Source organism: Lysinibacillus fusiformis (genome assembly GCF_002845985.1).
Classification (GTDB): domain Bacteria; phylum Bacillota; class Bacilli; order Bacillales_A; family Planococcaceae; genus Lysinibacillus; species Lysinibacillus fusiformis_D.
Map to the genome: position 1 here is coordinate 461,374 of NZ_PDFK01000002.1, position 57,671 is coordinate 519,044.

Genomic DNA, 57,671 nt, shown 5'->3' on the forward strand with positions numbered 1-57,671 from the left:
CATCGATTTTGGCTAGGCGGTCCATTACCATTTCACCAACATCTTCTGAACGTACTTCTGAATTTCCAATACGGCGAAGATCCTTTTCAATTGACAGGACAAGCTCCTCCAGTACATCAAGCGCCACTGGACGTTTTTCACAAGCACGAATAAGCCCACGAAGTACCTTCTCACGGCTAAACTCCTCTCGTGAACCTTCCTTTTTCACTACAACTAATGGTGTTTCTTCAATCTTTTCAAACGTTGTAAAACGGAAGCCACATGACTCACATTCACGACGTCTACGAATTTCTTTGTTATCATCTACTGGCCTCGAATCCACAACACGCGTTCCGTTAAATTGGCAAGATGGACATCTCATATAATTACTCTCCTGATTTACAACATTTTAATATTTCTATTATAACAAATTTCCTACATGTAAGAAAAGTGCATTCATGTTTGTGTGCTCATGATAAACCTAAAGAACCTAAAGCACAAGGAAAGTTTCTCCAAAAAAAGAGCACATTGAAACCATGTCGATTTCAATGTGCTCTCTATAAAAAATTATTACGCGTTTACTGTCTCTAAAGCATTCGCCACTTTTTTCACAAGGTCTACAACACGTGCAGAGTAGCCCCACTCGTTGTCATACCAAGCAAGTACTTTCACTTTGCGATTGCCTAAAACCATTGTAGAAAGTCCATCAACTGTTGAAGAGTAAGTAGTTGTATTGTAATCAGCAGATACTAATGGTTCTACTGAGAAGTTGAGAATGCCCTTCATTGGCCCCTCTGTTGCAGCTTTTACGAATGCTGCATTGACAGAGTCAACTGTGACATCCGTATTTAAATCTACTACAAGGTCTACTAAAGATACGTTTGGTGTAGGAACGCGAAGTGCCATACCATGAATTTTACCTTCTAATTCAGGTAAAACTAATTTCAATGCTTTTGCAGCACCTGTAGATGTTGGAATAATAGATTGTGCGCAGCCGCGTGCACGACGTAAATCTTTATGTGGATTGTCTAAGTTCTTTTGGTCGTTTGTATATGCATGAACCGTTGTCATTAAGCCATTTTCAATGCCAAATGTGTCATTCAATACTTTTGCAACTGGCGCTAAGCAGTTTGTTGTACAAGAAGCATTTGAAATAACATCATGTTTCGCAATATCGAGTTTGTCATCATTTACACCTAAAACAATTGTGACATCTTCGTTTTTACCAGGTGCTGTTAGGATTACTTTTTTTGCCCCAGCCTCTAAATGCATAGCTGCTTTATCACGCTCATTAAATTTACCAGTAGCTTCAATAACAATATCTACACCCATTTCAGCCCAAGGTAATTTTAATGGATCACGTTCACTAATAATTTGAACACGTTTACCATTTACAACTAAAGCATCGCCTGCTGGTTCTACCGTACCCTCAAATGTTCCGTGATTTGTGTCATACTTAATCAAATGTGCTAACGTTTCTGCTGGATAGCTTGCATTAATTGCAACGATGTTTAAACCTTGTTGTACGATAGCCTGGCGGAAAACCATACGTCCGATACGCCCGAAACCATTAATAGCAATTGATACTGTCATTTATAATATCCTCCCGTGAGTACAAACTCAAATTAATTAATTATATACTTTATGGTGATTAGTATAACACAATTTTAAAAAAGATGAACATTATATATTGAGAATATAAAAGTTCTTATTTTCTGAAAAATTATTCTTTATTATGGCATTTTCCCATAAAAAAATGCGCAGCAAGATTGGCTTGCTACGCACCTGATTGACCAATTAAATAACACTCCAATAGCGCAGGATTTTTATTAATTGTTCCTCTGTGTTTTCTATATTCTCATTATTGTAAATGACCGCATGTGCACCTTTTTCTTTGACAGACATCGGTAGCTGCGAGTGCATACGCGCCAATGCATCCTCTTTCGATAAATGATTGCGTTCCATTAAGCGACGGAGCTGAACTTCTTCACTGACTGATACCACAATGATACGCTCTACAAAATGCTGCAGCTTACTTTCAAATAACAATGGAATGTCCATTACCACATGCTCATGTCCTGCCTCTAAATAGGCATCGCGCTGACGTAGCATTTCTTTGCGAATAGCTGGATGCATAATATCATTTAATATTTTGCGCTTAGCAGGCTCATGGAAAATGATATCCCCAAGCATTGTTCGATTTAAATGGCCATCCTCAAGCAAAATGGCTTGTCCAAAGCTTTCAGCAATGAATGCTAAAGTCTCTGTTCCTGGTTCTACAACATCTCGTGCTACAACATCTGCATCGACAATCGGTAACCCCAGTTCGATCATCATTTTTGCTACTGTACTTTTTCCGCTTGCAATACTCCCTGTAAGTCCGATAATCATCGTTAAATCCCCTTTAATGTTGACAATTTGGGCAATAAACTGAGGTACGCCCACCAATCGTCATTTGACTTGTTGCCGTTTCACATACTGGACATAGCTTTTTCCCATACATTTGCAGTCGATTTTGCATACTCCCAGCTTCCCCATTAATGTTTCGATAGTCAGATATTGTTGAACCGCCTGCTTCAATGCTTTGACGTAGGACAGTAACAATTTCCTTGAATAATGCCCGCTTCCGCTTTTCACTGATGCGGTTCATTTTGCGTGCTGGGTGAATTTTCTGAGCAAACAATGCCTCTGTAGCATAAATATTGCCACAGCCCGATATAACTTGCCCATCCATAATCACTTCTTTTACCGCCTTATTTTCATATTTCGGTAATTTAGATTTTGCTATAAAAAAGTCACATGCATGCTCATCAAATGGCTCTGGGGCCATTTTTGTTAATGGCGCATGATCTTCAATTTTTGTTAGAAAGCGAAGTTCGCCAAAGCGGCGAATATCCGAATAAATCAAGTATCCTCCATCAGCCATTTTAAATGTGGCATGAATATGCTTTTGGAATTTTGCCTCATGGATTTCTTCTGGTGAATTGACAACAAACCAGGCACCTGTCATGCCTAAATGACTGACAAGGACATATGGAACATCATCCCTCAGCAAATGAAAGAAAATGTATTTCGCTCGGCGTTCAATTTTGGTAATGGTCATCTGGGACATCGTTATTTCAAAAGCATCAGGCTCTGCTTGTTTTACAATACATTGTTTCCCTTCACTAAAAGAGAAATGTACTCTTTCAGATAGTTGAACCTGTTGAATGGTGCGTCCTTCAATCTTTGGTTTCAATGCCTGGACGACACCTTCCACCTCTGGTAATTCAGGCATTTGAATCCCTCCTTATTTTGCCTCGTACCATGTCGAGCCATGGTTAAAATCTACTTTGAGCGGTACTGAAAGCTCAATAGCATTTTCCATTACCTCTGGTACAATTTTTTCTAGCAATGCAATTTCTTCCTGAGGTGCTTCAAAGATCAATTCATCATGCACTTGAAGAAGTAGCTTTGCCTGCATTTTTTCTTTTTTCAATCGAGCATCCATATCGATCATCGCTTTTTTTATAATATCCGCAGCACTTCCCTGAATCGGCGTATTCATCGCAGTACGCTCTGCAAAGCTTCTCAAATTAAAGTTGGAGCTTGTAATGTCTGGTAAATAGCGACGTCTATTTAAAATCGTTGTGACATAACCATTAAATTTCGCATTTTGCACAATATCATCCATATACTGTTTCACACCTGGGAAACTTGCGAAATACTTTTCAATAAACGTGGCCGCTTCCTTACGTGTAATATCTAAGTTTTGTGAAAGGCCATAATCACTAATACCATAGACAATACCAAAGTTAACAGCCTTCGCTGCACGACGCATATTGCTATCAACCTCTTCTTCGGCTACATGGAATACATCCATAGCAGTACGTGTATGAACATCCATCCCTTCACGGAAGGCCTCTACAAGGTTTTTATCTTCCGACATATGTGCAAGCACTCGCAATTCAATTTGTGAGTAGTCAGCAGAAAACAGAATCCACCCCTCTTTTGATGGGACAAATGCTTGACGGATTTTGCGACCCTCTTCTAAACGAATCGGGATATTCTGCAAATTTGGATCAGTGGAGCTTAAACGCCCTGTCGCCGTTAATGCTTGTTGGAAGCGTGTATGGACCTTGCTATCTGATTCATGGATTTCCTTTAATAAGCCTTCAATATATGTGGATTGTAATTTTCCAAGCTGGCGATACAACAGAATATGTTTGATGATAGCATGCTCTGACTGTAATTTTTCCAGTACATCAGCCGCTGTTGAATAGCCCGTTTTGGTCTTTTTAATGACAGGTAACCCTAGCTTATCGAATAAAATAACACCTAATTGTTTAGGGGAATTAATATTAAAGGTTTCTCCAGCTTCCGCATAAATTTCTTGCTCAATCACTATCAGCTTATCATTAAGCTCTTGACCCATTTTCTCTAACGTAGCACGGTTAACAGTAATCCCTTCACTTTCCATCTCGCCCAAAATCCCTGCCAATGGTAGCTCTAGGTTTTTATAAAGTTCAAATTGTTCATTCTCTTTTAATAAGGTTGCTAACTTTGGCTGTAATGACCACACAGCAAAGGCTTTACGGCTAACATGCTGTGCAAGTTGATCCATGTCAGGAATTGCACGCTTAGCTCCCTTTCCATAAACCGTCTCATCTGCTTGAACATCATAGTAACCTAATTCCTTCGCAAGTGTTGCTACATCATCCCCGCTTAATCCAGGATTATTAATATAAGAGGCTAGTAGCAGATCAAAGTCAACGCCTGCCAATTGAATACCTACTCGCTTTAATGCCGCTTGAGCTGCCTTTGAATCGGACATATACTTTATTTTTGTGGCATCTTCTAGCCAGCGACGGAGCGCATCCGATTTTGCTGCAATATCAAATGGAATATATTGCGTCTTTGTTCCATCTGACAACGCAATTCCTAGTAGCTGACAAGTGTGATAATGCTCATTTTCCAGTTCAACATGGACAGCCATTACATCTAGTAAATCCTCTGGTTGCACTTCTTCGGCTAGTACATAATCGAAAGGTGCTTGCTCTTCTTCCTGCATTGTAAAATCACTTTTATCAAGGAGTGATTTAAAGCCAAGCTCACGCCAGACATTGATTAATTCTTCTTCATTTGGTCCGTTATAGGCGAGGTCAGCAAGTGAAATCGTAATAGGGGCTTCTGTATAGATCGTTGCCAGCTTCTTACTCATGATAGCCTGCTCTTCATTAGCCACCAGCTTTTCCTTCATTTTAGAAGCTTTCAATGTATCCATCGCCTCATAAAGTGCCTCAACGGAGCCATGCTCTTTCAATAATTTAACAGCGGTCTTTTCACCAACACCTGGCACACCAGGAATATTATCGGAGGCATCCCCCATTAAACCTTTCATATCGATAATTTGTAGCGGTGATAAACCGTATTTTTCTGCAATAAAGGCAGGTGTATTTTTCTCAATTTCTGTTATGCCTTTTTTCGTAATATAAACGGTTACTTGCTCTGTCGCCAGCTGCGTTAAATCGCGGTCTCCCGTTACGATGATGACATCCATATCTTGTGACGAAGCCTCTTTAGCAAGAGTCCCAATAATATCATCCGCTTCATATAATTCTTGCTCATATTGCTTAATACCATAGGCATCTATAAGCTTTCGTAAATAAGGGAACTGCTCTGATAGTTCTGGTGGTGTCTTTTGTCGCCCACCTTTATATTCCGTGAAAGTTTCATGGCGAAACGTAGTTTTTCCTGCATCAAAGGCCACCAATATTTTCGTTGGCTGTTCTTCCTCTAATATTCTTTGTAGCATTGTTGTAAAGCCGTATACAGCATTAGTATGAATACCACTATCATTCGTTAACAATGGCAACGCAAAAAACGCGCGATACGCTAAACTATTACCGTCCAATAATAGTAATTTTTCTTTGGTCATGATTTTATCCTCCTGCGTTGTCTTCTACTTCCCTCTACTTTATCATAACAATGCATTTCAAGTAAAAAAAGCAGACGGTCATCCGCAAGATTATCCGCTACTTTCGAGGTGCTAACCGTCACTTTCGGCACGCTATCCATCACATTTGTGGTTTTATCCATCACTTCTGCATCTCGATCCATAGCAAAAAGCCAACCGCTCAATGCGATTGGCTTTATTAATACATCATCAAACCGTTAAAAGGTTATAATCTGGGTCCATCTGAAATTTCAATATTCGATAGCTGTTATTGATTGGATGTACGATAAAAAATTTCTTCATATATGACGGTTAATATAAATGCATTCATAAAGGCAATCACTAGAAATAATGGCATACCACCTAATTGTGGCTGTGTCAACTCTTGACTAAATACCATTACCATACTGATTTGTGCCAAAAAGAAAATAAAGCCGATCCCTACTTGCCAAATAGGACGCTGAATCTTACGTTTTTCATACCAAAACAATTTTTTAAACAAATTTCTTACATCCGCTGCAATAATAATACTCATTAAAAAGATACAAACAAAAAAGACTGGTATATGATAAACACTTTTCGTCACCCAGGAAAATTCAGATAGGCGAAAGAAGAGTGTCAATAACGATGCTATACTACAAGCGATCCCTAAATTTTGGAGCCATGTGCTAATTTTTAATTTCAAAGCTCTTACCCCCAACTATTCATTTTAAACATTTTCATTCTATCAAATTATAGTAGATTGGGGAATATAAAATTATAAATTTCTATTATTTTCATAAAATAACAATCCAAATAAATAGATAATTATAATTTTGTAGCAATAAAAAAGACGCCTCTTTCATAAGAGACGACTTTAATTGACTGTTTATTTTATATAACCAGACAAAATATTGGCATATGGTGAAGTAGAAGGTAAAATGATGACCGTATCTTCTCCAACCGTTTTCTTATATGATTCTAGCGTGCGGTATAAGGAATAAAATTCAGGATCTTGAGAGAATGATTTATTATAAATTTTTGCAGCTTCTGCTTCACCTTCAGCTTGAATAATGGCAGCTTCTTTATTGGCTGTAGCTAGCATTTCTTGTACTTCTTGATCTGTTTTGGCTTCAATACGACGTTTCTGAGCATCTCCCTCAGAAAGATATTTTTGGGCAATGGATTCACGATCTGAAATCATATTCGTAAAAACAGATTGCTCATTTTCAGTTGGCAAATCAATGCGACGAATACGTACATCTACTACTTCAATGCCGTATTTATCGTTTGAAAGCAGTTCATTAACACGTTCAGTCACCGTATCATTAATGCTGCCTCTCGAAGAATCCTCATCATTAATTATTTGATTATAATCAATTCGTCCAAGCTCAGATCGAATAACAGAATAAATAAATTCTTCCATTCGTGATTCCACTTTTTCAATCGTCCCAGCATTAGAAATTAATAATTTTGGATCTGTAATACGCCATACAGCATAATTATCGATAATTATTCGCTTCTTATCCTTTGTATTAATCTCTTCTTCTGAAATTTCATATGTCATTTGGTTTTTTGGTAACTTAGTGACACTTTGAATAAATGGAATTTTCATATTTAAACCGGGTTCGCGCTCGAACTTAACAACCTCTCCAAACTGTCGAACAACTGCATATTCCGATTCCTTCACTATATAAATATTCGTTAATAAAATAATCACTAGAGCAAATATAGCTGTTAATGTTACAGCTAAAGAGATATACTTCTTTGGATTATTAGGACCTTTTTTTGACATTTTCACTACATTGTCCCCTGAGTCGCCTTCTGATGGAGCAGCTTTTTTACTTTTGCCCGATAAAAAATTGAGGAATTTGTCAAGATCCTTATTTTTTTGGTCCATTAGTTACCGCTCCCTTCTTTTTTCTCTGTTTGTGTCTGCTGAGGTTGTAGTGACTGTAGCGGCAAGTACTTCATCGTACTACCATCATCATTCATAATGTAAATTTGTGCTTTTGGTAAGACATTTTCTAGCGTCTCTAAAATTAAACGCTCACGTGTAATTTGTTGATTGCCTTTATACTGCTCATACATTTTATTAAAGACAGCTACATCACCTTGTGCTTGCTCAATACGAGCTGTTTTAGCACCTTTTGCCTTTGACATAATCGCATCTCGTTCACCCTGGGCTTCATTAATGCGTTGGTTTTCATATTTTTCAGCTTCATTTATTTTCGTATTTTTCATTTCACGTGCATCTGTAACAGCTGTGAATGCTGCACGCACATCTTTATTTGGCAATTCTACATCTTGTAATTTTACACCTAAAACACTAATTCCAATATCGTACTTTTCTATAAGAGATACTAATAATTGACGCGTTTTTGCTTCGATATCAGCTTTACCTTCTGTTAACGCTGCATCGATAGAAGAACTTCCGATAATAGAACGAATGGCACTCGATGTCGCGCTATGTAATATTCTTTCAGGATCTTGTGAATTAAATAGAAACTTATTAGGCTCAGTAATTTTCCATTGAACAACAAGGTCTGTTAAAACAATATTTTCATCCCCTGTAATCATCTTTGTTTCAGCATCGTAGGCCTCTAGATCTCCCTCTTTATTTTGCTTATAGCCAAATTGTAAACTAAATGTTTCTTTTGATAAAATTTCGACCGACTGCACTGGCCAAGGTAATTTAAAGTGAAGGCCTGGATTTGTAACCATATCATCGGCACGACCAAATGTAATGACAACAGCTTGTTCTGATTCATCCACCGTGTACCATGATGTAAAAACTGTAATAAGTGCAATAATACCAAATATTCCAAGTCCAACTATCATTAGTGTCCTTTTCACACTCATGTCTATTCCTCCCTTTTGCTTAGTACTATTGTTTACGGGAGACCTTAAGAAAAAGTTTCAAAATATTTTCATATAATTATTTTTACGTGACGCTTTGTAAAAACATTTCTGAAGCAAGATAAAAAAATCCTGTTACCTTTTATGGCAACAGGATATTGATAACCAGATGTTCAAATACTGGGAAAATGGTTGTAGATAATACAATGCTGATTAAGGCGGCAACGATCATTGCCAGGCTAGCAAATGTTCCTTCTAGCTCGCCAAGTTCAAATGCTTTAGAAGTACCAGTTCCATGAGCACCCATCCCAAGCATTAGGCCTCTAGATGAAGGTCTGTGGAAACGGCATATTTTAATAACGATGGGTGCCAACAAGCTCCCTAAAATACCAGTCGTCATAACAAATACGGCTGTAAGAGTAGGGGAACCTCCAATCATATTTGAAATGTCCATCGCTATAGGTGTTGTTACTGAACGTGGCACTAAGCTATGCACCAACTCATCATTCAGCCCTACCACTAGAGCCATGATAAAGGATGATACGATAGCAACTGCAGAGCCAACCGCAATACTGACGAAAATTTCGAATGCGTGTTTTTTTAATAGATTCACATTTTTATAAATCGGAATCGCAAACGCAACGGTTGCTGGCCCTAGTAAATTTGTTAAAACATTCGCTCCAGTATTATAGGTTTTATAAGGTATGCCTGTCAGCAATAAAATACCTATAATCACTAAAGGCGTCATCAGCATGGGTGATAACCATTCTTTTTTATATTTCTTATAGAACATTTTACAAATATAGAAAATAGCAATAGTTCCTAATAAGCTGATGGTAGCAATAAATAGACTCATACTGTATCACTCTTCTTTCGTTGCTCTAGCCATTGTGCTGTATAGCCCGTTACAAACATCACGACAATTGCACTTACAGCAATGACCAGCACAACCTTCATTCCTTGCACACCGAATAAGGCATGATAATCAATTACACCGATGGCAGATGGGATAAAGAATAGTAAGAGTTCACTTAGTAATACAGCTGCTCCTAATTCAATCCATTCAAGCTTGATTATATGAAACTGTAAAAGTAAAAATAATAGGACGAGCCCTATTATGCTCCCTGGAATCGGCAAGTGAAGTAGGCGTGCAATAGTATTTCCGATAAATAATAAGATGTAAAGATAGCCGATCTGCACGATACTTTTGACGATTTTCATGGTCATCCTTCTCTCATTTTTTTCTCTGCCTCAACAGTCAGAAAAACACAATTCAAAATGAAAAGAAGGTTGATTCACTGACTGTCAAAGCGATGGTTTAACAAACAATTGCCAAAAAAATTGTTGTTAAACTTTATGCTACTATACTTTACACCTATTTTTCCTCCCTGTAAAACAGAAAAAGAATGTAGTGCCTAAAAAAGACACTACATTCTTTCTGTGGTGAAAATAAAATCCTTATTAAAAAATCTCCAACTAGATAGTAGATTTTTTATGGTTATCGTCTTAACAATCATATAGGGGGTTTCTAGTAATTAGTATAGTACCCAAATATGAATATAACATGTTGTTCATGTAAAGGAATTGTTAATCTTTTGGAATCATGACAATCATTTTAGTCCCCATTCCGACTTCGCTTTCTACTTGAATACGACCATGATGGGCCTCTACAAGATGCTTCACAATCGCTAACCCTAATCCTGTTCCGCCAGAATTACGACTTCTTGCTCGATCCACACGATAAAAACGCTCAAAAACACGAGCAATTTCATGCTTTTCAATACCGATTCCTTGGTCTTCTATTTCGATAATGCCATGTGTTTCATTTTCCTTTAAACGAATGGAAACAGTCGTGTTTTCAGGAGAATATGTAATAGCATTGGTAATTAAATTCGTCACGATTTGAATAATACGGTTGGCATCCCCCATTACTTGGACATCTCGTTCGAAATCCACTTGGAAGCTCATATTTTTCTCATCTAACCGCGGTGCAGTCAGCTCTGCTCCACGGATTAAAACATCTTGTAAGCCCATCGGCATAATATTGACAGTAAAGCCATGCTGCTCAATTTTTGACAGCTCTAATAAATCTTGAATGAGCATTTGAAGTCGATTACTTTCTTTATAAATGATCTCTAAAAAGGAGATCAGCATTTTTTCATCCTTATAGGCCCCATCCAATAATGTTTCCGAAAAGCCTTTAATAGAAGTAATAGGTGTACGTAATTCATGTGATACATTAGCAACAAAGTCTTTTCGAATTTGCTCCAATCGAACAAGTTCCGTTATATCGTGCATAACGATAACAACGCCTAGCCATCGTCCATGATCCCCGATGACAGGTGCCCCGTAGACTTCTTTATTATAGAGCTCCTGCTGTATTTCCATTTTGATTTGTTGTCGATAAGGCATCTCTGTTAGAAAGACATGATCGATAAATTGCTCTAATGATTTTGGTAAACCTATTGTACGAAATACCTTTCCTTGTACATCATCAAGCTGCATATCAAAGCGCTCTAGAAATACCCGATTCACGATGGAAATATTTCCTTCACGGCCAATCATCATGAGAGAGCTTCCCATATTTTCAATTAGGGTCTTCAGTCGTTCTTCCTCTACTTCACGTATCGTCGTAATATCCTGTAAATTACGTGCTAAAATATTTATGGAATGACTGAGTGGTATCATGCGTTCATGTTCATTTTCATGGGCACGTGCACGGTAGTTTCCCTTGGCAAGCTCAAGAGCCGTTTCTGTCACGTTATCAATAGGTGCCGTAAAATTGCGAATCATATAACGGCTTACAATGGCGATTAAAATTAATGTGATGGTGAAAAGAACAGCTAGTACTAAGTAGAGTCGGGCATGCACATAGGACAACAAGGATTCCTCTTGTTTCATGCTTTGTACTGCATACAATGCTTCCTGATCTTCCTTTGATAATTCCATCTTGCGTTCATCGATTACTTGATCCATCGACGCCTGTAATTGCGTGGTTGCTTGTTCATTGTATTGCTTGATATAAACAGGAAAAAGCTGACCTATAACAATCATTAGGACAGCTAGTATCGTTCCAAGTAAAAGCATGAATGTCAAGAATAAGCGGTTGCTCATTGATTTCATGTCGTTTTCGGCTCCTCAAATTTATAACCTAGGCCTCTGATTGTTTTAATGAACATTGGCTTACGGCTATTTTCCTCGATTTTATCGCGAAGGTGGCTAATGTGTACATCCACAATTCGAGTATCGCCAGCAAAATCATATTTCCATACAGCACTTAATAGCTGATCACGTGTTAAAACTCGATTTTTATTTTCAAGTAAGTAAATAAGTAGCTCAAACTCTTTTGGTGTAAATTCCAATGCTTCGTCTTGTAAAAAAACTTCAAAACGCTCTGGAAACACTCTCAATTGTCCAAACTCATACATTTTTTCTTTAGGCTCATCCTTATCATCTACCACAACATTTTGTGTGAAACGTCTTAACACAGCCTTGACACGTGCCAATACTTCACGTGGACTAAAAGGCTTTGTCATATAATCATCTGCGCCTAGCTCAAGACCAAGAACTTTATCAAATTCGTCATCTTTTGCAGTTAACATAATGATAGGCGTATTCATACGTTGCTGTCGGATTTGTTTACATACCTCCATACCATCTAGTTTTGGAAGCATCAAATCCAAAAGAATTAAATTGGGCTGTAGGTCGATTGCTTTTTCAAGTCCTTCCTGACCATCAGCAGCCGTTTCAACGACATAGCCAGCCTGTTCTAAATTATATTTCAATAATGTTGCAATCGAAAATTCATCTTCAATAACTAAAATTGTTTTTGTCATGTATAATGCCTCCGTAAGTGATTTGAAACCCCCATTTCAAATCTCAAGACGTCTATAATATAAGCGGTGGTGTCACCAACAGCATCCCTTCAATCACAAGCTCCTTTTGCTCATTATATGAGTGTACAGATACCGTAATCGTATTGTCGTATTTATTGACTGCCGTTACCTCTAAAAGCGTATCAAATAATTCATAATGATAGAGAGGACCTAAATATTTTAAATGTTGCTCAATAATTCGCGCACCTGGCCCCGGAATATACTTGGACACAGCTGATGTAATAATTCCATTTAACATAATTGTCGGCACAATTGGTTTTTGAAAAGGTGTCATCGCCGCATAATCATGTTGAATATAAAGCGGATTACTATCGTTTGTCAGCCCTAAATACAGCAATAAATCCCTATCCTCGATTTTTTCTGTTATATGGATCTTCTCGCCAACTGTAATTTCATCAATTGTGAGACCAAGTTTACTATTTTTTTGAAGCAAAGATACGCCAACCCCTTTTCTATCATACTACATTCATAGTATCAATTTTATGCTAAAAGTACAATGAAAAGCAGAAGGACCTTAAGCTTCCTAACACTTGAACATAAAAAAACGAGCAGGAATTATCCTGCTCGTTTTCAAGTAAGCTCGAAAAAATCTGTTTAATAACGCTGATGCATTATTCATTTACACTAAAATTTTCATCACATTACGGACTGCATCTGCCGATTGGTCTAAAGCTGCCTTTTCTTTGTCCGTTAACTCAAGCTCAAAGATTTTTTCAATACCATTGGCTCCAAGTAAAGTAGGAACGCCTAAGTATAAATCATGGTAGCCATATTCACCTTCTAAATAAGCGATAGATGGCAAAATACGTTTCTGATCTTTAATAATGGCTTCAGCCATTTCAATCAGTGCCGCAGCTGGCGCATAATAGGCAGAACCATTGCCAAGTAAGTTGACAATTTCTGCTCCACCATTGCGTGTACGATCAACAATCTCTTCCAAACGTTCGGCAGAAATTAATGTTTCTAACGGAATGCCACCTGCAAATGAATAGCGTGTTAATGGCACCATTGTGTCACCATGACCACCCAATACAAAGCCAGTAATGTCTTTCACTGAAATATTGAGCTCTTGTGCTACAAATGCACAGAAACGAGCTGTATCAAGAACACCCGATTGACCGATAACACGATTTTTCGGGAAGCCAGTTTCTTTGTATACTGTATAAGTCATGGCATCAACTGGATTTGTCAGTACAAGGATTGTAGCATTTGGTGAATGCGTAGCAATTTCTTTTGAAACAGTTTTCATGACACCTTGATTGATTTGAACGAGATCATCACGACTCATACCTGGTTTACGCGCAACACCAGCAGTAATGATGACTACATCCGAATCAGCCGTATCTGCATAATTGGAAGTGCCTTGTACATAAGAATCAAACCCTTGTATTGGTGCTGCTTCCCACATATCTAGTGCCTTTCCCTTTGTTGGATTTTCTGCTTGTGGAATATCCACTAATACGACATCACCAAGTTCTTTCTGAGCTGCTAAAAATGCTGCCGTAGCGCCTGTAAAGCCGCCACCGATTACTGAGATTTTTTTACGTTTCAGAGACATTTTGAATACGCTCCTTTAAAATTAGGTTATATATTTTAAAAGAGGGAGGAGACATACATCTCACTCCCTCGTTTAAACAAGTTTATCGTAAATATTCAATTTAAATTTACTTTCACCCTAATTATATCGGCAGAATAAACTATCCGCTTTAGTGATAATTCCTATTTTAGAATAGAAAATTATAGGTTTTTGATTAACTCGTTCGCGAATTCTGAACATTTCACTTCTGTAGCGCCGTCCATTAAACGTGCGAAGTCATAAGTTACAACTTTAGAAGAAATTGTTTTCTCAACAGATTTAGTGATCATGTCAGCAGCTTCTTGCCATCCTAAGTGTTCAAGCATTAATACACCTGAAAGTAAAACTGATGATGGGTTTACTTTATCTTGGCCAGCATATTTTGGAGCTGTACCGTGAGTAGCTTCGAAGATTGCATGTCCAGTTACATAGTTGATGTTCGCGCCTGGAGCGATACCGATACCACCAACTTGTGCAGCTAGAGCATCAGAAATATAGTCACCGTTTAAGTTCATTGTAGCTACTACATCGAACTCAGTTGGACGAGTTAAAATTTGTTGTAAGAAGATATCAGCGATAGAATCTTTCACTAAGATTTTACCAGCTGCTAAAGCGTCAGCTTGCGCTTTGTTTGCTGCTTCTTCACCTTGTTCAGCTTTGATTGCATCATATTGATTCCAAGTGAATGTTTGATCAGCAAATTCTTTTTCAGCTAATTCATAACCCCATTTTTTGAATCCACCTTCAGTGAATTTCATGATGTTACCTTTATGAACTAAAGTAACAGATGGGCGTTTATGTTTAATTGCATATTCGATAGCAGAACGTACTAAACGCTCAGTACCTTCTTTAGATACAGGTTTTACACCAATACCAGAAGTTTCTGGGAAACGGATTTGGTTTACACCAAATTCAGTTTGTAGGAAGTTGATGATTTTTTGAGCTTGTTCAGAGCCAGATTCGAATTCAATACCAGCATAGATGTCTTCTGTGTTTTCGCGGAAGATAACCATGTCAACGTCTTCTGGGCGTTTAACTGGAGAAGGCACTCCATCAAAGTGACGTACTGGACGTAAGCATACATATAAGTCAAGTTGTTGACGTAATGCTACGTTTAGAGAGCGGATACCACCACCGATTGGTGTAGTAAGAGGACCTTTGATTGCAATTAAGTATTCGTTAATTTTGTCTAAAGTTTCTTGTGGTAACCATTCACCAGTTTGGTTAAATGCTTTTTCACCAGCTAAAACTTCTAACCATTCAATTTTCTTTTCACCGTTATAAGCTTTTTCTACAGCTGCGTCGATTACGCGTGATGCTGCTGCCCAGATATCTGGACCAATTCCATCACCTTCGATGAAAGGAATTACTGGATTATTTGGTACATTAAGTACGCCATTTTCAACTACAATTTTGTTTGACATTCTGTTGCCTCCTAAATTCATAATCATAGGACTGTGTTAGTGATAACACAGTCCCAAACATTCTAGCATATTTTCCAAATTAGCGCTCGCTGATTGGAATATATTTTTGCATGCCTGGTCCAACATATTCAGCACGTGGACGGATTAGGCGGTTGTTTGCATATTGCTCAAGGATGTGTGCCACCCAACCTGAAGTACGAGATACTGCGAAAATTGGTGTGAACAGGTCATGATCAATACCTAAAGAATCATACACTGACGCAGAGAAGAAATCTACGTTTGCAGGTAATTTCTTTTGTTCCACGATCATGTCATGGATTTTAACTGACATCTCATATAGCTCTGGTTTACCAGTTAGCTCAGTTAATTTTTTAGACATTACACGTAAATGTGGTGCACGAGGGTCGCCTTTACGATATACGCGGTGACCGAAGCCCATGATTTTTTCTTTGTTGTCTAATTTATTTTGAATGTAAGATTCAACATTTTCAAGTGAGCCGATTTCAGATAACATTTTCATCACTTGCTCATTTGCTCCACCATGAAGTGGTCCTTTTAATGCACCGATTGCTGCTGTTACACCTGAATAAACGTCTGATAAAGTAGCTACACATACACGTGCTGTAAATGTAGATGCGTTTAATTCATGGTCAGCATGTAATACTAATGCTTTGTCAAATGCTTCAATTTCAATAGCTGCTGGCTCTTCGCCTTTTAGCATGTATAAGAAGTTTGCAGCATATCCTAATTCAGGTTTTGGCTCAACTGGCTCTAAACCTTTACGAACACGTGCAAATGCAGTTACTGCTGTAGCAATTTTAGCTTGTAGACGAATTGCTTTACGGTAGTTTGCTTCTGGATCCATAACATCCGCTTCTTCATCGAATACACCAAGTAAAGATACTGCAGTACGCAATGCAGCCATTGGATGTACAGTTGAAAGTGGGTATGTTTTGAATTGGTCGACAATCGCTTGCGGAATTGACATATTGTCTGCCAATTGTTGTTTTAATTCAGCTAGCTCGTCCTCTTTTGGTAAACGAGTATGCCATAACAAGTAAATTACCTCTTCGAATGACGCATTTTCTGCTAAATCATCAATGTTGTAACCAACATATGTAAGTGTGTCATCGATAATTGAACTGATTTTAGATTCCGCTGCTACGATACCTTCTAAACCTTTAGTTGCTGACATAAATTATCGCTCCCTCATATTTAAACTTTGTTATAAATGCGTTTTTTTTGTTGCATTTATGGTTTTTGCTCATATGAACCATTAAGTAAATCGCTTACATTGCTATTATAATCATTTTTGACAGCTTTGTGAATGAAAATCCTCCAAATAAAGAAAAAGACGTCCGAACGACTATATATTTGTTCCAAAGAGATTTTTTTGTATATTTTGACAATCGTATTATCAATTGATTTGAGGTGAATTTGTAAAAATGAGGAATTTAAAGTATTTTTCATATGAAAGAACTACAAGTGTTTTACTTTTTATTTTTTATTTAGTAATACTTTGGTTTGTATTACCTGTTTCACTTGCAATTTTTTTATCCTTTTCGACGTATCCTGTTATAAATTTCTTACATAAATATTGTAGGATTGCCTATTGGATCGCAGCAATTATTGTGGAAGTACTCATATTAACTTGTATTTTTCTTCTTGTCGTCATATCCATTAACAGTATCATTGTTATCTTTCCAGAAATTCGAGAGACATTACAAAATTTCCCGCTTTTTAGTGAATATGAATCCATGTTTGTACAAGTATTAAAAGAAAAGTCACTGTCCATATTTGATTCTATCATCATTTACACAGCAGATCTTTTCCAAGTATTAATGAAGCATGTTATCGAGGTGTTTATTTTTTTAGTCGCTTATTATTTCGCTTTATTAGAAACACGGAAATCACGCTATTGGTTTTTTCAATATGTCCCTAAGAAATATCGCCATGAGTGGCAATCTCATTTTGCAAAAATCATGCAACTCTTTCATTACTTCTTATTCGTGGAGTTTCAATTATTCACCATTACCCTACTAATCCTTTGTGCAGGGTTTATGATCCTCCAGTTTGAACAAGCCATCATTAAAGCTTTTATTGTAGCATTTGCAGATGTATTACCATTTTTCGGAATCGGTGTTTTTCTTGTACCAATGAGCATTTATTTTTATTTCAACGGCAACACCTTTTTATGTGTAGCCATTTTACTACTGTATTTATTTGTTCAATTAACAAGGCAGCTAGCTGATTCAATGCTTTGGTCCAATACGCTACAATTACGTACATTCCATACATTTTTTATCAGTGCTGCCTCTATTCTATTGTTTGGCTTTTATGGGATCTTGCTTAGCCCTATCTTTTTATTTTTAGCAGTAAAGCTAAAGGAAAACTCTATCTTTGAACGATAATGAATTGGCCTTTTTTCATTTTTTTACGCATCCAGTAATAGACAACTGGTTGGAACATTTTTCGAGAAAATGGCATGAGCAATAGTAGACCAATCAGATCTGTTAAAAATCCTGGTAATGCTAAAAGCAAACCACCACTAAACGTTAGTAATGCATCCACTAAAGCAGCACCTGGTGCCTCTCCGCGTGCCAACGTATTTTTTACATTTTGGACAGAATTCATACCCTTATTCTTCATGACATAAATACCAATAACGCTCGTTGCAATAATGAGCAATAAAGTACTTAAAACACCAATATTTTGTCCAATGACTATTAATAACGCCAATTCGGCTAAAGCGTAGACAACGAAACCAAGAAAAATTTTACGCATATTTTTCTCCTTTCTACATGAAAAGCTATACCTTTTATACGTTATTATAGCCCATTTAGTTTCATAAAAAAATGAATACCCTCATTCAAAGAGAATGTCTATTCCTTAGTATTGATAGAGAAAAGAAGTTACCACAAAATGTGTACAACCTTATTTAAAAGCTCTAGTACAAAAAATCGCACTAGAGCTTTTCGTTACTTGTTAAAGAACACTCGCATGTCCTTTGTAAATAACTCCTGTTTCAGCGTCCATTGTAATCTCTTGATCATGACGTATTAATGTTGTTGCTTCTTTTACGCCCACAATTACTGGAATACCAAGGCTTAGACCAACAACTGCTGCATGACTCGTTAGACCACCTTCTTCAGTAATCAGACCAATACAATTTTCTATAGCTGGCATCATATCTCGATCAGATCCAACTGTTACAAGGATGCATCCTTCTGTATCGTAAGCAAGTGCCTCAGCAGCATTTTTGGCAACGACTGTCTTCCCTACAACGGAGGCTTTGCCAATCCCTTGACCACGAGCTAGTAAATCTCCGATAATGTGTACTTTCATTAAGTTTGTTGTACCTGCTTCACCTACTGGCACACCCGCTGTAATGACAACAGCATCTCCGTGCGTAACGAAACCATGTTTCAAGCTTTCATCTACAGCTAGCTCTAAAATTTCATCTGTTGTTGTCACTCGTTGACAAACAATTGGATACACACCCCATACTAATGTTAAAGTATTGGCTGTATTTGGAGAGCCTGTCACTGCAACAATTTGCACACCTGGTCGATACTTGGCGATCATTCTTGCTGTATTACCACTTTCAGTTGGTGCTAATACGGCTTTTACCCCTAAATTGATAGATGTATATGCTACTGCTTGAGAGATAGCCTCCGTCATATTCGCTTCTTTTTCACGACTACGGGCAGAAACAATTTTTCGATAGTCTAAAGAATTTTCAGTATGCTGTGCAATTTTATTCATTGTTTGAACTGATTCTACTGGATAAAGACCCGCAGCAGTTTCACCTGATAGCATGATGGCATCTGTTCCATCGATGATTGCGTTCGCTACATCACTTGCTTCTGCACGTGTTGGACGTGGGTTACGCTGCATAGAATCTAACATTTGTGTTGCCGTAATAACCGGTTTACCTACTTGATTACATTTTAAAATCAATTTCTTTTGAACAAGTGGTACTTCTTCTGCTGGAATTTCAACACCAAGATCTCCACGAGCAACCATTAATCCATCAGATACTAGGATGATTTCGTCGATATTATCGACACCCTCTTGGTTCTCGATTTTCGGGATAATTTGAATATGACTACCACCATTTTGTTCAAGCAATTCACGGATTTCAAGCACATCCTTTGCACGACGAACAAATGAAGCAGCAATAAAGTCTACACCTTGCTCAATACCGAATAGAATATCTTGCGCGTCTTTTTCTGTGATCCCTGGTAGCTGTACAGAAACACCTGGTACATTTACACCTTTTTTATTTTTTAGGACGCCAGCATTTTCAACAATCGTATGAATTAAACCTTTTTCCAGATCAGTTGCTAATACGCGTAACTGAATAAGACCATCATCAAGTAAAATAATTGAGTTTTGCTCAACATCTTCAATTAAACGCTCATATGTGACAGAGAAGCTTGTCTCAGTACCTTCTACTTCAGTCATTGAAATATCAATCACTTGGCCTGCTACTAAATGTAGCTCACCATTTTTCATATTATGTGTACGAATTTCAGGTCCTTTTGTATCAAGTAAAATTCCTACTGGTTTGTTTAACTTTTGTGCCACTTCACGAATTAATTGAATACGCCCTGCATGTTCTTCATGAGATCCGTGTGAAAAATTCAAGCGGGCTACATTCATACCTGCTTCCATTAATTTTTCTAAAGTTTCTGCCGACTCACTTGCAGGTCCGATTGTACATACGATTTTTGTTTTTCTCATTTTTGCCCACTCCGTTTTATAACAAATTATATTGATAGTTCTTTCATTAGTGTATAAAGGCTTACATCTGCCTCATGATTTTTTTCAAAAGCTTCTGGCATATCATAATCAATGACTTGGTGATTACGAATACCTACTGCTCGACCAGCCTTGCCTTCCATTAGCAATTCAACTGCATGTGCACCAAATTGACTTGCCAATACTCGATCTCGTGCGGTCGGTGAACCGCCTCGTTGAATATGACCTAGCACTGAAACGCGTGTTTCTTTTCCTGTTTTTTCATTTAACAACTTTGCCAGCTCACTGCCAGACATGACCCCTTCTGCTACAATAATAATGCTATGTTTTTTACCACGTGCAGCTCCACGGTCTAAGCGTGCTACAATATCATCTAAATTATAATCTTCCTCTGGAATTAACACTGTTTCAGCACCAGCAGCAAGGCCTGCCCACAAGGCGATATCACCTGCATCACGCCCCATGACCTCAACAATGAAAGAATTTTCATGAGATGTAGCTGTATCTCGGATTTTATCGATGGATTCTACGACTGTATTAAGAGCCGTATCAAAACCGATTGTATATTCCGTTCCTGGAATATCGTTGTCGATTGTTCCTGGCACCCCTACAACAGGGAAACCTTTTTTTACTAAATCCATTGCACCTCGATAAGACCCGTCACCACCAATGACAACAAGTCCTTCAATTCCAGCAGCTCTTAAATTGTCAATACCTTGTTGTTGGATAGCATCCTCTTTAAACTCTGGACATCTGGCCGAATTTAAATGCGTACCACCACGCTGAATAATACCACCAACTGCACCTAAATCAAGTTCTTCCATATATCCTTTTATTAAGCCTTCATAACCATGCTTAATTCCGACAACATCAATCCCATGAAACGCTGCCTTACGAACGACCGCTCGAATAGCCGCGTTCATTCCAGGCGCATCTCCACCACTAGTTAATACAGCAATTTTTTTCATTGTCGAACCTCCTGCAGTTACTATTATTATTCACATTAACATGAAAAAACAAACTATGTAAGGGCTCTGAGGATACAAAAACATAACTTTTACATAAAAAATGAAAAGAATGCGCTTTCACACACTCTTTCCATTCCAAAACATCCTAAATCTAACATTTCTTCAAGAAGTCTGGCGTTTATCATGCGCTATTATCTTCTTTAATTTTTATAGCCTTTTAATATGTTAAGATACAAATTTTGTCTCTTTACGAGCAAATTTATACGCTTAGATTTTTTATACACGATCAGATAAGAGCATTCATTTGTTATGAACAACTATGTTTACGCTTCTGTATATTGTCCTATTTTTTTGAATTTTTCATAACGATCTTCAATTAATTGTTCTCCATTTAGAGAATTTAATGTATGAAGTGTGTCGCTAATGCATTCTTTAATAGAAAGAGCCTGTTTTGCCACATTGCGATGGGCACCACCGATTATTTCAGGGATAATGCCATCTATTACACCAAGTTCTTTTAAATCTGGTGCTGTAATGCGCATAGCTTCTGCCGCTTGCTTAGCAAGGCTACCATCACGCCATAGAATTGAAGCTGCGCCTTCAGGAGAAATAACGGAATATGTTGAGTTCTCTAGCATAAAGACACGGTTTGCTACACCTAGTGCTAGTGCACCACCACTTCCTCCTTCACCAATGACGATACTAATAACAGGTACAGTTAAGCCTGCCATTTCAACAAGATTTCTAGCAATTGCTTCACTTTGTCCTCGTTCTTCAGCAGCTTTACCTGGGTAAGCACCTTTTGTATCAATAAAACAAATAATCGGTCGCTTAAATTTTTCAGCTTGCTTCATCAAACGTAGCGCTTTACGATAGCCCTCTGGATGCGGCATACCAAAATTACGGCGTATATTTTCTTTTGTCGATTTACCACGCTGATGACCAATAATCGTTACTGGCTGCCCTTCAAAAATGGCAATCCCACCTAGAATAGCTGCATCGTCACCAAACGTACGGTCACCATGCAGTTCAATAAAGTCTTCACACATCGCTTCAATATATTGTAAAGTTGTTGGTCTTTCTGGGTGTCTTGCTACCTGCACACGATCCCAAGGCTTCATATTGGCATAAATCGATTGCTCTAATTGCGATAAACGTGTTTCAAGCTTTTCGATTTCTCCTGACATATCTACATCTGCTTCAGCAGCAATTGTTTTTAATTCATCAATTTTCTCTCGTAATTGTACGACTGGTTCTTCAAATGCTAAATTTTTAGGCATGTTGGACGCCACCTTTCGTATGCATTTTTACAAGTAATGAAACTTGCTTACGTAAATCCTTGCGAGGGAAGATAGCATCAAGCTGACCATGCTCTAATAAAAATTCTGCTGTTTGGAAATCGCTTGGCAATTTTTCTCTTACTGTTTCTTCAATAACACGACGACCTGCAAAGCCAATTAATGCTTGTGGCTCGGCAATATTTATATCACCAACAGAAGCAAAGCTTGCGGAAACTCCACCCGTTGTTGGATGCGTTAAAATAGAAATGAACAATAAACCATGATCACTGTGACGCTTTAAAGCCACACTTGTTTTAGCCATCTGCATTAATGACAATACGCCCTCTTGCATACGAGCACCACCACTAGCAGTAAAGATGATAAATGGCACACCTAATGCTGTTGCCTTTTCTATTGCTCGCGTGATTTTTTCACCCACAACGGAGCCCATTGAACCCATGCGGAAATGAGAATCCATAATTGCTACGACGATTTCTTCGCCATCTAACGTTCCGACACCCGTTAGGACAGCCTCATTTAAACCTGTTTTCTCTTGGTCGGCTGAAATTTTTTCTACATAGGCTGGGAAATTAAGGGGATTACTTGTTTGTAAATGATCATCCATTGATTCGAATGAGCCTTCATCTAAAAAATAGTCCACACGCTCTTGTGCTGTCATTTTGAAATGGTGACTACATTTTGTACATACTTTATCGTTTTTTTCTAATTCCTTTGTCAGTTGAATGTGACGACATTCAGGACATTTCGTCATTAACCCTTCTGGAAATGTCTTTTCTTGTCCGTCCTCTTTCTTTTTTCGATTACCACTAAATAAGCTGCGTATTGCCATGTTCGACTCCCCCTTTGTTGTTAGCTAAATGCTTTGTACAGTACTCATCCACTGTTCATAAGCTTTCAATGCTTCTTTTTCGTACCCAAGCTGCATCGATTTTAACATCGTTTGAATGATTAATTTTTCATCTTCTGTTGAGTTTCGATTTAAACGGTCGCCATCATAAGCTGCTAATTGAAACCAGATTTTTAAAGAAAGACGATTCCCTGTCGTAATCAATAACTCTCGTAAAATATCTCGACAATTAACCGCTCCCTCTATTTCTAGTTTCACAAAAAAACTATCCCACACAGGTAGTGTGCGAAGAATCTCTGTACAACTTATTACGCGGATTGCTTCCATTTCATGAATTTGTCGCGTTAATGCGACATCTTTCTTCGATTTTTCATCTTCTAATATAAACATCGACAGTATTTCTACGAGCTGATGCTTATGTGTGGACGCAAGAAAAGTACCACCACCGTGTCTTGTTTCAATAAGCCCTAGCAATTCTAAGCTTCGCAAAGCCTCTCTCACAGAGGATCGCCCGACACCTAGACGCTCTGATAGAACTCGTTCGGAGGGTAGTTTTTCACCTGCTTGGATTTTTTCCATTTTAATGAGTTGACGTAGTTGTTGGACGATTTCTAAAAACACTTTTTTTTGTTCGGTTTTTTTATCCATACGACTAACTCCCCTTATCAAAAAAGTGGTCTGACCACTTTTTAACGTTGATTCTAGCTTACAAAAGAACCGTTCAAAAGTAAAGGAAAAACTGCATAAAATTTATGCAGTTTCTATATTCTTGTTTCATTTCATATCTTTTTTGTCGCTTGTGCATGTTTTACTTTGATTTGTAGCTTACCAAAACGCCTCTCCAACACACCATCAATTACTAGCATCTCATCCTCTAGCAATAAATCTTGGACAAGTTGAAAAACTTGAGGGAATAATGTAATCGAAACAGCTCCATACTCATCCTGTAGCTGAACGAAAGCCATTTGCTCCCCTTTTTTTGTACGAATTTTTTTCACTTCTTCAATCATACCAATCATTTTTACATAACTACCGTCACGAAGTTGCTTTAACTCGCGACAAGTACTATTGACATCATGCCAGTGTAGTCTTTCTTGTGCTACTGGATGGGTAGAAATATAAAAGCCTAAGCTTTCCTTCTCATGTACTAATTTTTCCTTTTGAGACATCTCTTCTGCCTGCATATATTTTGGCTTACCAAAACTAAGTGTCATAGCTGATGCCAGATCTATATCTTCAGTAGGTCTTAATAACTCCGCATGTTTTAAGGCTGCGTCTACTGTCATGAGAAGAACAGCCCTGTCCTTCTCAAGATAATCAAGCGCTCCAGCATAGATTAATGCTTCCATCACTTTGGCTTTAAAATGCTGTGCACTTAAGGCAACAGCCAAATCAAACATATTATTCAGTACTTCTGGACTTGTTTGACGTAGCGTATTCACTTTTTCTATCAGAGTATGGGGCACACCTTTGATGCCAGATAAGCTGTAGCGAATACCTTCATTTTCTACTGTAAAATACTTTGTACTGTTTTTTAAAGAAGGTGGATAAAATGGGATGCCTTTATCCTTTGCCTCATGGACAAGTTGTTGAATCTTATCGACATTACCTGTTGCATTAGATAATAACGCTGCATAAAAGCTTCGAGGGAAATGCGCCTTTAAATAGGCCATTTGATAGGAAATGACACTATAGGCAACCGCATGACTTTTAGGGAAACCATAATCCGCAAAACGCACAATCAGTTCATAGACTTCTTCCGCTACTTGCTGATCAAAGCCTTGCTGTAATGCCCCTTGAATAAATGCAGCACGTTGCTCCTCTAAAACTTGACGATCTTTTTTACTCACTGCACGGCGCAGTAAATCGGCTTGTCCCATTGTAAATCCTGCGAGAACTGAGGCAATTTTGATAATCTGCTCTTGATAGACAATTACACCAAATGTCTCTTGTAAAATAGGCTCTAACACTGGATGGGGCATCGTAACCATTTCTTTACCAGCTTTTCTTCTTGCATAGACCGCAATAAAATCCATTGGACCTGGACGATAAAGTGCATTTATAGCTACAATATCTAAAAAGTTCGTAGGATGGATATCACGTAAAGCTTGTTTCATTCCGTCTGATTCTAATTGAAAAATCCCTAGTGTATCCCCTTTTTGTAAAAGTTGAAACGTCTTTTCATCATGCATAGGGATTCGTTCAAATTCTATCCAAGGTCCTCCCGCTTTATAAATAGACCAACGTATTTGCTCTAAAATGGTGAGATTACGCAAGCCTAAAAAATCCATTTTGACGAGACCGCACGCTTCAATATCCCCCATCGGCCATTGCGTACTATAAATACCATCATGCCCTTCTTCAATTGGTACCGTATTCACTAATGGCGAAGGGGCGATGACAATACCAGCTGCATGTGTAGAGGAATTTCTAGGCAGACCTTCTAATTTTAGCGCTACCTCGAACCATCGCTGATGCTTTTCATTGTCCGCAAGCCAGTTTTGAAAGTCATGTGAATCTGCCATAGCTCTTTGCAATGTAATACCAGGCTTATTTGGAATCATCTTCGAAATTTTTTCTAATGTCTCTGCCTCAAAACCAAAAACCCTTGCAACATCCCTCGCAACTGCCTTTGCAGACAGTGTGCCAAATGTAATAATTTGCGCAACATTGGCTTTGCCATATTTTTGGGCAACATACTGAATCACTTGATGTCTTTTACTATCAACAAAATCAATATCAATATCAGGTAAAGTAATTCTTTCAGGGTTTAAAAAACGTTCAAATAATAAACCATAGGCAAGTGGATCTACTTGTGTAATGGCGAGGCTATATGCCACAAGGGAACCTGCGGACGAACCACGACCAGGTCCAGTCAAAATGCGATTTTCTTTCGCATAGCGCATAAAATCCGCGACAACTAAAAAATAGTCAGCAAAGCCCATGGAACAAATAATTTCAAGCTCATATTGTAGCCGTTCCCGATAGGCTGTAGGTATCGTCATTTGCTGAAATCTTTCTTCTAATCCTGTAAATGCTTCCTTCATCAGCAAGCTTTCAGCTGTTTCATCTACAGGTACAGGAAATTTAGGCATTTGCACAGACATTTCAGGTACAACAGCTTTACAGCTAGCGAGCATTTGTACACTTGCTTCAAGCCACTGTGGATGATCAGCAAACCAATTTTGCCATTCATCTGCTGTCGGTGCAAAATAGCCTTGCACATCGGCCGTTAGCATAGTGTTTCCTAGCTTATCACCTGTATCAATTGCTCTTGCTACTTCATAAGCAAAATGATCTTCTGGACGTAAAAAATAACAGCTTTGAGTGGCAACAAGCGGAATAGACTGTTCTTCGCACCAAATCACTATTTCTTCTTCATTCGCTGTTTTTACTCCATCTGGTCTAGCGATGCCCACATATAATTGCTGTTGAAATAGCTGAATTAAAGCAGTGACCGCAGTATGCCAATCCTCTAAATCTGCAAAATCATTTGTGGAAAGCAGAGCTATACAACCCGCTGCGTATCCCTCAAGCCACTTCCAAGGCAACACTTCGTCTTGTCTAATGGATATAGCACTACTAATCTTTAATAGCTGTTGATAGCCCTCCTGCGTTTGTGCATACAGAACAAGAGGGATGGTTTTCTCATGCCACTGTACGTTAACGGAAAGCCCAATGACAGCGTGGATACTTGCTTGCTGCAATGCTTTACAAAAAGGCAAAAGCCCGTACAATTTCGTATTAACGATTGCACAGGCCTGTGTCTTTTGCTCTTGTAAAAAAGGAATCAATTGCTCAAGCCGAATTGTGCTTTTCAATAAATCCGCGCTCGTATACATTTTCGTATATACATGTGTCAAATGAATCCCTTCCTTTTCTCTGTTAATGATACGCCTTACACATTTCTTGTAATCTTGAAATAACGTGGTCAGCTTCCTCCCATGAATAAGCTGTCGCACCAGATGCAAGCGGATGTCCTCCACCATTAAATTCTTTTGCTAATGTATTAATAACAGGTCCCTTCGAACGTAGACGTACTCGTATTTGATCTACTTCTTCAATGAAAACAACCCACGCGCATATCCCTTTAACACTGCCAAGGCAGCCTACTAATAAAGAGGCCTCAGATGGCACTGTATTATACTCAGCTAACAATTCCTTTGTTAGCTTTACATAGGCAGCTCCATGCTCATCCATTGTAAAGTTTTGATATATATAGCCTTGTAAATTAAGTAGCTTTTGCTCCATTTCATACATACCATCAAAAATTTGATTTCGATCAAAATCATATGTAATCAGCTCTGAAGCCACTTTAAATGTTTTCGCTGTCGTGCTTGGGAACTGGAATCTTCCTGTATCCCCTACAATTCCTGCAAATAATAGGCGTGCAGCAGCATCTGTAAGTTGCCAGCTAGCAACTGCCTTGCCTTCTTCATACAATTCATAAATCATTTCACTGCATGAGCTTGCTGTCGTATCTACCCATAATAAGTCACCATATGCATCGTCATTTGGGTGGTGATCAATTTTTATCACCATTTTTCCTTTTGTATAGCGTTGATCGTCAACCCGCTCTGTATTGGCCGTGTCTGTGACAATCACTAAAGCATTGTCGTACATATCATCTGCTATTTCATCAGGCTGTGCCATAAACGATAAGGAAGCGTCATGTTCACCAACAGCAAAGACCTTTTTCTCAGGGTAGTTGGCTAAAATAATCTCTTTTAAACCTTGCTGAGAACCATAAGCATCCGGATCTGGACGTACATGACGATGAATAATGATTGTTTCAAAGGCCTTAATTGTGTCGATGATTTGTCTTTTCACCTTAAATTCCTCCAAAATGATAGTAAGAACCGTTAGCATTTTTTTATAATTATCGTTACAATAATGTCTAGTTATGCTAGGAGGTTTACTATGCTCAATTTAATATTTGTATTTGCGATTATCATATCTTTTGTTTTTTATTTCTATTTTAAAACAAAACAATTCCGTTCTCCACTACCAATTACTAAAAATTGGTATAAAAGTAAGGCGAATATCGGCTTAGGTTCCTTAATTTTATCCTTCGCTTTAAATCAAGCTTATTTATTCCCAGGCTTATTTACATTTATTATTGTAGCAATTCTTGTCGCACTAGGCATCTTAGTTGTTATAGAAAATATAAAAAAAGCACGCCATTATGGGCAATTTGTTGAGGAAGAATTCCGCATTAATCAATAATATATGTAACAAAGGGATGACCAAGCAATTGCGCTAGGCCATCCCTTTTTCAATACTTAACGTTCTAATAGTTGGAACATCATCATTGCCTTACCGACAAGCATTTGTTGATTATACACTTCGAAGTCCATTTTCACAAACTTACGACTCATGTCTAAAATGCGAGGCTTAACCGTAAGCGTACTTTCCATTTGAACCGGCTTAATAAAATAAATAGTCATATTCTCAGCCACTGCATCACCACGTTTACGGCGTTTTAAGGCAAATGAACCAACTTCAGCTAGTAAAGTTGTAAAAGCACCATATGAAATGGCCCCATATTGATTGGTCATTTGTGGTGTGACTTTAAACTCTACTATTAGTTCTTCATCACCCAGTACCTTCATCTCATTTTTCACTAAATCATCAATCGTTTCACCATGCTGAGGCTGTCTTTGTGCTAATTGCAGCGCCTTAAGTACATCCTGACGACTAATAACACCTTGCAAAATATTGTCATCATCAACAATTGGTAAGAGATCAATCCCTTCCCAAATCATACGATGCCCAGCAGAAGCTACACTCATTTTCATGGAACCAGCAATCGGATTTTTTGTCATTACTTTTTCAACTAGCTCGTTCTCTTCACGACCAATAACGTCTTTTACGGTAATCATCCCGACTAATTTATTTTGATGTGTGACAACAGGAAATGCACCATGTGTTGTGCGTTCATTTAACTTATGAAAATGATGGATCGTTTCATCATTTTTTAAGGCAGCCGTGTCAGTCATTGGGACATAAATATCTTCAATAAATAAAATATCTTTTTTGATTAATTGGTCATAAATTGCTCGGTTAATCATTGTTGCTACTGTAAACGTATCATAGCTTGTTGAAATAATGGGTAAATCTAATGAATCCGCAAGTATTTTATTATCTTCCGTTGTATCAAAACCGCCAGTGATTAAAACAGCTGCACCCGCTCGAAGTGCATTTTCATGTGCCTTAATCCGGTTACCAACAATCAATAAGCTACCTGCATCTGTATAACGCATCATGTCTTCTAATTGCATTGCACCAATGACAAATTTCGTTAACGTTTTATGTAGACCCGATTTTCCACCTAAAACTTGGCCATCGACAATATTGACAATTTCTGCAAAAGTTAAGCGTTCAATATTTTCTTTCTTTTTTTTCTCAATGCGAATTGTTCCAACACGCTCAATCGAACTTACTAAGCGACGATTTTCCGCTTCCTTTATGGCACGATAAGCCGTCCCTTCACTCACTTGCATTTCTTTCGCTATTTGACGTACTGAAATTTTATCACCCACGGGTAGTGATTCGATGTATTGTAAAATTTTCTCATGTTTTGTAGACAAAATATCACCTATTTCCTAAGCTTCTATTCTGCTCTTAGTGTACCATATTTTTTATAAAAATATTTAATATAAAGTGATCAAATTGTTTAACTTTCCCCATCATTTCAACTACTAGCGTGGTGTCAATTCATATAGTACAGCCCTATCAACGATTAGAAACAGTTTACTTTTTCGCCAGCTTTCAAAATTTGAACCTCTGTATTTTGCACTAAATCTGCAAAAATTTGTGGATCCTGCTCGATTGGTGGGAATGTATTGTAATGAATTGGTACGACAATTTTCGGCTTTAAGAATGAAACCGCGCAAGCTGCATCCTCTGGTCCCATTGTAAAATTATCCCCAATCGGTAAAAATGCAATATCAATAGGGTGTCGTTCGCCAATTAATTTCATATCACTAAATAGAGCTGTATCACCTGCATGATAAATCGTTAATCCCTCAACAAATAATAAAACCCCTGCCGGCATACCCATATAAATTATTTCATTATTTTCTGTTACATAAGATGAACCGTGAAAGGCTTGTGTAAACTTCACCTTACCAAAGTCAAACTCCTTAGCACCACCAATATGCATTGGATGTGCTTTTACACCTTGCCAAGAGATCCAATTAGCTAATTCATTTGGAGCAATGACTAACGCATCTTTTTTCTTCGCTAGCTCCACTGTGTCCCCAACATGATCATTATGCCCATGTGTAAGTACAATAATATCTGGTGCTTCTTCTGCCACCGTTAAGTCTGTTTGCCCATTGCCATTAATAAAAGGGTCAATTAAAATTGTTTTCCCGTTTGTTTGAATTTTGACAACTGAATGTCCATGATAACTAATTTCCATTTTAAAATCCTCCTCGAAAACCAAATTACAGTTCATCATTTTAATTCGCTACTCATGCGCTTTTTCCCTTTTTTTGATATGCTTGTACAGAGAATAATCGTAGTGTTCTCTAACAGCCTTATACCCTGTTAGCGCACAATTATTCAGTACTAGAAAAGGAACATCGACATTGCTTTATAGAGTCGACGCTTTTTTACGTAAAATTTCCCATGTACTAAAAGGAGGACATATTGATGTCAAAGGTCGAAGAAATCCAAAGTTATTTACAGCAACATCACATCGATGCAGCATTTGTAACAACACCTGACAATGTTTTTTACGTTTCAGGCTTTAAAAGTGATCCACATGAAAGATTACTAGGAGTCATGATTTTTAAAGATGCCGAGCCTTTTCTAATTTGTCCACAAATGGAGATTCCAGATGCGAAGGCAGCAGGTTGGTCTTATGAGGTAATCGGCCATCAGGATACTGAAAACTCAATGGACGTTCTTGCGCAAGCAATCATTTCACACCAAGTTAATCCGACTACGTTTGCTATTGAAAAATCGCAACTAATCGTCGAGCGTTTAGAAGCTTTACAGCAATCATTCCCACAGGCTAACTTTGTTCGCCTTGATGAAAAGATTAATGCTATGCGCGTCATCAAAGATGAGACTGAATTAGAAAAATTACGTAAAGCTGCGGAGCTAGCAGACTATGCAATTGAAATCGGTTGTAAGGAGATCGCTGAAGGGAAAACAGAAATGGAAATTCTAACAGCGATTGAAAGTGCTATTCAAGATAAAGGTTGCAAAATGTCCTTTGAAACAATGGTATTAAGTGGTCCAAAAACGGCCTCTCCTCACGGCAAGCCAGGTGCACGTAAAATTGAAAAAGGGGATATGGTATTATTTGACCTTGGGGTTATTTACGATGGCTATTGCTCAGATATTACGCGTACTGTTGCCTTTGGGGAGCCTAGTGAAGCACAGAAGGAAATTTATCACGCTGTTTTAGCTGCCAATACAAATGCTGTCGCAGCTGTAAAACCAGGTATTCGTGCGATGGACTTAGATAAAATTGCACGTGATACTATCACAGAAGCTGGCTATGGTGAATATTTCACTCACCGTCTTGGTCATGGCCTTGGAATTTCTGTGCATGAATTCCCATCCGTTACAGGTGCAAATGAAATGACGATGGAAGAAGGCATGGTCTTTACAATTGAGCCAGGGATTTATAAATCAGATGTGACAGGCGTACGCATTGAGGATGATGTAGTTGTAACGAAAGATGGCGTTGAAGTATTAACAAAATTCCCGAAAGATTTAATTGTTCTATAATTACACACAAAAAAGGAAGCAACTAGTGTAGTGCTTCCTTTTTTGATTTATTGAATTAACTCATCCACTTCGACAAATGGAAGACCTTGTGAATCTGCCACTGCTTTATAGACTAGTTGTCCATCTAATGTATTCACACCTTTTTTCAGTGCCGCATTATCTAGGCAAGCTTGTTTATAGCCTTTGTTTGCAATTTGAAGTGCATATGGAATTGTATTATTTGTTAAAGCAATTGTTGATGTGCGCGGTACTGCTCCTGGCATATTTGCTACTGCATAATGTACTACGCCATGTTTCACGTATGTTGGGTCATCATGAGTTGTCACACGATCAGACGAAGCAAAAATACCGCCTTGGTCAATCGCAATATCGACTACAACAGAGCCAGCTTGCATTGACTGAATCATTTCTTCAGAAACAAGTTTCGGTGCTTTTGCGCCTGGTATTAACACCGCACCAATGACTAAATCTGAATCTTTCACTGATTCTGCAATATTATAAGGATTTGAAATTAATGTTTGAACATCACGACCAAACAGATCTTCTAATTGACGTAAACGTTCTGGGCTTAAATCGATTACTGTCACATCCGCACCCATGCCAACAGCGATTTTTGCAGCATTTGTTCCTGCGATACCACCACCGATTATTGTCACCTTGCCACGCTGCACACCTGAAACGCCACCTAATAAAATACCTTTACCAGCATGGTTTCTTTCTAAGAACTGTGCACCGATTTGCGTAGCCATTTTACCAGCTACTTCACTCATAGGCGTTAACAATGGTAATGAACCGTTTGCTAATTGCACTGTTTCGTAGGCAATACCTACAACCTTTTTATTTAAAAGTGCCTGAGTTAGTTCAACCTCTGGCGCTAAGTGTAAATACGTAAATAAAATTTGACCTTCATAGAAATAATCATATTCAGAAGCTACAGGTTCTTTTACCTTCATGATCATTTCTTGTGACCATGCTTCTTTAGCAGTTTGAACAATATGAGCTCCTGCTGCAATGTAATCAGCATCCGTAAAGCTTGACCCTAAGCCTGCTCCAGTTTCAATGTATACCTCATGACCTGCGTGTGTTAAAGTTACAACTCCTGCTGGTGTCATGGCTACACGATTCTCATTGTTTTTAATTTCCTTTGGAATACCAATCTTCATTGTTTCCTATCCCCTTCCATAGCATAAAAAATAAGCATCATTATTATGTAACTAAGAATTGATGCACCCCTTGCCATTCCATATTACCAAACAAATGCAAAAAAAGCTTTAACTAAAGCAAATACAAATAAAATTTCTAACATTTATAAAATACTAAATATTTAAACGATGAATAATGGTATAAATTATTATATTTGAAAACTAAAAAGACGGCTATAACAGTTGCTAACGAAGTAAATACTTCCACAAGTTCTACCGATCAAAAGGCGTTTACACGCTGTAAATAGTGGGAATTAAGTAAGTGTATATAATTGACATTTTGAAATGAAATGTCTTCACTTTTTCATATTTTTCTTTCGGAAAGTATTTCCTTTAGAAAATCATTTGGTATAATCAACATATACAAATCAGGGAGGTTTTTCAAAATGGCTAATCATTATAAAAGCATTGTTGTTGCAGTAGACGGCTCAAAAGAAGCTGAATATGCATTTCGTAAGTCAATTGATGTTGCAAAACGAAACGAAGGTGCTGTCTTAAATCTAGTAAATGTTATTGATACACGTTCATTCGCTGCAATCGAAGCATATGACCGTTCCATTGCAGAACGTGCTCAAGCATTCTCTGAAGAGCTATTAAATGGTTACAAAAAACAAGCTGAAGATGAAGGCTTAACAAACGTTAATCTTATCATTGAGTACGGCTCTCCTAAAAATATCATTACAAAAGAGCTTTCTAAAGTCGTAGACGCAGATCTAATCATTTGTGGTGCAACTGGTCTAAATGCAGTTGAACGCTTCCTAATCGGTTCAGTATCTGAAGCAATTGTACGTTCAGCTAAATGTGACGTACTTGTTATCCGTACACCAGAAAACTAATTCGCAATACATAAAAAGGTATCCTTCCATAGGATACCTTTTTACATTGTGTTGAAAAACAAAACGATCACTAGAATTTCTATGAAGGGTGAAAAAGGCTTTTCATTCTAAAGGACGCTGGTCCAACAGAAATCACCCTCACCTTACCAAAAGGTCTTTTTCTGCTAGTAGTAACATCATCTTTTTACTTATGTCGGCTTCCAGAGCAATTATTTGCCCTCTTTCCACATCTTCACTTTTTCAAAGAACAGCGCAAGAGCTTGCTTATTCTGCATATTCGGTACTTTTGCTAATAGTACCTCTTTAGGTGCTTTCAATTCCTTTGCTTGCTTTTGCAAAATCACAATACTTTTTTCTAATGCCTTATTGGCAAACATAGCCTCAGGTAATTGAATAATGGCTTGAATCCAAGCATGCTTTTGAATGTACTTGTGTAGTTGCTTAGATTGCTCGGAGTCAAAAAGATGTGATGGTGCAAGGAAAAATAAATAGCCGCCATCCTTTGTATAATTCATCGATTGCTCAATGAATAGATGATGAGCATAACTCATCCCCTCTGCTGCGCATAATTCATAATCGAGTGCTACTTCTTCATTAGGATAATAGCCTACAGGTAAATCACAAACAACGGCATCCACTGGGTTTACCAATAAATCTTCTAAGGCATCTTGACGGTATAAGGAAATAGGCTGTTCTGTTAAATCAGCAGTAGCAGCAGCAAGACGAATTAATAGCTCGTCAACCTCTACGCCTGTCGCTTCCACTTTTCCATCTAATAAATTCATGACTGTTAGTAGTAAATTCCCCGTACCTACGGCTGGGTCCATAATTGACATTTTTTCGTTTGCAAGGCGCTCTTCAAATATTTGCTCCACAAAATAGCCAACTAGTAACCCTAACGTATCAGGTGTCATTTGATGGTTTGGCTGCGACCCTTTGCGCATTCCTTTTAAAATAGCGATTTGAATAGCTTTGCGAATATCCTCTTTTGTTGCATCCTTTTGTGAAAAATTCACTTCGCCATCAAGCCATGCCTCGAGACCATCTAGCAACCCTTCTAACAATGTTAAATCTTGTTCTTTTTCGATCTTTTCAGCATGCTCATTTAGCAGACCAAATAATTTCTCGATATTTTCCATATTTAAACTTCCTTTCACGCAGAAAAGAGCCGTGACAAACTCTCGTCACAGCCCCTTTGTCTAGTATTATCTTAGCCTAAAAGCAGCTCATTATGCTAGTGCTTTAACAGCTGCAATGGCCGCTTCATAGTTTGGATGATCTGTAGCTTCAGGTACATATTCAACATATGTTACTTTATTATTTGCATCCACAACGAATACTGCACGTGTCAGAAGACGTAATTCTTGAATGTACACGCCATACGCTTCACCAAATGAAAGATCGCGGTGATCTGATACAGTTTGCACTGCATCAATACCTGCTGCACCACACCAACGCTTTTGAGCGAATGGAAGATCGACAGATACTGTATAAATAACTACATTGTCACCCAGGTTAGCTGCTTCTTCATTAAAACGGCGTGTTTGTGCATCACATACACCAGTATCTAATGATGGTACAACACTAAATAGACGAATTTTGCCTTCTGAATCATTTAATGTTACAGGTGATAGGTCATTCGCTAATACCGTAAAATTTGGAGCTTGATCGCCCACCTTTACTTCATTTCCTACTAGTGTTACTGGACCATTTTTAAATGTTACTTGTGCCATATAAACGCCTCCTTATTTCATATGTACATAATATTACTAAATGAAGGGAATTAATTGCAACTAAGATAGCTTACTTTAGAAGAACTAGCTTAGAAATAGGAAAGACTGTCTCGAATTAGGAGACAGCCTTTTGTTTATTGTTCATTTTTTTCCTCTAGCTTGGCTAGTTCTATTTTTTCCTCTTGCACAGTCGTTTCTATCTGCTCTTGCTGTTTTGGCAAAGCGGCTGGTGCTGGATCCTTTTCAACAAAGACTTTTTCGTGCACCACTGCTGTATCTGCAAAATAATCATGTAACCCTTGATTTTCTGGTAAAATGACTACCAAAATATACAAAGGCATAAAAATATTATTGATAATGCGGCCAATCCAATCACGGAATAACACATCTGACCAAGTAAGCTTATCATGCTTTAATGAAATAACACGTAAGCCAAAAACCATTTTTCCAAGTGTTTGCCCAAAGAACTTTGTCATCAGTACAAAATAGCTATAATAGAGGATCGCTGTGATGATTGAAATCGGTGCATACCAAACAGATTCTGATAAGGACCAATCCATTAGATAAAAGATAGGATTGATAAGTATTCCAACTACAGCAGAAATAATGAATCCATCTAATAAAAATGCCCAAAACCGAATCCAAAAACCAGCCGTTTTTAAAGCATAGTTTTTATGCTTTATTGACTCATCTGGAGCGTTCATAAGAAAGCCATTTTCCATAGAGGGTGAACCTTGCATAACAAATTCATTGTTTGTCATTGTACTCCCTCCTTAGTATTCCCCGTATAAATACATCATTTTCGGTGCACTGTAGTCGGTCATAATTTTCATTAGCATTTTTTCTTCTGCAGATGGACCAAACATGGAGCCAATTTTCATCCCAACGTATGATTGCCAGCCTCCCATATCGTACGCATACTCAAATAAAGCAGCATCTTCCAGTCCATAATCTGCACGTAGAGCAGCGATGGCTGCTTCTTCATCACCAATTTCATCGATTAAACCTGCTTCAAGCGCTTTTGTGCCACCAAGAATACGACCATCTGCAACCTTCTTCACTTCTGCTTCAGACATATTACGTCCCTGCTCTACAATGTCTACAAATTCTTCATACGTTTCATTAATCATATCCTGCATCATTGCACGTTCTTCTGGTGTCACTTCACGCATTGGGCTTAGCATATCCTTATGCTCCCCTGATTTAAACGTTTCAAATTTAACACCTACTTTTTCAGCCAATGCTTGGTAGTTAATGGATTGCATAATGACGCCAATTGAGCCTGTTATTGTATCACGATGGGCAAAGATTTTATCTGCAGGTGCTGAAATATAATAACCACCTGATGCTGCCATCGAATCCATCGATACATAAATTGGAATTTGTCGTTCTTCTTTAATTTTTAGCAGCTTTTTATAGATTTCTGCAGATTCTTTCACACCACCACCTGGAGAATTGACGCTTAAAACAACGCCCTGTATCGAATCATCATACAAAATATTATCCAATTGCTCTAAGAAAAATGTATGATCATAGGCAACTGGTTGCCATAATGTACTTGAGCCGATATCTTGAATCGCTCCATCTACCTTTAAATAAGCAATTCGCTTATCAAAATTGTCCCCTTCAATGACATTTTCATATACATCTAAATTATTCCCAGCCATCAAACTATCAAAATTACCTAGGAAATCTGCTTTAAATAGGGCAAAAATGGTGTTAATTCCTAATGAAAATAGTAAAAGAACACCTGCGACTACTAAAGCAACCCACCTTTTTACATTCATGTCTTTCCGCCTCCTCAACACGTAATACGAATGACTTGCTTATTTGTTTCATTTTTTTGCAATAATATGCAAAAAGCTTGTTGCTATTTATTTCCTCATATTACCTTACCTAAAAAAATAAAAAAAATCAAAGTCCATACCTTTGCATGAACTTTGATTTTCGACATTATTTCCTAGGAAATGATGATGAATGGCATTGCTTTGTTTCTTGCTGTCGTAATTCAACTCGTCGAATTTTTCCAGAGGATGTTTTGGGTAGCTCTTCGACAAATTCAATAGCACGTGGATATTTATATGGGGCAGTCAATGATTTCACATGACTTTGAAGTGTTTGAATAAGTGTTTCATCACCAATTTCACCATTACGAAGAACAATAAATGCCTTTACAATATTTCCTCGAACTTTATCTGGACTGGCAATGACAGCAGCTTCTTTCACAGTTGGATGCTTCATCAAAGCATCCTCTACTTCAAAGGGACCAATTGTATAACCAGAGGAGATAATGACATCATCTCCTCGACCCTCAAACCAAAAGTAGCCATCTTCATCTTTGTAGGCACGATCTCCTGTTATATACCAATCACCACGGAATTGTAAATTTGTACGTTCAGGATCATTTAAATATTTTTTAAAGAGAGCTGGTGTTTCACGATGAACAGCAATATCACCCACCTCTCCCACTGCAACGGGATTGCCGAAATCGTTAATAATATTAACGGTGTTGCCAGGAGTAGGTTTTCCCATTGAGCCAACTCGCGCCTCCATCCCTACCATTGTACCAACAAGTAATGTATTTTCCGTTTGACCATAGCCATCTCGCACTTGTAAATGGAATGTTTCTGAAAATACGTTGATAACCTCACTATTTAATGGTTCACCTGCTGATACAGCTTGGCGAATTGCATGTAAATCATATGCGTGTAAATTTTCAAGTGATGCCATAAAACGATATTCAGTTGGTGTACAGCATAATACATTGATTTTGAATTTTTCAAGCAGTGCCAAATAGGAAGCCGCATCAAATTTACCTTTGTAAACAAATGCAGTAGCACCACTGCCTAATGTAGCGAGAAAGGGACTCCATATCCATTTTTGCCATCCAGGTGCTGCTGTTGCCCAAACAATATCATTTTCTTGTACACCTAACCAATGTGGTGCTGTTGTTCGTAAATGAGCATAGCCCCAGCTGTGTGTATGTACCGCTGCCTTCGGGTTACCTGTTGTGCCGCTTGTATAGGCTAAAAATGCATTATCAGTACTTTTTGTCGGAGTCGGATTTATGTAAGTTGTAGGTTGATGGTGCATTTTTTCTAGTAAAGGCTGCCAAGGCTCATGTGCTTGTCCTATAACAAATTGCTGTATACCCTGTAAATTTCCAACTTCATCAAATTGTTCAATATAGGGCTCATAGGCAACAACCCCTTTAGCATTGGCGTGATGAATGCGATACTCAATATCTTTTGTTCTTAACATTTCTGAGCTTGGAATGATGGTTAAACCTGCTTTTAATGCTGCAATATAAACAATATATGCTTCCACTGAGCGTGGTACCATCACTAAAATCACATCACCCTTCGTTAAACCTTGTAAGGTGAAAACATGTGCTGCTTGATTCGCTTTTTCCATCAAATGTGCATATGTAATAAATTGTACAGCTTGATTTTCTTCATAAATAATTAAAGCATTTTTCGTTGCATCCTGAGCATATTTTTCAATTTCCTCTGTTATGTTATACCATTCTGGTGCAACTAAATCTTGTCTTTTCATGGCAAATGCCCCCTTTTGCTATGACACATTATAAAACTCCTTTTTCAGTATTTTCAATGGTTTACGCTTAATTTAGGTAAAGTCATGACAACTATCATACCTAGCTATATGGCATCAGTCACGTTTTGTCGATAGGAAAACTAGCTATTGAATACAAATGAAAAGTATGGTACATTTTGGTCAACTAAAAGCAAAATTGCAGGGGGACTCGAAAGAGTTGAGAAGGTAAAACCTGACCCTTTGAACCTGTTAGTTAATACTGACGTAGGGAGCAACAAACATCGATTTTTTCAGATGAAAGGCTCTTTTTCGTGTATTTTTACATAAAAAGAGCTTTTTTTGCATGCTTACGTCCATCCACAAAGGAGGACAAAAACAAAATGATATTTCAAACAATTCGTCAACAGCAACCACTTATTCATTGCATCACAAACTATGTGGTGGCAAATTTCCAAGCAAATGGTTTATTAGCATTAGGTGCTTCGCCCGTTATGGCTGACGATAGCCAAGAGGTTGAGGAAATGGTAGCAATGGCACAAGCATTATTAATTAATATTGGGACACTCAATACTCGCACCAAAAACGCCATGCTGTTAGCAGGAAAAAAAGCTAATGCACTTGGCATTCCAGTTATATTAGATCCAGTTGGGGCAGGGGCTACAACTTATCGCAAGGAAACCGTTCAATACTTACTTGAAAACATAGAATTTGCCGTAATTCGCTGTAATATCGGTGAGCTTGCGGCTATAGCCAATGTAGATTGGCAACAGAAAGGTGTAGATAGTGGTCATGGCTCCATGTCACTGGAGACGGAAGCATTACTAGTGGCACAACGATATAATTGTATCGTTATTGTAACAGGTGAACGTGATCTTATAACAAATGGCGAGCATAGCCAGTGGATAGCTGGTGGCCACCCACAAATGACAGAGGTCACTGGTACTGGCTGTTTACTTAGTGCGCTTTGTGGTGCTGCCTATGTCGCAGGTAACAAGCCATACAACCAATTAACAGAAACACTCACTTACTATAAAAAGGCAGCGGTACTAGCTTCTGCATTCACTGCAGATATCGGTGATTTTCAAATAGCTTTGCTTAATGCTATACATCGTTTATCAAAGGATGGTGAAGCATCATGCATATTGTAACGACGATTGCTGGATCAGATAGTGGTGGCGGTGCTGGTATACAGGCTGATTTAAAAACATTTCAGGAATTAGAGGTGTTCGGCACTTCCGTTATTACAGCTTTAACTGCACAAAATACAACAGGCGTGACAGGTGTTTTCCCCATTGACATTTCGTTTGTGGAAAAACAATTTCAAGCGTTAGTCGAAGATTTTCCGATTGCTGCAATGAAAACAGGCATGCTTTATTCCTCTGGTATTATCCAAGCCATCGCACGCATGATCGGTGAATTAAATATACCACTAATTGTGGATCCCGTAATGATTGCAAAAGGTGGAGAAAGCTTATTACAGCAAGAAGCTATTGAGGCGTTACGCTCATCTTTACTACCACTAGCTACGATTGTTACGCCAAATATACCCGAAGCAGAGGCTCTCACGGGGAGAACCATTCGCCATTTTGAGGATATGAAACAAGTGGCTCAAAGCTTTTTACAGCTAGGTGTACAATGCGTCATTCTAAAGGGTGGGCATTTAGCAGAACCACTTTATGCCATTGATTATGTATTTTTCAAAAATGGACAATCTTTTTCGATGCAGTCTCCACGAATCCAAACAAAAAATACACATGGTACTGGCTGTACATTTTCAGCAGCACTCACTGCTTTTCTTGGACGGGGTTTAGCGATGAAAGAGGCTATTATCGAAGCTAAAAAATTTATTCAATTAGCGATTATGCATGATTTATCCATAGGCAACGGGCATGGACCTACAAATCATTTCGCTTATCAACAGCATAAGGAAACCTGTGAGGTAATCATTCATGAAACGTGAGGATTTACAGCTTTATTTTATTATGGGAACAGGCAATGTTTTTCAACAAAATCCCATCCATCTCCTCGAAAAGGCATTGCAAGCTGGCATTACGATGTTTCAATTTCGCGAGAAAGGATCTCTTGCCTTAACTGGATTAGCCTATGAACAATTTGCACGCCAATGTCAAAAACTTTGTCAGCAGTATAATGTACCGTTTGTCGTTAACGATGATGTAGAGCTTGCTTTGCGACTTGGTGCTGATGGCGTTCATATTGGACAAGATGACTTAGATGTTGAAATGGCACGTAAAAAAATCGGGAACATGATACTTGGTGTTTCTGTACATTCACAGGAGGAATTACAAACAGCTATAGACCATCATGCTGATTATGTAGGAATTGGTCCAATCTTTGCAACAACATCTAAAAGTGATGCACAACCACCATGTGGTACAAATTTTTTACAGCAAGCTTGTCATCTTTATCCTGAATTACCGATTGTAGCGATTGGTGGGATTACTTGTACAAATGCACATTCTGTTTTTCAAGCAGGTGCTGATGGTGTTGCCGTTATTTCTGCTATCTGTGAAAGTCAAGATATTGCACACACCGTATCTACATTTACGTCATTATCTCGCATAAAAAAATGATCTATAAACAAACTAAAACCAGTGCCTTTTACGGTCACTGGTTTTAAGTTTATAAATGCTTAGTCAGCATTTATTGGTTGTTTGGCATACCTTTTAATTGAGATTCTGCCATTTGTACAAGACGTTTAGTGATTTCACCACCAACGGAACCGTTAGCACGAGCTGAAGCTTCAGCTCCTAATTGAACACCAAATTCTTGTGCAATTTCGTATTTCATTTGATCTAGTGCTTGTTGTACACCAGGTACTGCAAGCTTGTTTGAACTGCTGTTGTTGTTTGAAGTCATGTGTCTCACCTCCTTGTGAATATAGAATGTGCGATATTCGATTTTTAATACGAAAATTTTAAAGGTAAATTGTACCTCTAATGGCATCTAGCCATTAATATAAAAAAGCCGTCTCAAAATGGACTTTGAGACGGCTTTGAAACCTTATAATAGTTCTGCAAACTTATCTTGTTGTTGCTCTTCTTTCTTAGGGAAAATATAGACCTCTCGATTTTTTACTGCTCGCTCGATTAGCTCATCAAAATCAGAGAAGCTTTCATAATGCTCGACCTTTTCAAGCTTCGGCTTTGTTTTTGGACTTGTAGGTGTAAAAATCGTACAGCAATCTTCAAATGGCTGAATAGATGTTTCGTATGTGCCGATGTTTTCTGCAATATCAATGATTTCAAGTTTATCTGATGAAATTAACGGACGCAAAATAGGTGTATTCGTTACAGCATTAATCGCTGTTAAACTTTCAAGCGTTTGACTCGCTACCTGCCCAAGACTTTCACCTGTTACAATGGCAAGTGCCCCAATTTCCTCACGCACCTGATCAGCTACTTTCAACATCATACGGCGTGTTGTTGTCATCGATACATTAGAAGGTACTTTCTCTTTAATAAGAACTTGTATTTCAGTAAATGGAATGACATGTAAACGAATACTAGCACCAAATTTCGTTAGTTCATTGGCAAGTACCTTTACTTTTTCTAATGAATTTTCGCTTGTATATGGTGGACTAAAGAAGTGAATCGCTTCTAATCGCACGCCTCGCTTCATCATTAAATAACCTGCAACAGGGCTATCAATACCACCAGACAACATTAATAAAGATTTTCCATTAGACCCTACAGGCATTCCACCTGCGCCAGGAATAACTTGTGCCATCATATATGTTGCATCATGACGAACTTCTACACGTAGTTCAATATCAGGCTGCTTCACTTTGACTGATAAATTTTGAAATTGCGGTAAAACATAGCCACCAATCTCACGTTGGGTGGCATGAGATTCTAAAGGAAATGTTTTATCGGTACGTTTCACTTCTACTTTAAATGTATGCTGCTCATCTTTAAATGTCTCCATTATAGTGATGGCAAGTTTCTTCATACTTTCTATATCTTTTTCACATGCAGCCACAGGGCTAAAAGATTGAATACCAAAAATTTTAGGTAAGCCTGTTACGAGCGCCTGCATTTGTGTTTCGTTTTCTATAGCAATAAACATACGATCACGCTCTGTACGAATATGCAGTTGTCCTAGATCGGCAAAAGCATGACGAATATTTTCACGTAAGCGACGGATAAAATCCATTTTGTTGCGACCTTTTGTAGAAAGCTCACCATATCGAATTAAAATTTCTTTCCAAATCATTACTTAATTTCTCCTTTGAGTTCCAGCATGACTTCTGCTAGTACTTGTTTAAACTTTTCTATATCTTGTGCTGTGTTATGCGCACCAAAGCTCATACGAATTACACCTTTTTTATAATGCTCATCGAGGTGCAGAGCCTCGACAACATGGCTTGTTTTCGTTTGCTTCGATGAACAAGCACTTGATGTTGACACGATGATGCCACGTTTTTGCATAGCATTAATAATGACTTCCCCTTTTAAATCACGAACACTGAACGATAAAATATGTGCAGCTCCTTGTGGAGTCGATAAAATATGCACTGCCTCTCCGTATCCTTTTAGTTGCGTACGAATTTCATCTTGCCATTGACGGTATTTCATTGCACGGTCATTCAATGTTTCTACTGCTAATCGAGCCGCTTTTGCTAATGCAGCTGCTTGCGGTACCGCTACAGTACCACTTCTCAAACCAAATTCCTGACCTCCACCAAGTGCATAAGGCTGCCATCTCATGCTTTTACGAAAGGCTAATACACCTGAGCCTTTAAAGCCATGAATTTTATGACCAGAAATAGCAATACTGTCTGGACCTTCTTCTCCATTAAAGGACACAGCTAATTTCCCAAAGCTTTGAACAGCATCAACATGAAGAGCTGCTCTACTCATTTCATGAATCATTGCTGCTGCTTCCTTAATAGGCTGGATAGCACCCATTTCATTATTCACATGCATAATGCTGACTAAAATTGTATCTTTACGTATTTTAGCACGCAGCTCCTCTAAAGAAATGACTCCATGTTGATCAACTCGAAGATAGTCAACCTCATAGCCCTCTTTTGTAAGCTGTTTAACTGTTTCTAAAACCGATGGATGTTCTATTTCAGTCGTTAAAATATGCTTTCCTATATGTGTATTACTACGTGCTATACCAAAAATAGCTGCATTATTTGACTCTGTCCCACCTGAAGTAAATAGCACATTTTTTGCCTCTGTCTGCAAAATATCTGCTACTTGCTCACGTGCACGCATTAATAAATCATTTGCTTCAACTCCCATGGCATGGATGGATGCAGGATTGGCATAATACTGCTCATTCACTACCATAAATGTCTGCATAACCTCTGGTAAAGGTTTTGTTGTTGCACTATTATCTAAATAAATTGTCTTAACCATCACTTTTCACACACTTTCAAAACGTTGATTTAACGGTATTTATCATAACGCAATCTTTGGCGATTGACCACTAACTTTCACGATTCTTCAAATTTTAAATAGTATATTACACTTTTTTCAACATTGTAATAAAGATTGTTGGTGTACTAAATTCACTATCTTTGACAAAGCCGAATTTTTCATAAAGACGAATGGCTCTCTTATTAAATCGGGCCACAGTTAAACGAAGCGGTAGTTGATGCTCTTGTTGAATTGTTTTGACAATAAACGAAAAAAATGCCGTCCCTAAGCCTTGACCAGTTAGATTGGGCTTCATACCGATGCCGATATCTACATAGCATTCTGCATATGCCCCAATGTCATGTCCTTTCGGCACTTGTGCGGCTGTTCCTGTGCAATAATAGCCGATTAACTCCTCCTGCTCATTAAAGATAGCATTGTAGGGATTTTCGAGCATTTCTTGTAAGGTTTCATCTGATAAGTCATTATTATAAAAATCGTATGGTGCTGCATAATGCCATTGTAAAATTTCACTCGCATACTTCTCATTCATTTCTCGTAGCGACAGCTTCAACCGTATCATACCTTTCCCTCTATTTAAAAAGAAAGCTGTCTAAAAAGTAATCGCTATACTTTTTAGACAGCTAACAGTTATTTGAATTAATTTGACATAGACTCTTCTGCAACCATTTCTTGAATACGTTTTAAAGCACCTGGCTCCATCTCTTCAACAGCTGTTCCTGCTTCTTCTAATGCTTTCGCATAACGGAATTGATGGAATGCCTCTTCAGCTTCTTTTAAACGCGCATTCAATGTTGGATTCGAAGCACGATGACGATTTCCATACTGAATAATACGTTCAATAAGCATAACATTTTCTATTAACTCATGTGCTTTGACTTTTACATCCTCTACGCACAGTGTGGCAGCATTTAAATTATTATGAACAGTCCCCATATTTAATGGTACTTCTTGCAGGCTTTGCATAACAATGTAGATGTGCTCTGCAGCCTCATCAAGACGTGCATCCATTTCCTCAGGGATTCCTGGGATATTGGCCTTGTTCAATAAGCGATCTGTATCTTGTAATATTTTCTTTAAATTTTCAACTTGAGCGCGGGCTTTATTTTCATCAATTCGAAGTTTCTTCATTGTATTTGATAAATGTCCTTGCTCCTCATGAATTCGTTCAAGCTCTTCACTAATTTCGATTAATTCTTCCTGTAAACTAGAATAAGCCGATTTTTCTTCTCTCACACGCATAGCTAATAAGTCGTAGCGACGTTGTAATGCTTCCAATTGTTTTAATGCAGCTTTCGGAATTTCTGCATCCTTTTCGTTCAAATGATAACTTTGTTGCACATAGGTCGCTTCATCATTCACTAATTTTGTTGAAGAAATAACATTAGTGATGGAGCTTAATAGACGCTCACAATTTTGATCAACGTAATTTTTAGCAATAACCTCTTTTTCAAGTAAATCATAAAAATGATCGATTTCTTCATTTATTTCTGTCACACGAGGTTTAACTACTGTTAAATTAAGCGCTGCTAAGTCTTTTTTTAATTCATCAAACTCTTTTTCATACTTATTTAATGCCTCAGTCAATTCTAAATGCTGTAAATAGTAAGATTGATCTTCCATTTCACGCTGACCATTCCGCAATTCCTGAACCGCTCCTGGTAGCTTCACTTGTAATTCCGTTAAAATGGTTGGGACATCATTAATAAATTCAAAGGTCTGCTGTGATTCTTGATTTAAACTAATGACAATTTCGCGTGCTTGCAAATAATTCCCATCATTTGTCAATACATCAAACTCTTCAAACTTTTGTACAAATGTTTCTAGCTTTTTCTCAAGTGCAGGTAACGCTACACCAAATGAATGTTGGTGAGCAAGCAAAGTCTTTCTTGCTGAGCGATAATATTCCTTTAATTGTTCAATTTCAATTCGATTTTTTTCTTCGCTGCCAATTAATTCATTCAGTTCTTCTAAAATTTTATCTTTATCTTGTTCACATTTCTCAATATAATCTTCAATTTCACGTTCTATAAACGTCGCTTTTTTAAAACGAAGTCGATTAATTTGATCCTCAGCATCAAATAGCAATGAATCAATTTTAGTCATATGTACATCGATGACCTCATCCCAAGTATTGCGCCATCGTTCAAACATTTCTTCCGTTTCACCGTTCATGTTTAAAGATTTTACTTTTGAAATTTCTTCATTTATAGGATTATGTTGAATTTGTAATTTTTCATTTTCAAGTTTTGCAATGATTGCAACATGTTTTCTTCGCATCATAAATCCTACTATGGCTAAAATTAATAGTAGGATAATCGGAATGATGATATACTCCATCGTAAGCCTCCTATTCTACAATAAACGAATTGGCTAGTTGTCTTTATTATATACTATGTTTTCGCCTTTTGTACTAAAATTTAAGTGTTTTTCAGAAAACTGTATTTTCGCTATTGTGAAATACTTAAATAGCGCATCTATAGAGCTAAAGGAGTGGTAAATTATGAAACGTGATGGGCATATACATAGTCCTTTTTGTCCACATGGCAGTTCAGACTCTTTCGTGCAATATATTGAAAAAGCAATTTCTCACCATTTCACTGATATCACCTTTACTGAACATGCCCCATTACCAAATAATTTTGTCGATCCTACCCCGCAAAAAGATAGCGGAATGAATCCACATGATCTCATGCCCTACTTTGAGGAATTGCAACACCTACAAAAACAGTATGCACAAGATATTCGCATCCGAATTGGGTTAGAAGTTGACTATATCCAAGGTTTTGAACAAGAAACTCGGCAATTCCTTGATACATATGGACATTTTTTAGATGATGCGATCTTGTCTGTCCATTTTTTGCAATGGCAAGATTCCTTTGTATGTATCGACTTTTCTCCTGAGTGCTTTATTGATTTTTCAAAAAAAGTTGGCTCTGTTAAACAGGTTTATGATTTATATTATGATACTGTCCTACAATCCATTAAGGCCGATCTTGGTCCATACAAGCCGAAGCGGATTGGGCATCCATCTCTTGTTCATAAATTTCAGCTAGTGCATAATGAAAAAATCAATGATGCCTCACGCATCAAAGAAGTATTAGACAGCATGAAATGTGGAGGCTATGAGCTAGATATAAATAGTGCTGGTTTAAGCAAACAATATTGTCAGGAGCCTTACCCTCCATTTACTTTTATCAAGTATAGTCAAGCTATTGAACTGCCATATGTATTTGGTTCGGATGCACATAGCGCAACGGACTTACATCAACATCATAATGTTATATTACCAATATAAATAATTTTTAAACGAGGTGCTTATATGTTTACAAAAATTAATTACGAAGGATCAATTGCTGGCCAATATCTGACATTATCCAAACAATTAGATGCACTACTGACTGGCGAAACAGATTTGATCGCCAATTTAAGTAATGCCTCAGCACTTTTAAATCAGTTTTTAACTGACATTAACTGGGTTGGCTTTTATATCCTACAAGAAAATGAGCTTGTACTCGGACCCTTTCAAGGTCTTCCAGCCTGCGTGAGAATCCCCATTGGTCGTGGCGTTTGTGGAACGTCCGTGGCAACGAAAGAAACGATTGTTGTCAAAGATGTGCACGAATTTCCAGGACATATTGCCTGTGATGCTGCTTCACAGTCCGAAATTGTGATTCCATTGATAAAACAAGGCAAGATCATTGGTGTCCTTGACATTGATAGCCCCATTGTGAGCCGTTTTTCAGAGGAAGACCGCAATGGCTTAGAACAATTTGTCCAAACATTACTTCTTCATTTATAAAATATTAAAAAATTGCCCTGAAATGTTTTATATTGTCATTTCAGGGCAAATTATTTGTACAGCCATAGACATTTCGCCTTATTCGCCTATACATTAGTTTGATAAGAGCCGTCATGAATACAAAAACGATTTTTCCCACTATTTTTCGCTTCATATAAGGCTGTATCAGCATGTAAAAAAACAGATTGGAAGGCTGGTCGGTCTCGTTCATCCCATGTTATGAGGCCCGCAGAAATAGTTACTTGTGGATCTGTAGTACTCGGAATAACCTCCACAATGGCGGATGCTAATTCTAATGCTTCCTGCTCCTTAATGTTTGGTACATAAACAGACATCTCTTCTCCGCCCCATCTTGCACAAATCCCACGACTACCAATCGTCTCTTTCAATTGGAGTGCAATTTGCACAAGAATTTTATCCCCTACTTGGTGACCGTACGTATCATTGATGCGCTTAAAATTATCAATATCAATTAACAAGAACATCCCAGACTGGTCGTATTCAAGCGACTTTTCTACAAATTGATCGAGATAGCTGCGTGCATATAGTTTTGTTAAATGATCCAAATCGACCATTTCCTGAAGTTGTGTTCGTAAAATTGAATTAGCAATGGCTAAAGAGGAGTGATGAATTAACGATTGCATTAATTTAAAACTATCGAACGAAAAGAAATATGGCTCTTTATGTAAGACAATACTAAAACCATTGATCTTTTCTTCCATTAATATAGGGATCGCCATAATGGAACGGTACTCAATTTGATTCGCTGTTAAACGACTGAAATCGGCAATAAACAGTGGATCATTCGTTTGAGCAAAATGCTGCTCAACATGTTTTATATAGGTCTGCCCCTCTTCTGCATTGAACAAAGATGTACTTGCGCCCGTCACTTCAAACGTATCATTTTTTTTAAATGCGAAACAAACTTCCATTGGTTGAAAAGATTTCAGTAACTGCTTTTGTAGGAAAAGTAACATTTCATGAATGTCAATCCGCATATTTAAACGATGTGATGTTTCATTGATGAGTTGTAAATCGCTTACAAGACGATGCGATTGATGATATAATTTTGCATTTTCAAGTGCATTTCCTGACGCTTGTGCAAGCATTCGTACGAAGTCTTTTTCAGTCGTTGAAAAAAGATAAGTCGTTGGTGCACTTACTTGCAAGATGCCATAGATAGCTTGCCTGCCCTTTATCGGCGCATTTAACAATCGACAATTTAAATCACTCGCTAGTTCTGTTGTTAACTCTCCTGATACAAAAGCCTCAATTGTAGCAGGTCTTTCTGATAAATAATCAAAAAGCTTAATATCGATGGTCGTATGTCGATCTTGATCATTCGATAATATAAGCTCTACATTAAACTCAGGGAAATTATCCCTTATATTTTTCAATACATTTTCTAAAATTAAATCAATATCCATTGTTGAATGAAATAAATCAGTCATATTATAGAGTTTTCTATATTGATCTTCGTTTATTTTGACATCTAAATTGTCCCTCATCATTTGAAGAACTTTCGAAAGTATTTCTATACACTCTTCACCATAATCCGAGGTCATAAAGTCATTCCAAGACTCTGATGCCTCCACAAGTAATACACCAATGGGATGTTTGCCCTCTGCTTGGAAAAGCACCATATCTGTCATCATTGAATAGGCCTGTCTTGCTTTTATTATATAAGGAATTTTCACTACTTTTTGTTGATAAAAACTAGCTTCGATCATCAGCCATGACACAGCATTTAGCTTTGTTTCAATTGTTAATGAAGCCATCTCCTCAATAGGTATTAATGAATTACCTTCAAAGCTGAGAAAAGCTGCATTATCAATTTTCAAGTGCTTCTTTAGACACTGTTTTAATGAATAAAAATACCCATTAAAACTAGCTTGTTCTTCATTAGAACTCACCCAAAAGCTCAAAACATCAGATTTTATATATTTTAGCGTTTGTAAATGGTCTGTCATGAAATCACCTTTTCTATATAACGTCCAAATCAATTACTATTAACTTATAATATATTATACATAATTTGTGTCATTTTGACTATGTAATTATCCCTTACTTTTACATTTTACATTACACAGCGTATCATTAACTATTTTCACATCATTTGAAATAGGTCTTAAGGAATTTCCTACTATGAAAACTCATGATGAAATTTTATATGTTAATAATTGACGTCCTTGTCCTGAGCAGTTACAATGGAGTTTGTGTAAAATAAACGCAGCAGTGGTATAAGCTTATAACTGTATTTTATTCCTCTATTTTCATATGTACAACTACTTAGATTCTTCTAGCAACGGAAATTAGATGGTGTATTGTGTAACCTAACGGCTGCATAGGCGAAAATACATGAAAATAAAATGCGTGTAAGAATGGGTACTACTGGTTTTTGTTTTACAACAAAAAAACCAAATTTAAAGGAGGAGACAACAATATGTCTCGTTATACAGGTCCATCTTGGAAATTATCACGTCGTCTTGGTATCTCACTAAGCGGTACAGGTAAAGAAATCGAAAAACGCCCTTACGCACCAGGTCAACACGGTCCAAACCAACGTAAAAAATTATCAGAATACGGTTTACAACTTCAAGAGAAGCAAAAACTTCGTCATATGTATGGTATGAACGAACGTCAATTCCGTACACTATTTGACCGCGCTGGTAAAATGAAAGGTGTTCACGGTGAAAACTTCATGATCCTTCTTGAAACTCGCCTTGACAACTTAGTTTACCGTTTAGGTTTAGCTCGTACTCGTCGTGGTTCTCGTCAATTAGTTAACCATGGTCACATTTTAGTAGATGGCAAACGCGTTGATATCCCATCATACAGCGTAAAACCAGGTCAAACGATTTCTCTTCGTGAAAAATCTCAAAACCTTGCTGTTGTAGCAGAAGCTATCGAAGTAAACAACTTCGTACCTGACTACTTAACATTCGACGCTGACAAAAAAGAAGGTACATTCACTCGCCTTCCTGAGCGTTCTGAATTATCAGCTGAAATCAACGAATCATTCATCGTAGAGTACTACTCTCGTTAATGACAACAAAAGCCCTGAAATCCCTTGTATATCAAGGTTTCAGGGCCTTTTTATTGTCTTCACCATATAATTGTAATAATAATTTTTACTTAGAGCTTCATCCTAACACCCCTAAACAATCAATTTGCACTTTTGTTGTTTCCAATTGTAATCATTAGTGCGGAAACGAATCCGATACTAAGTGTGATAGCTAGAAGAAGAAAGGCTACAGCAAAGCTACCAGATTGTATCAAATAAACAGATATGAATGGTGCAACACTTGTTCCAGCAAATAAAATGACTGTATACATAGAGACCGCAATCCCTCCCATATTCCAGCCTAACTGACTAACAAGTGTTACTAATGAAGGAACCGCCAGTGCAATCCCACCGACAAATAAAATACTAATAATCGTTAAACCAGCTATTGTTGAAACAAAGCTCATCACCGTTAGTGAGATAATCGAAAGACATAAGGCCAATTTTAATACAAATAGTACATTAAAACGCTTTGCTAATTTCCCTGCAAATGGTGACATCACCATTCCTACTATCCCAAAGGCACGAATGTAAATGAGGTTCTGACTTTTCATACCAAAGGAATCACTCGTTAAATATGCCCCCAAAATAATGTACATACTGACAAATGACATTAATAAAACAAATGCAATGATATAACTAAATATCAAATTTCTATTGGTGAAAATAATACCGATTCTCTTCAAGGGAGCCCATATATTTTTGGTTTCATTGTGAACGATTCCCTTCGGTAAGATCCACACGACTAACAAAGCAGTCATAGCATACACTACAGCAAGCACATAAAAGATGACGTGCCAATGACTATGTTCACTTACATATCCACTAAATACCTGACCAACTATACCTGCTACAAGAAATCCCGTACTAATAAAACCAACTGCCCCAACTTTTCGATCATTTGGAAAAACCTCAAGAGTATAAGCAAGCGCTACTGGTGAAAATGTAGCTGCCGCAAGCCCTTGTAATCCTCTCAATAGAAGAATAAAAGAAAAATCATTAACTAAACCTAGAAGTAACGTTATCACACTTAATGAAAAAAGCCCAAATACGATGACATTTTTACGTCCATATTTTTCTGATATTGCACCATAGAAAAAACACCCTAGCGCAAAGCCAAGTGAAAAAACACTTGATGTAAAACCTGCTTTAGACAATGAAATATGAAAATAATCACTGAATAAACTAATAAGAGGTATTGTTAAATAGAGGCTCGACATCACCACCATACCTGTCCAGGCTAGAATAGTTGTCATTAAAGTATAATTTGCGCGATTTCCTGAAATTACAATGTTCATTAAATAAATCACCCTTTTAGTTTGATTAGCTTATAGTTAGATAATCTAATTAAACAACTAAAAATTAAACTGTATCAATATAGCTACAGTTTAACGTTCCACCTTTAGTTTTCTTTGTATAGATTTTAATAATTTACTCACTAATTTCTCGAATACTTTTCGTTCATCAGGTTCCAAATCGATTAAATTAGAAGCACATGACGACCAATAAGTCGGTAAAACCTCAGCGATAAAAGTACGCCCTTCATCAGTTAAACTTACATAGATCTTCCTCCGATCTTCTTTACTATGATTCCGTACAACAAGATTTCTCTTTTCTAGCCAATCCAGCATTGATGTTGCTGATGCCCTCGTAATTCCCAATCGTTTAGCTAAAGCAGACGGAGTCGCACGTCTCTCTTCATGTAGTGTCAGCAATAGTAATAAGTCCAATTTACTTTCTGTAATTCCAAAAGGAGCTAACTCATTGTCTGTTACATCTAAAACATGATCACTTAACCATAACAACATTAATCCCAATTTTGCATCTTCTTGATTTGTCTCACTTGAAGAGGACGCCTGAATCAGTTCAATATATGGCTCTACCCCTAACACTGGTAAATCATCTTCATTCGTGTACGTTTTCTTAAGTTTTGTCATTGAATCACCTTTTAATTAGATTATCTAACTATTAACCATTCTAACTATAAAATTAATCTAATGCAAGAACTTTTATTTCCACAAATTTCTTCAAAATAAAGTCACTATTTTTTAGCGCAGACGCATTTCATTATAACGAGCAATAATTTTTCTCCTCTCATATTGTGACAATCTTATGTACTTTAAAATAGTAATTACACAGTTTCAAAATAACATAATCACTACCTTAATAATAAAAACAAAATATCAGTTATTTACTATTCAACTACTCATAAAAATAGAACCATTTTCCAAAAAATATATTTTACTTTCATAGTAAAATATTTTTCAAACCACATTAAATTCAATATTCTTATACAAAACTACTTTCTAAACACCCTTTCAACACCTTAACTTTTTTGTGAAATAATAACATGAATAAAATGAACAATTTTAATAAAAATACGAGTTGAACTTTCACAAAAAATAGAATACGATGAATTCCGAAAGGTGGTTCACCATCATTCAAGCAATAATAATTTTTAAAAAGGGGTTGGAAATATGTCAGACGTTCTAAAGCAATTTGTTATGCCGAAAACAAACTTATTTGGACCTGGAGCAATTCAAGAAGTTGGTAAACGCTTAAACGATTTAGAAGTGAAAAAGACATTAATCGTAACAGATGAGGGATTACACAAATTAGGTCTCTCAGAACAAATTGCAAACATCATTACAGCTGCTGGAATCGATGTAGCAATTTTCCCTAAAGCAGAACCAAATCCAACAGATCAGAATATTGAAGATGGCGTAGCAGTATATCATGCTGAAAACTGCGATTCCATTGTTTCTCTTGGAGGAGGCAGCGCACACGATGCAGCAAAAGGTATCGGACTTATTGCTTCGAATGGTGGACGCATTCATGACTATGAAGGCGTTGACAAATCACAAAATCCATTGGTGCCATTAATTGCGATCAATACAACTGCTGGGACAGCAAGTGAAATGACTCGATTCACAATTATTACAGATACAGCACGTAAAGTGAAAATGGCCATTGTTGACAAACATGTAACACCGTTATTATCCATTAATGACCCCGAGCTTATGATTGGCTTACCACCTGCTCTAACTGCGGCTACTGGCGTAGATGCATTAACACATGCGATTGAATCATTTGTTTCTACTAATGCTACGCCAATTACAGATGCATGTGCTGAAAAGGTACTTCAACTCGTTCCTGAATTTTTACCGCGTGCTTATGCGAACGGTGCTGATTTAGAAGCGCGTGAGCAAATGGTGTATGCTCAATTTTTAGCAGGAATGGCCTTTAATAATGCATCGCTTGGCTACGTGCATGCGATTGCTCATCAATTAGGTGGCTACTATAATTTACCACATGGCGTGTGCAATGCTATTTTATTGCCACATGTTTGCCGCTACAATGTAACAGCACGTACAGAGCGCTTTGCTCGTATCGCTGAATTATTAGGAGAGAATGTGGAAGGATTAAGTAAGCGTGATGCCGCTGAAAAGGCTATTACAGCTATTGAAAAGCTATCACAAGATTTAAATATTCCTAGCGGCTTCCGTGAATTGGGTGCAAAAGATGAGGATATCGAAATCTTAGCGAAAAATGCAATGCTGGATGTTTGTGCTGAGACTAACCCTCGTAAAGCAACACTAGAGGATATTAAACAAATCATTACTAATGCAATGGGGCCTCTTGCGAAAAAAGAGGAGTCACTCGAAGCGGTTGTCCTTTCTTAATCGAGGAATTCATATAAGCCTATCATGACAATAGATGGAGAAAACGCTTGTTTTCTCCACTTTTTTATAGGTTCAGTATACATACATTGTCTATACTAGAAACTCTCGCTATACTTTTCTTAAAAAGAATAGGAGAAAAACGATATGCGTTTAATTTCAATTTGTCCTAGCAATACAGAATTAGTCGCTTATTTAGGGCTGACAGACCAGCTCGTTGGTGTCGATGATTTTTCTGATTGGCCAGCTACGGTTAAAGATTTACCACAGCTTGGACCAGATTTATCGATTAATATGGATGCACTAGAGGCATTACAGCCTGATCTTGTCCTAGCTTCCTTAAGTGTGCCTGGGATGGAAAGAAATATTGAAGCATTGAAAGAAAGAAAGATTCCCCACATCATTTTTAATGCAAACTCACTAGAGGAGATTGCCCAGGACCTTCTGACACTTGGAAGAGCTTGTCATGTGGAAAAACATGCACAGGCCATCGCCGAACAATACATGGATTCTATCGAAAAGATGCGTTCCATTGCACAGACTATCCAAAAGAAACCTACTCTTTATTGGGAATGGTGGCCCAATCCTATTTTTACACCAGGAAAAATAAACTGGCTTACGGAAATTAGTGCTATTGCAGGTGGGGTTAATTTATTTCAGGATGTAGATCTTGCCAGTGTTCAAACGGATTGGGCAGATGTCGTTGAGCGAAAGCCCGACTACATTATGATGGCTTGGGTAGGTGTAGCATTTGAGCGTATACAGCCTGCTAATTTATTAAAACGTCCACATGCTAAAGAGCTACATGCCTTTCAAATGAAACAGCTTCACGTAATGGAAGAATGGCTGTATTGCCGCCCCTCTCCACGGCTGATCGAAGGTGCCTTAAAGCTTGCGAACCTATTACATCCTAAAGAATATAAACAGATAAAACCTCCAAGTTTCTTATAAATGAAAAAAGCAACATCCCCCTGAACAAGAGGATGTTGCTTTTTCATTTATAGAAATTAAACGAACTTCACCATATGATATTTTTTCTTACCACGACGCACAATGCTGAATGCATCCTCTAAACGGTCCTTGGCATCGAATACATATTCTAAGTCCGTCACCTTCTCACCATTTACACTAATCGCACCATTCGATACGTCCTCACGGGCTTGACGTTTTGAGGATGAGATGCCTGCTTCCACAAGAAGGTCTACAATATTCTTGTCCACTTTAGCCATTTCAATAGAAGGAACATCTTTAAAAGCATCTTTCATTTCTTCAGCTGAAAGTGCTTTTAAATCCCCTGAGAATAAAGCGGCAGTAATACGAATGGCTTGCTCTAATGCCTCTTGACCATGAATTAAACGAGTCATTTCTTCTGCAAGAGCTTTTTGAGCCTTACGTAAATGCGGCTCCTCCTCTACAGAGACTGCTAATGCTTCAATTTCTTCACGAGAAAGGAACGTAAAAATTTTTAAGTATTTGATCACATCCGCATCAGCAGCATTGATCCAGAATTGATAGAACTCATATGGAGATGTTTTCTTACTATCTAACCATACAGCACCACCTGCTGTTTTACCGAATTTTGTGCCATCTGCTTTCGTTACTAGAGGAATCGTAATCCCGAATGCTTTCGTTTCTTCCTCATGTGTTTTACGAATAACTTCTAAGCCTGTTGTAATATTACCCCATTGGTCAGAGCCACCTACTTGTATACGACAATTGTAGTGATTGTATAAATGATTGTAATCAATACCTTGGATTAACGTGTATGCAAACTCTGTAAACGAAATCCCTGTGTCTAGACGAGAAGCAATCGTATCCTTTGCTAACATGTAGTTTACGTTAATTAATTTACCGTAATCACGTAAAAATTCAATTGTATTGATATTGCCAATCCAGTCGCGGTTGTTCACAAGCTGTGCACCGTTGCCAGCTTCTGCAAAATCAAAAATACGCTCTAATTGACTGCGAATTCCTTGGACATTTTTATCGATTTGCTCTACTGTTTGTAATTGGCGCTCTTCTGAACGACCAGATGGGTCACCTATCATCCCTGTTGCACCACCAACAAGTAAAATTGGACGGTGACCAGCTTTTTGGAAACGGCGAAGCGTTAGA

54 protein-coding genes and 1 riboswitch (2 of these 55 only partly in view) are annotated in these 57,671 nt (G+C 37.7%); of the genes, 12 read left to right on the forward strand and 42 right to left on the reverse strand.

Translation table 11 applies throughout. The annotated features are described in order from the left end of the window. The 17 genes from nrdR to citZ all read right to left on the reverse strand — a co-directional run. Positions 1–361 carry the 5' portion of a transcriptional regulator NrdR gene (nrdR, locus tag CRI88_RS08250; RefSeq protein WP_036118958.1) on the reverse strand. Its footprint begins 110 nt before the window's first position, so the window shows 361 of its 471 coding nt (coding positions 1–361); it begins with the start codon at positions 359–361; its stop codon lies beyond the left edge, outside the window. A 188-nt stretch (positions 362–549) separates the two neighbouring features. Then, the gene (locus CRI88_RS08255; protein WP_036118955.1) at positions 550–1,572 is read right to left on the reverse strand and encodes a glyceraldehyde-3-phosphate dehydrogenase; all 1,023 of its coding nucleotides are present in this window, start codon (positions 1,570–1,572) and stop codon (positions 550–552) included. A gap of 204 nt (positions 1,573–1,776) precedes the next feature. After that, entirely contained in the window at positions 1,777–2,370 is a 594-nt protein-coding gene (gene coaE / locus CRI88_RS08260; RefSeq protein WP_036118953.1) for a dephospho-CoA kinase, read from the reverse strand. 13 nt (positions 2,371–2,383) lie between these two features. Then, a complete protein-coding gene (gene mutM / locus CRI88_RS08265) occupies positions 2,384–3,256 on the reverse strand; it encodes a bifunctional DNA-formamidopyrimidine glycosylase/DNA-(apurinic or apyrimidinic site) lyase (protein WP_058843381.1) in 873 nt (290 codons plus the stop codon). Between the two features lie 12 nt (positions 3,257–3,268). Next, a complete protein-coding gene (gene polA / locus CRI88_RS08270; protein WP_036118950.1) occupies positions 3,269–5,896 on the reverse strand; it encodes a DNA polymerase I in 2,628 nt (875 codons plus the stop codon). Further along, entirely contained in the window at positions 5,893–6,099 is a 207-nt protein-coding gene (locus CRI88_RS08275) for a hypothetical protein (protein WP_139149532.1), read from the reverse strand. Before CRI88_RS08275 ends, polA begins: the two co-directional genes overlap by 4 nt. Before the next feature lie 83 nt (positions 6,100–6,182). Next, the gene (locus tag CRI88_RS08280) at positions 6,183–6,599 is read right to left on the reverse strand and encodes a hypothetical protein (RefSeq protein WP_036118946.1); all 417 of its coding nucleotides are present in this window, start codon (positions 6,597–6,599) and stop codon (positions 6,183–6,185) included. Between the two features lie 183 nt (positions 6,600–6,782). After that, complete coding sequence (gene hflC / locus CRI88_RS08285) at positions 6,783–7,793, reverse strand: protease modulator HflC (protein ID WP_058843382.1); 1,011 nt, start codon at positions 7,791–7,793, stop codon at positions 6,783–6,785. Continuing rightward, positions 7,793–8,755, reverse strand: coding sequence for an FtsH protease activity modulator HflK (gene hflK / locus CRI88_RS08290; RefSeq protein WP_036118942.1), 963 nt, complete (start codon positions 8,753–8,755; stop codon positions 7,793–7,795). The genes hflC and hflK overlap by 1 nt, the downstream gene beginning before the upstream one ends. Before the next feature lie 139 nt (positions 8,756–8,894). Beyond that, the gene (locus CRI88_RS08295) at positions 8,895–9,608 is read right to left on the reverse strand and encodes an LrgB family protein (protein WP_058843383.1); all 714 of its coding nucleotides are present in this window, start codon (positions 9,606–9,608) and stop codon (positions 8,895–8,897) included. After that, the gene (locus tag CRI88_RS08300; RefSeq protein WP_036118937.1) at positions 9,605–9,973 is read right to left on the reverse strand and encodes a CidA/LrgA family holin-like protein; all 369 of its coding nucleotides are present in this window, start codon (positions 9,971–9,973) and stop codon (positions 9,605–9,607) included. Before CRI88_RS08300 ends, CRI88_RS08295 begins: the two co-directional genes overlap by 4 nt. Before the next feature lie 366 nt (positions 9,974–10,339). Further along, positions 10,340–11,875 carry a two-component system histidine kinase PnpS gene (gene pnpS / locus CRI88_RS08305; protein WP_036118935.1) on the reverse strand — a complete coding sequence of 512 codons (1,536 nt, stop codon included), beginning with the start codon at positions 11,873–11,875 and terminating at the stop codon, positions 10,340–10,342. Further along, on the reverse strand, positions 11,872–12,588 hold the full coding sequence (locus CRI88_RS08310; RefSeq protein WP_036118933.1) for a response regulator transcription factor: 717 nt from the start codon (positions 12,586–12,588) through the stop codon (positions 11,872–11,874). Before CRI88_RS08310 ends, pnpS begins: the two co-directional genes overlap by 4 nt. 52 nt (positions 12,589–12,640) lie before the next feature. Beyond that, the gene (locus CRI88_RS08315; protein WP_036118931.1) at positions 12,641–13,081 is read right to left on the reverse strand and encodes a MaoC/PaaZ C-terminal domain-containing protein; all 441 of its coding nucleotides are present in this window, start codon (positions 13,079–13,081) and stop codon (positions 12,641–12,643) included. A gap of 186 nt (positions 13,082–13,267) precedes the next feature. After that, on the reverse strand, positions 13,268–14,206 hold the full coding sequence (gene mdh, locus CRI88_RS08320; protein WP_036118928.1) for a malate dehydrogenase: 939 nt from the start codon (positions 14,204–14,206) through the stop codon (positions 13,268–13,270). A 179-nt stretch (positions 14,207–14,385) separates the two neighbouring features. Then, positions 14,386–15,648, reverse strand: a complete 1,263-nt coding sequence (icd, locus tag CRI88_RS08325) for an NADP-dependent isocitrate dehydrogenase (protein WP_036118927.1) — start codon at positions 15,646–15,648, stop codon at positions 14,386–14,388. Between the two features lie 79 nt (positions 15,649–15,727). Then, positions 15,728–16,843, reverse strand: a complete 1,116-nt coding sequence (citZ, locus tag CRI88_RS08330; protein WP_036118926.1) for a citrate synthase — start codon at positions 16,841–16,843, stop codon at positions 15,728–15,730. 250 nt (positions 16,844–17,093) lie between these two features. On the opposite strand from citZ, the gene CRI88_RS08335 reads away from it, so the two are divergent. Further along, positions 17,094–18,059, forward strand: coding sequence for an AI-2E family transporter (locus CRI88_RS08335; RefSeq protein WP_082673687.1), 966 nt, complete (start codon positions 17,094–17,096; stop codon positions 18,057–18,059). On the opposite strand, the gene CRI88_RS08340 is transcribed toward CRI88_RS08335, so the two are convergent. The 8 genes from CRI88_RS08340 to CRI88_RS08375 form a co-directional block, all read right to left on the reverse strand. Next, a complete protein-coding gene (locus CRI88_RS08340; RefSeq protein ID WP_051891590.1) occupies positions 18,043–18,432 on the reverse strand; it encodes an FxsA family protein in 390 nt (129 codons plus the stop codon). The genes CRI88_RS08335 and CRI88_RS08340 overlap by 17 nt on opposite strands. Positions 18,433–18,633: 201 nt before the next feature. Then, entirely contained in the window at positions 18,634–20,394 is a 1,761-nt protein-coding gene (gene pyk / locus CRI88_RS08345; RefSeq protein ID WP_058843384.1) for a pyruvate kinase, read from the reverse strand. A gap of 26 nt (positions 20,395–20,420) precedes the next feature. Next, on the reverse strand, positions 20,421–21,380 hold the full coding sequence (gene pfkA, locus CRI88_RS08350; RefSeq protein ID WP_036118919.1) for a 6-phosphofructokinase: 960 nt from the start codon (positions 21,378–21,380) through the stop codon (positions 20,421–20,423). A 323-nt stretch (positions 21,381–21,703) separates the two neighbouring features. Further along, positions 21,704–22,660, reverse strand: coding sequence for an acetyl-CoA carboxylase carboxyltransferase subunit alpha (locus CRI88_RS08355; protein WP_036118918.1), 957 nt, complete (start codon positions 22,658–22,660; stop codon positions 21,704–21,706). Next, positions 22,653–23,510, reverse strand: coding sequence for an acetyl-CoA carboxylase, carboxyltransferase subunit beta (gene accD, locus CRI88_RS08360; protein ID WP_036118916.1), 858 nt, complete (start codon positions 23,508–23,510; stop codon positions 22,653–22,655). Before accD ends, CRI88_RS08355 begins: the two co-directional genes overlap by 8 nt. 24 nt (positions 23,511–23,534) lie before the next feature. Next, positions 23,535–24,176 carry a FadR/GntR family transcriptional regulator gene (locus CRI88_RS08365; protein ID WP_036118914.1) on the reverse strand — a complete coding sequence of 214 codons (642 nt, stop codon included), beginning with the start codon at positions 24,174–24,176 and terminating at the stop codon, positions 23,535–23,537. Between the two features lie 131 nt (positions 24,177–24,307). Continuing rightward, entirely contained in the window at positions 24,308–27,370 is a 3,063-nt protein-coding gene (gene dnaE, locus CRI88_RS08370) for a DNA polymerase III subunit alpha (protein ID WP_257982881.1), read from the reverse strand. Between the two features lie 43 nt (positions 27,371–27,413). Further along, entirely contained in the window at positions 27,414–28,358 is a 945-nt protein-coding gene (locus tag CRI88_RS08375; RefSeq protein ID WP_036118911.1) for a DHH family phosphoesterase, read from the reverse strand. A 90-nt stretch (positions 28,359–28,448) separates the two neighbouring features. Here CRI88_RS08375 and CRI88_RS08380 point away from each other — a divergent pair, with 90 nt between their 5' ends. Beyond that, positions 28,449–28,754 (forward strand): YtpI family protein, encoded by a 306-nt coding sequence (locus tag CRI88_RS08380; protein ID WP_058843386.1) that lies wholly within the window; start codon positions 28,449–28,451, stop codon positions 28,752–28,754. A gap of 56 nt (positions 28,755–28,810) precedes the next feature. Here CRI88_RS08380 and CRI88_RS08385 read toward each other — a convergent pair whose 3' ends face one another. Together CRI88_RS08385 and CRI88_RS08390 are read right to left on the reverse strand one after the other, a co-directional pair. Continuing rightward, positions 28,811–30,118, reverse strand: coding sequence for a DRTGG domain-containing protein (locus tag CRI88_RS08385; RefSeq protein WP_058843387.1), 1,308 nt, complete (start codon positions 30,116–30,118; stop codon positions 28,811–28,813). A 152-nt stretch (positions 30,119–30,270) separates the two neighbouring features. Continuing rightward, complete coding sequence (locus CRI88_RS08390) at positions 30,271–30,954, reverse strand: metal-dependent hydrolase (RefSeq protein WP_036118905.1); 684 nt, start codon at positions 30,952–30,954, stop codon at positions 30,271–30,273. A 233-nt stretch (positions 30,955–31,187) separates the two neighbouring features. Between CRI88_RS08390 and CRI88_RS08395 the strand changes: the two genes are divergently transcribed. Further along, positions 31,188–32,276, forward strand: a complete 1,089-nt coding sequence (locus CRI88_RS08395; RefSeq protein WP_058843388.1) for a M24 family metallopeptidase — start codon at positions 31,188–31,190, stop codon at positions 32,274–32,276. A gap of 47 nt (positions 32,277–32,323) precedes the next feature. Here CRI88_RS08395 and ald read toward each other — a convergent pair whose 3' ends face one another. Beyond that, positions 32,324–33,439 (reverse strand): alanine dehydrogenase, encoded by a 1,116-nt coding sequence (ald, locus tag CRI88_RS08400; protein ID WP_036118902.1) that lies wholly within the window; start codon positions 33,437–33,439, stop codon positions 32,324–32,326. Between the two features lie 425 nt (positions 33,440–33,864). On the opposite strand from ald, the gene CRI88_RS08405 reads away from it, so the two are divergent. After that, positions 33,865–34,314 (forward strand): universal stress protein, encoded by a 450-nt coding sequence (locus CRI88_RS08405; RefSeq protein ID WP_036118901.1) that lies wholly within the window; start codon positions 33,865–33,867, stop codon positions 34,312–34,314. A 209-nt stretch (positions 34,315–34,523) separates the two neighbouring features. Here the strand turns inward: CRI88_RS08405 and CRI88_RS08410 are convergent, their stop codons facing one another. From CRI88_RS08410 to mbcS, 5 genes are all read right to left on the reverse strand, one after another. Beyond that, positions 34,524–35,453, reverse strand: a complete 930-nt coding sequence (locus CRI88_RS08410) for a class I SAM-dependent methyltransferase (RefSeq protein WP_036118900.1) — start codon at positions 35,451–35,453, stop codon at positions 34,524–34,526. 90 nt (positions 35,454–35,543) lie between these two features. Next, complete coding sequence (gene tpx / locus CRI88_RS08415) at positions 35,544–36,047, reverse strand: thiol peroxidase (protein WP_058843389.1); 504 nt, start codon at positions 36,045–36,047, stop codon at positions 35,544–35,546. A 134-nt stretch (positions 36,048–36,181) separates the two neighbouring features. Beyond that, positions 36,182–36,808 (reverse strand): RDD family protein, encoded by a 627-nt coding sequence (locus CRI88_RS08420; protein ID WP_036118898.1) that lies wholly within the window; start codon positions 36,806–36,808, stop codon positions 36,182–36,184. A 12-nt stretch (positions 36,809–36,820) separates the two neighbouring features. Beyond that, on the reverse strand, positions 36,821–37,834 hold the full coding sequence (gene sppA, locus CRI88_RS08425; protein WP_036118896.1) for a signal peptide peptidase SppA: 1,014 nt from the start codon (positions 37,832–37,834) through the stop codon (positions 36,821–36,823). A gap of 166 nt (positions 37,835–38,000) precedes the next feature. Next, a complete protein-coding gene (gene mbcS, locus CRI88_RS08430; RefSeq protein WP_058843390.1) occupies positions 38,001–39,602 on the reverse strand; it encodes an acyl-CoA synthetase MbcS in 1,602 nt (533 codons plus the stop codon). A gap of 190 nt (positions 39,603–39,792) precedes the next feature. Then, positions 39,793–39,890, forward strand: a riboswitch (TPP riboswitch). Positions 39,891–39,982: 92 nt separating this feature from the next. Between mbcS and thiM the strand changes: the two genes are divergently transcribed. The 3 genes from thiM to thiE are packed head-to-tail and all read left to right on the forward strand — an operon-like array spanning position 39,983 to position 42,193. Beyond that, the gene (thiM, locus tag CRI88_RS08435) at positions 39,983–40,750 is read left to right on the forward strand and encodes a hydroxyethylthiazole kinase (protein WP_058843392.1); all 768 of its coding nucleotides are present in this window, start codon (positions 39,983–39,985) and stop codon (positions 40,748–40,750) included. Next, positions 40,738–41,562 (forward strand): bifunctional hydroxymethylpyrimidine kinase/phosphomethylpyrimidine kinase, encoded by an 825-nt coding sequence (gene thiD, locus CRI88_RS08440; protein WP_058843393.1) that lies wholly within the window; start codon positions 40,738–40,740, stop codon positions 41,560–41,562. The genes thiM and thiD overlap by 13 nt, the downstream gene beginning before the upstream one ends. Then, positions 41,552–42,193, forward strand: coding sequence for a thiamine phosphate synthase (gene thiE, locus CRI88_RS08445; protein WP_058843394.1), 642 nt, complete (start codon positions 41,552–41,554; stop codon positions 42,191–42,193). Before thiD ends, thiE begins: the two co-directional genes overlap by 11 nt. A gap of 70 nt (positions 42,194–42,263) precedes the next feature. On the opposite strand, the gene CRI88_RS08450 is transcribed toward thiE, so the two are convergent. The 5 genes from CRI88_RS08450 to ezrA all read right to left on the reverse strand — a co-directional run bounded on the left by CRI88_RS08450 (position 42,264) and on the right by ezrA (position 47,350). Beyond that, positions 42,264–42,479 carry an alpha/beta-type small acid-soluble spore protein gene (locus CRI88_RS08450; RefSeq protein ID WP_058843395.1) on the reverse strand — a complete coding sequence of 72 codons (216 nt, stop codon included), beginning with the start codon at positions 42,477–42,479 and terminating at the stop codon, positions 42,264–42,266. Between the two features lie 144 nt (positions 42,480–42,623). Continuing rightward, positions 42,624–43,835: a tRNA uracil 4-sulfurtransferase ThiI gene (gene thiI / locus CRI88_RS08455; protein ID WP_058843396.1), complete on the reverse strand. Its 1,212-nt coding sequence runs from the start codon at positions 43,833–43,835 to the stop codon at positions 42,624–42,626. Further along, positions 43,835–44,989, reverse strand: a complete 1,155-nt coding sequence (locus CRI88_RS08460; RefSeq protein ID WP_058843397.1) for a cysteine desulfurase family protein — start codon at positions 44,987–44,989, stop codon at positions 43,835–43,837. The genes thiI and CRI88_RS08460 overlap by 1 nt, the downstream gene beginning before the upstream one ends. A gap of 106 nt (positions 44,990–45,095) precedes the next feature. Continuing rightward, a complete protein-coding gene (locus CRI88_RS08465) occupies positions 45,096–45,563 on the reverse strand; it encodes a GNAT family N-acetyltransferase (protein WP_058843411.1) in 468 nt (155 codons plus the stop codon). A gap of 86 nt (positions 45,564–45,649) precedes the next feature. Further along, entirely contained in the window at positions 45,650–47,350 is a 1,701-nt protein-coding gene (gene ezrA / locus CRI88_RS08470) for a septation ring formation regulator EzrA (protein WP_036118869.1), read from the reverse strand. A 163-nt stretch (positions 47,351–47,513) separates the two neighbouring features. On the opposite strand from ezrA, the gene hisJ reads away from it, so the two are divergent. Together hisJ and CRI88_RS08480 are read left to right on the forward strand one after the other, a co-directional pair. After that, a complete protein-coding gene (gene hisJ, locus CRI88_RS08475) occupies positions 47,514–48,308 on the forward strand; it encodes a histidinol-phosphatase HisJ (protein ID WP_058843398.1) in 795 nt (264 codons plus the stop codon). A gap of 24 nt (positions 48,309–48,332) precedes the next feature. Continuing rightward, complete coding sequence (locus CRI88_RS08480; RefSeq protein WP_036118867.1) at positions 48,333–48,812, forward strand: GAF domain-containing protein; 480 nt, start codon at positions 48,333–48,335, stop codon at positions 48,810–48,812. 86 nt (positions 48,813–48,898) lie between these two features. On the opposite strand, the gene CRI88_RS08485 is transcribed toward CRI88_RS08480, so the two are convergent. Then, positions 48,899–50,782 carry a sensor domain-containing diguanylate cyclase gene (locus CRI88_RS08485; protein WP_036118866.1) on the reverse strand — a complete coding sequence of 628 codons (1,884 nt, stop codon included), beginning with the start codon at positions 50,780–50,782 and terminating at the stop codon, positions 48,899–48,901. Between the two features lie 473 nt (positions 50,783–51,255). Between CRI88_RS08485 and rpsD the strand changes: the two genes are divergently transcribed. After that, a complete protein-coding gene (gene rpsD / locus CRI88_RS08490; RefSeq protein ID WP_036118865.1) occupies positions 51,256–51,858 on the forward strand; it encodes a 30S ribosomal protein S4 in 603 nt (200 codons plus the stop codon). 119 nt (positions 51,859–51,977) lie between these two features. On the opposite strand, the gene CRI88_RS08495 is transcribed toward rpsD, so the two are convergent. Together CRI88_RS08495 and CRI88_RS08500 are read right to left on the reverse strand one after the other, a co-directional pair. Beyond that, positions 51,978–53,174 (reverse strand): MFS transporter, encoded by a 1,197-nt coding sequence (locus tag CRI88_RS08495; RefSeq protein WP_058843399.1) that lies wholly within the window; start codon positions 53,172–53,174, stop codon positions 51,978–51,980. 90 nt (positions 53,175–53,264) lie between these two features. Next, positions 53,265–53,813, reverse strand: coding sequence for a MarR family winged helix-turn-helix transcriptional regulator (locus tag CRI88_RS08500; protein WP_058843400.1), 549 nt, complete (start codon positions 53,811–53,813; stop codon positions 53,265–53,267). 540 nt (positions 53,814–54,353) lie between these two features. Here CRI88_RS08500 and CRI88_RS08505 point away from each other — a divergent pair. Further along, complete coding sequence (locus tag CRI88_RS08505) at positions 54,354–55,559, forward strand: iron-containing alcohol dehydrogenase (protein ID WP_058843401.1); 1,206 nt, start codon at positions 54,354–54,356, stop codon at positions 55,557–55,559. 144 nt (positions 55,560–55,703) lie between these two features. Continuing rightward, a complete protein-coding gene (locus CRI88_RS08510; protein ID WP_058843402.1) occupies positions 55,704–56,507 on the forward strand; it encodes a cobalamin-binding protein in 804 nt (267 codons plus the stop codon). A gap of 56 nt (positions 56,508–56,563) precedes the next feature. On the opposite strand, the gene tyrS is transcribed toward CRI88_RS08510, so the two are convergent. After that, a protein-coding gene (gene tyrS / locus CRI88_RS08515; RefSeq protein ID WP_058843403.1) for a tyrosine--tRNA ligase crosses the window boundary here: on the reverse strand, positions 56,564–57,671 show its 3' portion. It continues 161 nt past the right edge of the window; only the last 1,108 of its 1,269 coding nucleotides appear in the window; the start codon falls outside the window, past its right edge; its stop codon occupies positions 56,564–56,566.

Excerpts from the sequence above, each read along its gene's own strand:
- CRI88_RS08390 (WP_036118905.1), bottom strand. The coding sequence starts at position 30,954 with ATGGAAATTAGTTATCATGGACATTCAGTTGTCAAAATTCAAACAAAC.
- CRI88_RS08340 (WP_051891590.1), bottom strand. The coding sequence starts at position 18,432 with ATGCGTAAAATTTTTCTTGGTTTCGTTGTCTACGCTTTAGCCGAATTG.
- rpsD (WP_036118865.1), top strand. The coding sequence starts at position 51,256 with ATGTCTCGTTATACAGGTCCATCTTGGAAATTATCACGTCGTCTTGGT.
- dnaE (WP_257982881.1), bottom strand. The coding sequence starts at position 27,370 with ATGTATACGAGCGCGGATTTATTGAAAAGCACAATTCGGCTTGAGCAA.
- pyk (WP_058843384.1), bottom strand. The coding sequence starts at position 20,394 with ATGAGAAAAACAAAAATCGTATGTACAATCGGACCTGCAAGTGAGTCG.
- CRI88_RS08450 (WP_058843395.1), bottom strand. The coding sequence starts at position 42,479 with ATGACTTCAAACAACAACAGCAGTTCAAACAAGCTTGCAGTACCTGGT.
- mdh (WP_036118928.1), bottom strand. The coding sequence starts at position 14,206 with ATGTCTCTGAAACGTAAAAAAATCTCAGTAATCGGTGGCGGCTTTACA.
- CRI88_RS08395 (WP_058843388.1), top strand. The coding sequence starts at position 31,188 with ATGTCAAAGGTCGAAGAAATCCAAAGTTATTTACAGCAACATCACATC.
- ald (WP_036118902.1), bottom strand. The coding sequence starts at position 33,439 with ATGAAGATTGGTATTCCAAAGGAAATTAAAAACAATGAGAATCGTGTA.
- polA (WP_036118950.1), bottom strand. The coding sequence starts at position 5,896 with ATGACCAAAGAAAAATTACTATTATTGGACGGTAATAGTTTAGCGTAT.
- CRI88_RS08410 (WP_036118900.1), bottom strand. The coding sequence starts at position 35,453 with ATGGAAAATATCGAGAAATTATTTGGTCTGCTAAATGAGCATGCTGAA.
- CRI88_RS08405 (WP_036118901.1), top strand. The coding sequence starts at position 33,865 with ATGGCTAATCATTATAAAAGCATTGTTGTTGCAGTAGACGGCTCAAAA.
- CRI88_RS08420 (WP_036118898.1), bottom strand. The coding sequence starts at position 36,808 with ATGACAAACAATGAATTTGTTATGCAAGGTTCACCCTCTATGGAAAAT.
- tpx (WP_058843389.1), bottom strand. The coding sequence starts at position 36,047 with ATGGCACAAGTAACATTTAAAAATGGTCCAGTAACACTAGTAGGAAAT.
- coaE (WP_036118953.1), bottom strand. The coding sequence starts at position 2,370 with ATGATTATCGGACTTACAGGGAGTATTGCAAGCGGAAAAAGTACAGTA.
- CRI88_RS08380 (WP_058843386.1), top strand. The coding sequence starts at position 28,449 with ATGCTCAATTTAATATTTGTATTTGCGATTATCATATCTTTTGTTTTT.
- CRI88_RS08480 (WP_036118867.1), top strand. The coding sequence starts at position 48,333 with ATGTTTACAAAAATTAATTACGAAGGATCAATTGCTGGCCAATATCTG.
- citZ (WP_036118926.1), bottom strand. The coding sequence starts at position 16,843 with ATGTCAGCAACTAAAGGTTTAGAAGGTATCGTAGCAGCGGAATCTAAA.
- CRI88_RS08335 (WP_082673687.1), top strand. The coding sequence starts at position 17,094 with ATGAGGAATTTAAAGTATTTTTCATATGAAAGAACTACAAGTGTTTTA.
- thiM (WP_058843392.1), top strand. The coding sequence starts at position 39,983 with ATGATATTTCAAACAATTCGTCAACAGCAACCACTTATTCATTGCATC.
- pfkA (WP_036118919.1), bottom strand. The coding sequence starts at position 21,380 with ATGAAAAAAATTGCTGTATTAACTAGTGGTGGAGATGCGCCTGGAATG.
- hflK (WP_036118942.1), bottom strand. The coding sequence starts at position 8,755 with ATGAGTGTGAAAAGGACACTAATGATAGTTGGACTTGGAATATTTGGT.
- hisJ (WP_058843398.1), top strand. The coding sequence starts at position 47,514 with ATGAAACGTGATGGGCATATACATAGTCCTTTTTGTCCACATGGCAGT.
- CRI88_RS08460 (WP_058843397.1), bottom strand. The coding sequence starts at position 44,989 with ATGGTTAAGACAATTTATTTAGATAATAGTGCAACAACAAAACCTTTA.
- mutM (WP_058843381.1), bottom strand. The coding sequence starts at position 3,256 with ATGCCTGAATTACCAGAGGTGGAAGGTGTCGTCCAGGCATTGAAACCA.
- CRI88_RS08255 (WP_036118955.1), bottom strand. The coding sequence starts at position 1,572 with ATGACAGTATCAATTGCTATTAATGGTTTCGGGCGTATCGGACGTATG.
- CRI88_RS08295 (WP_058843383.1), bottom strand. The coding sequence starts at position 9,608 with ATGAGTCTATTTATTGCTACCATCAGCTTATTAGGAACTATTGCTATT.
- sppA (WP_036118896.1), bottom strand. The coding sequence starts at position 37,834 with ATGAATGTAAAAAGGTGGGTTGCTTTAGTAGTCGCAGGTGTTCTTTTA.
- CRI88_RS08495 (WP_058843399.1), bottom strand. The coding sequence starts at position 53,174 with ATGAACATTGTAATTTCAGGAAATCGCGCAAATTATACTTTAATGACA.
- CRI88_RS08300 (WP_036118937.1), bottom strand. The coding sequence starts at position 9,973 with ATGAAAATCGTCAAAAGTATCGTGCAGATCGGCTATCTTTACATCTTA.
- CRI88_RS08500 (WP_058843400.1), bottom strand. The coding sequence starts at position 53,813 with ATGACAAAACTTAAGAAAACGTACACGAATGAAGATGATTTACCAGTG.
- CRI88_RS08510 (WP_058843402.1), top strand. The coding sequence starts at position 55,704 with ATGCGTTTAATTTCAATTTGTCCTAGCAATACAGAATTAGTCGCTTAT.
- thiD (WP_058843393.1), top strand. The coding sequence starts at position 40,738 with ATGCATATTGTAACGACGATTGCTGGATCAGATAGTGGTGGCGGTGCT.
- CRI88_RS08505 (WP_058843401.1), top strand. The coding sequence starts at position 54,354 with ATGTCAGACGTTCTAAAGCAATTTGTTATGCCGAAAACAAACTTATTT.
- ezrA (WP_036118869.1), bottom strand. The coding sequence starts at position 47,350 with ATGGAGTATATCATCATTCCGATTATCCTACTATTAATTTTAGCCATA.
- accD (WP_036118916.1), bottom strand. The coding sequence starts at position 23,510 with ATGGCAATACGCAGCTTATTTAGTGGTAATCGAAAAAAGAAAGAGGAC.
- icd (WP_036118927.1), bottom strand. The coding sequence starts at position 15,648 with ATGTCAAACAAAATTGTAGTTGAAAATGGCGTACTTAATGTACCAAAT.
- CRI88_RS08310 (WP_036118933.1), bottom strand. The coding sequence starts at position 12,588 with ATGACAAAAACAATTTTAGTTATTGAAGATGAATTTTCGATTGCAACA.
- CRI88_RS08485 (WP_036118866.1), bottom strand. The coding sequence starts at position 50,782 with ATGACAGACCATTTACAAACGCTAAAATATATAAAATCTGATGTTTTG.
- mbcS (WP_058843390.1), bottom strand. The coding sequence starts at position 39,602 with ATGAAAAGACAAGATTTAGTTGCACCAGAATGGTATAACATAACAGAG.
- CRI88_RS08365 (WP_036118914.1), bottom strand. The coding sequence starts at position 24,176 with ATGGATAAAAAAACCGAACAAAAAAAAGTGTTTTTAGAAATCGTCCAA.
- thiE (WP_058843394.1), top strand. The coding sequence starts at position 41,552 with ATGAAACGTGAGGATTTACAGCTTTATTTTATTATGGGAACAGGCAAT.
- thiI (WP_058843396.1), bottom strand. The coding sequence starts at position 43,835 with ATGATTTGGAAAGAAATTTTAATTCGATATGGTGAGCTTTCTACAAAA.
- hflC (WP_058843382.1), bottom strand. The coding sequence starts at position 7,793 with ATGGACCAAAAAAATAAGGATCTTGACAAATTCCTCAATTTTTTATCG.
- pnpS (WP_036118935.1), bottom strand. The coding sequence starts at position 11,875 with ATGAAATCAATGAGCAACCGCTTATTCTTGACATTCATGCTTTTACTT.
- CRI88_RS08355 (WP_036118918.1), bottom strand. The coding sequence starts at position 22,660 with ATGCCTAAAAATTTAGCATTTGAAGAACCAGTCGTACAATTACGAGAG.